We start from the raw sequence: 57,671 nt of genomic DNA, 5'->3' as shown, positions 1-57,671 counted from the left end.
ATCCAACAGATTAACGATTTTACCCTCGGACACTTAAGACTATCCATTTTGGATCTCGATAAAAGGTCTAATCAACCCATGCAATATAAAGGGCTCCATATTGTTTATAATGGAGAGATATACAATTACCTGGCATTAAAAGAAGAACTTACAGAACTAGGCTATACCTTTCATACGGAAAGTGATACTGAAGTACTTTTAATAGGTTATTACCATTGGAAAGAGGGCGTACTTGAAAAGATCAATGGGATGTTTGCTTTTAGCATATATGATCCTGATAATAACAGTTCATTTTCAGCACGTGACCGCTTAGGAGTAAAACCATTCTATTATTATTTAAATGACGAGCATTTTGAGATTTGCAGTCAGATAAAACCATTACTTGAGAATAAAACGATCAATGAAGAAGCAGTTTCCATTTATTTAGACTGCATGTTTATACCTTCTCCTTATACCATTGTAAATGACGTTTACAAACTCCCTCCCGGATGTTTTATGATTATAGATCATAAGACCAATGCGGTACAAATTGATCAGTACTGGGACTTAAAAAAGGTTAAACAACGAAACATTAGTTACAACAAGGCAAAAGAGGAGCTTCATGAGCTCTTAACCGATGCTGTAAAAATTCGATTAAGATCTGATGTGCCAATAGGGTCCTTTTTATCCGGCGGCATCGATTCCGCTTTGGTTTCATCAATAGCGTCTAAAATTTCACCCGATAAAATCAATACTTTTTCCATTGGATTTGATCATCCGGACTATGATGAAAGTGCTTTGGCAGAACAATATGCTGAAATTATAAAATCAAATCACACGACCACGTTCTGTAATTCTTCTGACATATTAGGACTCGTTGAGAAATTAACAGCTGTGTATGACGAGCCTTTTGCTGATAGTTCGGCTTTACCTTCTCTACTACTTAATTCTGTGGCAAAGAAGCATATCACTGTTGCGTTGTCGGGGGATGGAGGTGATGAAAGTTTTTTAGGGTATACCCATTTTGATTCTTTGCACCGTAACCAACCTATTATGCATATCCCTTATTTTATAAGGAAGTTTTTATCCCGACCATTTTTTTTAAACCTGATAAATCAAAATTCGCATAGAGTGCGAAATGCCTTAAACACCAAAACTGAAAACGACTTTATAGAAAATATCTTCTCCAGGAAAGGCTTTTTATTAAAAAAGAAAAGGCAGGATTGGATGAGGCATTTTCAAGACTATAAACACTGGTCTAAACACATCATTCAAAGAGCAGCCGATTTGAATATAAAGTTATGGTTAGAAAATGATAGTAATGTGAAGGTAGACCGTGCCAGTATGGCCTACTCTGTAGAAGTTAGGAGTCCGTTTCTGGATTACCGGGTCATAGAATATGCCAGAACACTTCCGGTTAATTTCCGGTACCAAAAAGGTAATCAAAAGCGTATTTTAAAAGACATACTCGAGGAATACATTCCCAGAGAACTATTTAACAAACCTAAAAAGGGTTTTTCAGTACCTATTGCCTATTGGATTCGAAATGAATTGAAATCTGAATTCAAACAGGCACTGAACGATGAATTTTTAAAAAAAGTTCCCAATTTAAATATTGAAAAGTTTAAACGAATATTTCAAGAACACCTTGATGGTCAATCAGATCATTCACCGAATATATGGAAACTCTATGTTTTGAGTAAATGGTATGAAAAATACGGTTATTAAAAAAAGCCCCGTTGTTAATACAACGGGGCTTTTTAGTATGAATTCTCTATAATTATTATAGATCCACTAAGTTTAAGAACTCTTCAAGGTCAGTATATCCGTCTCCATCAAGATCTCCTTTACCATCTCTTGATAAATCTCCGAATTTAGCAACTTCCCAGGCATCTGCCATACCATCGTTATCAGAGTCATAATCTGAAGGTCTGCTGCTCACCGGCGTTGAGCTTACACTTCCAATAAAGTTAGCATATCGTTGCTCACCAAACCAGCTTCTAACATCGCTATACATTTTATAATCTTCATAAGCACCTTCACCAGCGGCCATTACTTTTAAATAATCTGAGTCATTTACATCAGTGTGATAGGTAACCGTACCATTAGCATTTAATGACGCATTGGCACCAACATTAGTAATAACATCTCTATAAGCCTCTTCTGCTGATTTAACTGGTAGCGGAGCTCCAATTAATGGATACTGCGTATCTACGAATTCAGAAGCAGGAGCATATTTAGTCTGCTGACCAGATTCAAACTCTACCCAAAGCGCTTTATTATCTGCATTTGGATCGGTAAACATACCTTTATCAGCGATATTACCAGCAGTATATATTTGAGCATTTCTAGATGAATTAACCGCATTCAACTGAATTTGAGATCCACCTCCAAAGTTAGTTCTCTTACCCATTGCATAGTAATTGTTCATGTGGTTTAACTTAACATCACCATCGGCAAATGTTAATCTGTACTGCCAGTTTTGAACAACGTTATTGATAACATCTACTCTACCGTCACTTGCTACGTTTGGAGTTCTGTGTGAAATATTCCAGAAAAGGTTATTTAAGAAACTGTTATCGTAGCTATAGTGTTCAGAATCTGTATCTCCGAACAATGATCCAGTTTTACCTTCAGCGATCAAACTTCTTTGGATAGTAATATTCTTAGTCTCATTACCTCTGATACTAAAACATTCATCACCACCGTAACTTACTGACATGTGGTCGAATATAATATTGCTTCCAACACCTGAACTTGAATATAGTTCGAAGGCATCAGCACCAGATTCAAATGGTCTCACTCTAATATATCTGATGATAATATTATTACATTTTTGCATCTTAAACCTTGACTGGTTTGAAGAGGTAATAGTAATTCCTCCTTCAGGAGCTGTTTGTCCTGCAATGGTAAGGTCATTCCCCGAAATAGTCAACAATGAAGTTAAGTTAATTGTTCCCGCAACATCAAAAACAATTGTAGCCGGTCTGGCTTGAGCAAGTGCCCATCGTAAACTTCCCGTTCCACTATCATTCAGATTGGTAACGTGATATACGTTTCCACCTCTACCACCTGTAACGTAAGCACCTCCACCATATGCTGTAGGGAAAGCTTTCAATTCGCCACCTACATCACCTGGATTTGTTTCAGGGGTTGTTTCATCCGGATTGGTTTCTTCTGGAGTAGTTTCTGTTATTGCAGTTTCATCATCCCATTCTGTATCTGGAATAACTTCAACGTTATCAGCTTCTAAATCTTCTGTAACATCTTCGATTGGGTCTGGAGCAACTTCTTCAGTAGTTTGAAATTTCTTACCATTTCTAAATACCTTCTTCTCTCCGTTTCCTGTGTAAATGATAGCTCCTTTATCGTTACCTTTTTCATAATAAACGGTAACCACAGTAATATCATCTTCCACTGCAGTATCTAGTTTTAACTCATCTTTATTACATGAGTAAATAAGGGATACAAACAAAAATAAAAACATCATTCTCCTTAGGGCATTGATTTTGTCCATAGTCTCGTAAGAATTTGGGGTTAATAAAATTAGTATTTAATTGATTCATAAGCAATTCTGAGCCGGCAAATATATATATTCTTTTTAATTACAAATCGATTAAGTGTTAATATTAATCGTTGAAATGCACGTTTTGATTTGCTTACTCTTAAGTACGTCGAAAATTGAAAAATAGTCTACGGAAGATCAAAAAAAAATGAACAACCCACAAAGTGTAACTTACTGAAAAACAGCAAACAGCCTCTGTTTACAAGGGGTTTGAAAGGTTTGATTATGATGAAAAAAAAATAATTTTAACATATATTTTTTTTGGGTAAATTTTCTTTAACAAATAATGGCCTACGAAACCGGAGGAAGTGCATTATTTTAATTGAAGATATCCGACGTTTTTATACTAATTATTATTAAAAAAGCGATGTATTTATCACTTGAAAAATTTTCAACTTTAACAATTTTTAACTGTTGAGGTGCATTCATCGAGCGAAAAAATTGCAAAAAATCAGATCGATCGTTCATATCATCTAGTTGAATTTCAACGGTTATATTGATTCTTTGATATAAGTTTTTTTACTTATGTATATAAAATTCATAACATTTGTTAGTGAATCGAATCAAACATTCGTACTATTTTTCAAGAATTTACTGATACTTTTGTTATAAAGTGTATTCTTAAAACCAAATAAAAACATGAAAATACTTGTTACCGGTGCAGCCGGATTTATAGGCTTTCATACTTCAAAATCATTATTAGCCAAAGGTCACGAAGTTATAGGTCTGGACAATATCAATGATTATTACGATCCAAATCTGAAATTTAATCGATTAAAAACACTGGGGATTTCTAAAGAACAAGCAGAACCATATAATCATATCTCAGAAAGTACAGTATATGGGAAGCAATTTAAGTTTATTAGGTTAAACCTGGAGGATCGTGAAAACTTGCCTGATCTCTTTAAAGACGAAAAGTTTGATGTGGTCTGCAATTTAGCTGCTCAGGCCGGTGTTCGCTATAGTCTGGAAAATCCTGAGACCTATATTGACAGTAATATTGTAGGTTTTCTGAATATTCTGGAATGCTCAAGACATTACAACGTTAAGCATTTGGTATATGCGAGCAGTTCAAGCGTTTACGGATTAAATGAAGAAATTCCTTTTTCTACTTCTGATAATGTAGATCGACCGATCAGTCTTTACGCGGCTAGTAAAAAAAGTAATGAACTTATGGCACATACGTACAGTCATTTATTCAACTTACCCACGACAGGATTACGCTTTTTTACCGTTTATGGTCCGTGGGGAAGACCAGACATGGCTTTATTCCTCTTTACAGAAGCGATAAGTAAAAATGAGCCTATTAATGTCTTTAATTATGGGAAGATGGAGCGTGACTTTACTTATGTAGACGATATTGTTGAAGGTGTGGTTCGTATTTGTCTGGGGGAAACCGATAACAGGAAAGAGAAAAATTCACTTTATAAAGTATACAATATTGGAAACAATAACTCTGTAAAACTTTTGGACTTCATACATGAAATCGAAGAAAATTTAGGTAAAAAGGCCGAAATGAATTTAATGCCTATTCAACCCGGTGATGTAGCGCGGACGTGGGCCAATGTCGATGATTTGATTAAGGATTATAATTATTCACCCAATACTCCAGTGAAAAAGGGAATTGAAGCTTTTATTAACTGGTACAAAGATTATTATAACGTATAAAAATGGTAAACTCTAAAGACTTTCGCATTGGTATTATTGGCTTAGGCTATGTAGGACTACCGTTGGCAAGATTATTTGCCACTCAGTATAGTGTAACCGGATTTGATATCAATCAGAAAAGGGTCGACCAGCTTAATGCTGGAGATGATGTTACGCTGGAGGTTGAGGAAGACCTGTTAAATGCTGTATTAAAAACCGATAATAATGCTGATTCAGGATTATTTTGTTCAACCGATTTAGAAGATTTAAAAGCCTGTAACTTTTATATTATTACCGTTCCTACTCCTGTAGATAAAAATCACAGACCAGATCTAACTCCGCTTTTTAAAGCGAGTGAAACCGTGGGGAAAGTTCTTGATAAAGGTGACATTATTATATATGAATCTACAGTTTATCCCGGTGCAACAGAAGAAGATTGTATTCCTATTGTAGAGAAAATAAGTGGTTTAAAATTTAATGAGGACTTTTATGCCGGTTACTCTCCGGAGCGTATCAATCCGGGAGATAAAGAACATACCGTTGAAAAAATTTTGAAAGTAACCTCCGGATCAACTCCGGAAGTAGCTAAAAAAATAGATGGGGTCTATGCCTCAGTTATTACTGCTGGTACTCATCTCGCTCCTTCTATTAAAGTTGCTGAGGCTGCTAAGGTTATTGAGAATTCGCAACGTGATATCAACATTGCCTTTGTTAACGAACTTGCAAAAATTTTCAATCTTTTGAATATTGACACTCATGACGTGCTGGAAGCTGCCGGTACTAAATGGAACTTTTTACCATTTAAACCCGGACTTGTTGGTGGGCATTGTATCGGTGTAGATCCTTATTACCTGGCGCAAAAAGCACAGGAGTCAGGATATCACCCTGAGATCATTTTAGCAGGAAGAAGGATCAATGACAGTATGGGACAGTACGTTGCGGGTGAAATGATAAAGCTTCTAATACAAAACGACATTAAGGTAAAGAACAGTAAAATACTTGTACTTGGCATTACTTTTAAAGAAAATTGTCCGGACGTTAGAAATACCCGGGTTGTTGATGTGGTTGAAGAACTTCAGGGCTTTAGTGCCGGTGTCACCATTGTAGATCCTTGGGTTAAACCTGAAGAGGTTAAAGCAGAATATGGATTAGACGTATTAAATGAAATTCCTGATGAACAATATGATGGTATCTTATTAGCCGTTGCTCATGAACAATTCAAAAATATAAATCTTGAACCTTTACTGAAGCCATCAGGCATTATTTACGATGTAAAAAAGACCTTAAAAAATTATAACAAAAGACTTTAATGAATCCTTTAGTTAGTATTATAATACCTGTCTATAATGCTGAATTATATCTTGAAAGATGCCTTAATTCTGTCATCAATCAAACGTATGAAAATTTAGAAATACTTCTGATAAATGATGGATCTACAGATAACAGTAAAAACATTTGTACTTCCTTTAAAAAAAAAGATAACAGAATTAGGCTTATCAATCAAGTCAACGGAGGTTCGAGTATTGCCAGAAACACTGGACTAGACCAAGCACAAGGGGAAATCATATCATTCATTGACAGTGACGATCATATTGATCTAAAAATGATTACCATAATGGTCGATCTTTTATTGACTCATGATTTAGAGGTAGTAGAGGCTGAACCGGATAACCCCACGAAAAAGAAATCCTTTGATGGTAGCTTTAGGATAGAAGATCAAATTACAGCGACCAAAAGAATACTTAAAAACACAAGCTTTTCGGTTTGGAGAAGAATTTATAAAAAATCACTCATTGGAGAAATGAGGTTTATTCCTAAATTAATCCATCAAGATGTATTTTTCACCATTGATCTTCTTAAGAAAATATCGAAAATCGGATATTTAAATACTCCTTTGTACATATATAACACGGGGAATATCGGTAGTATTATCAGAAGTAAATATTCAGTCAAAAAAATTACTACCGGAATAAAGGCGACTGAATATATAAAGGATCATGTTCCTAACAAAGATGCTTTAGATGAGGTGGTAAAAAACTATATTGTTTATTACTATACAGATCATTTTTATCTATTAAGCAAAAATAAACATGTTGATCCCGGAGGTTATTACAGAAAAAAATTGAAGCGTGAAATTTCAAAGGCTGCCAGTAATAATAATTTGAGTTTTCGTTCGCTCGTTGTTATGACGCTTCCGATTAAGGTATCTGAAAAGATATATGCCCTATATAGAAACTTGAAATAACGGTGGTTATTAATAAAGTTAATTCTCTAATATGTCTAGACTTGCTTTATCCATAAAAAATGCCTGGATTGCCTTAGTTTTTCAACTAATCTATGTCTTCGTGCAGTTTTATGCAAGGGATATTTTTTTAGATCATTTGGGAGATGAATTTATGGGAATCGAGAGTACCCTTAAGAGCATGCTTCAATTTCTCAATTTATCGGAACTTGGTATTGGTACAGCTGTTGGGTTTACACTATACAAGCCAATTTTCAACAACAATAGAGATAAAATCAACGAAATAATAGGCTATTTGGGTTTTCTATATAAAAGAATTGGTCTATTTGTGTTGCTTGCAGGATTGATACTGATTTTATTTTTCCCATTATTTTTTAAGGGAACAGATACTTCTCTGGGATACATTATTTTTCTTTTTATTTCATTATTGATAAGTAACCTGCTTAACTACTTCTTTACCTATCAAATGTTTCTTTTAGAGGCAGATCAGAAAAACTATGTTCGACTCATCATTAATCAATCTGTCTTCGTTGGGAGATTGATTGTTCAATGCTTTGTTCTTCTTTATCTTAAAGACATCTTTTTATGGATCTTACTGGAGTTAGTAGCTCCTTTCTTCTATGTTGTATTATTGCGAAGGAAAATCCGTAAAACCTATCCTTGGTTAAATTTCAATTATAGAACTACTCAAGAGATTCGACAAAAGCATCGAATGCTTCTTACCAAAATCAAACAAATAAGTTTTCATAAAATAGGGTCATTTGTTTCTAATGGAACTGACAACATATTAATATTTGCATTTATAAATCCTGCCACGGTAGCTTATGTAGTTAATTACCAGTTAGTACTAAATAACATCAATGTATTAGTGAGTAAATTTTTTGCAGGTTCAAATGCTAGTGTAGGTAATTTAGTTGCAGAAAATGACCTCAAAAATATCACCAAGGTATTTTGGGAGATGATGGCCTTACGCTTTTTTCTTGCCGGCACTTCCGCTATTATGTTTTACATAGGTTTCGAAGATCTAATCGTGTTGTGGCTGGGAGAAAAATATTTATTGTCTCCTGGAATTCTTATTGCCCTTATATGCATATTTTTTATTTTACAAATCAGACAGCCCGTCGATAGCTTTAAACAAGCTTATGGGTTGTACGCCGATATATGGTCTCCTTTAGCTCAAAGTATTATTAACTTGGCATTTTCCATACTATTAATACTAAAATATGGGGTTATTGGCGTATTCATTGGAACCATAATCAGTCAGGTTTGTATCGTACTCATTTGGAGACCTTACTACCTATTTGATAAAGGGTTTAAGTTACCTTCAAGCATCTATTGGAAAGGATTCATTTTTCATGTTCTTTACTTTTTGATCATTGGTTTACTTTATATGAACACTATTGATCCTTTGTTGGAGATTAGTTTTAAATCAAAATTTTTAAATTTAGTAGTCAAAGTTATTAGTTCAGGAATATTGTTTGGTACCATTTATTTTATTGTACTTCAAATTTTCAGTAAGGGTTTTAAAGATCTCACAAAAAGATTTTATCAGATTATAAAAAACAAAATATACAAATGATGATGGAGGAGAGATTCTTCTTAAAAACAATTTTATGAAATATATTCTTGCATTATTATTAATTTTATTTGCATCCTATTCGGATATATTTTTATACCGTATACACATTAATCCTGCGCCACCATCCCAGCTATTAATCCCATTATTTTTAGCCGTATTCATACTCACCTATCCACTTAAATCTTTTATTGATATTGTTAAATCACATACCTTTAAATTCTTATTGTTTCTTTTTCTTTTATCCGTGGTATATGCCGCATTCTCTGAGGCAAGTCAAGAGATTCTGATTTCAAAAATTTCACTTAATTTAATCACGCTTTTGTTTTACTCCTTTTCTTTACACTTTTTTAGGACTGAAAACAGGCAAACCAAGCTTATAGTTTTGGTAGTCTCCTTTATTGTATTGTCGGTAAGTATATGGTTCGATTTCCTTATTGGCCTTCCTGAATACAGTACTAAATTGGCAGAAAGTGTTAGAAAGGGTGGATTTGGAGAAAATCCGAACCAAGCCGCTTCGGGGGTTAAATTTCTTGCACTATCGATTCTTAGCCTTATTTTTATGCAAACCACCAAAAAATATTTGGTAGTTGCTTTATTGGTTGCCACCGTTTTTATCACCCTATCCAGAAGTGGAATTGTTTCGGTAATTCTGATTCTTATTTTGGTAAATATTAATAACTGGAATCCGCGTTTTGAAATTACCCTGGATAAACTTTTTAAGAGTTTTTTCAAAATGATTTTCCTGTTCTCTCTACTCTATATAGCACTTTTATCGTTATCGGATGTAATCAAAACGAATTTTCCAGCATTCACCAGAGGTGCAGCCGGTGAACGTTTGGATATGATTCTGGGTAAAAGCGATAAAGGGGTTATTGAAGAAGATACGCATGCCAGAGGTGGCAGAGGCGCTTTATTTATAAAATATTTGAATGAATTCATGGAGGAACCGCTTGGGCATGGAACAGGATATACCACAGATCAAAATTTCAATTCTTTAAATACTCATAATTATTATCTCTTTCTTGCTGTTAATTTAGGAATCATTGCATTAGGAGCTTATTTATTTTACATTCTTTTTGGCTTCAGGCTTTCCCTTCGATATGATCTGTTTTTCTATTTCATATTTTGGACCCTTATTTTTTTTGAAGGCTTTATATCACATGGTATGCTATACGAACGTCCTATTATAATTTGTTTGGCATTTTTTGATAGTATGATTTATAAAGGAATTAACCATGAACTCAACGAATAAATTCTGAATTACTTCTCAAAATATCAGAACTTTATGCTTAAAGCTTAATGTTTTGATCGATTCAAAAAGAAAATATAAAGAATATCTCGATTGCGATAAGAATGCCTTAGGTCTTCGGAATCATAATGCATTTTCAAGAGTTAAGGAATTCATGGCTCCCAACGCTATATGGGGCTTTCAAAAGTTGTTAAGAAAGGTTGAATATTACAAGAACTGTAAAAAAGGTCCTTTTAATCGGGTCTATTACTATTATCTAAAATACAGGTTCAGAAAGCGATCGATGAGACTGGGATTTTCCATCCCGGAAAACGTTTTTGGTCCCGGATTAGCCATTGTTCATTATGGTACCATTGTTATTAATAGTAATGCTAAAGTTGGAGCAAATTGTAGAATTCATGCCTGTACTAATATAGGAGCTTCAGGAGGAAATCCTGAAGCTCCCCAATTAGGAAATAACGTTTATATAGCTCCGGGGGCAAAAATATACGGAAACATAAATATTGCAAATAACATTGCAATAGGAGCTAATGCTGTTGTCCATAAATCTTTTGAAGAAGAAGGGATTTTGATTGCAGGTAATCCTGCGAAGAAAATAAAGGATATTGACATTAAAAGAATTATAAAACATATTTAAAGGGTACTCTATGAATAAGGAGAAAATAAAAATTGTATTTGTAATTCCATCATTGGTTGCAGGGGGAGCTGAACGAGTTATTTCATTTGTATCTCAACATATTAGCAAAGACAAATTTGAGGTCCGTTTGCTGGTAATAGGTTTTAAGAAAGATACGGTTTATACTGTAAAAAATGTTCAAGTAGATTACCTTGACCAGGAAAGGGTGTTATATGCTATTCCAAAGATAATACAATATTTCACCAGGTATAAGCCTAATATTGTGGTGAGTTCCATTTCCCATTTAAATACAGTAATGGCCCTGGTTTCGCCTTATTTTAGGAACGTCAAATTTGTAGGAAGAGAATCTACCATTTTAAACCAAAGAAAGGACAAGGGTAAAAAAAGGTTCTGGCAACGTTTTTCCATTTTTAAAAACCAACACCACAAACTTGATAGAATCATTTGTCAATCTTCAGACATGGCTCAAGACCTCATCAACAACTCCCAGGTACCCGCAAATAAAATTGTAATTATAAACAATCCTATTTCCAAAATAGGAAACCTGAAAAAAAACCTGGAGGCTGAGCGGGATAATACCCCATCCAAATACATAACTATTGGAAGGTTAACTCAGGTTAAAGGACATTTAAGACTTTTAGAAATATTATCGCAGCTCGATGATGATTTTATATACACGATTGTTGGTGATGGGGAGCTGAAAGACCAGATATTTCAAAAAGCCAATGATTTAGGTCTGCAAGATAAAATTACGCACATCCCCTACACAGACAAGACGGATCAAATACTGGCCAGTAATGATATGTACTTACAAGGATCCTATATCGAAGGATTTCCAAATGCCACTCTTGAAAGCTGTGTGGCTGGTGTACCCGTAATTGCTTTTAATGCACCCGGTGGTACAAAAGAAATAATTGAAAACAATATTAACGGATTTATTGTAGACTCTTCAAAGGATTTTTTAAAATGTTTACAGGCGAAAAACACCTGGAATCCGGAGCAAATCAGGAGTTCAGTAGTTGAAAAATTCAGCACTGATAAAATCATAAAACAATATGAAGATTTATTTATTGAAATTAATAATTAATGTTTCACGATGAGTTCTAAACCTAACTTATGTATTCTAAACACCAGCTTAAGTAGTGGTGGTGCGGAAAAAGTTATTAGTTTACTTTTGAAAAAACTTGTCAATGACTTTAAGGTAACTCTTGTTTTATTTTATAACGATATTCATTTTCAAATCCCTGAGGCGGTTGAAACGGTGCTTTTAAGCGAAGAAAAACCACCTAAATCATGGCGCAAAAGAATAGTAAACTTTTATGATTTCTATAAAAAGTATAACGCCTTAATTAAAAGGGAAAGGATAGATTACTCCATTTCATTTCTTGCGTTTCCAAATTTTATAAATGCCTTGGCTTCTTCAAACAATCCTGGTATTAAAACGATTATAAGTGAAAGAGGATATCCATCTGATAATACTTCCAGTAAGACCTCAGCATATATTTCCAAAGTGTTCTACCCTATTTTATATAATAAATGCGATAAGTTATTCTCCAATTCCGTTCATATCAATGAAGATTTAAATAAAAATTTTGGAGTTAAAATTCCTTTGGAAGTAATTTACAATCCTGTCGAAGAACCACTTAGAAAGATTGCTTCCAACGATTTACTAAATACAAATAGTTCCTTTAGTATTATAAATGTTGGATCTGTTAATATTCGAAAAAACCAACAGATGATTATCAAAGCTGTTGCGAAATTAAATCATCATTCACACCTCAATATTTTAGGTGACGGAGATTTAATTAATGAATTAAAAAAGCTGTCAAATGATTTAAATGTATCCTCTAAAGTTGCTTTCGAAGGCAAAGTAAGTAACGTTAATTCATATTTATGTAAAAGTCACTGTTTTGTACTGTCTTCATTTACCGAAGGCTTTCCAAACGCCCTTTTAGAAGCCTTAGCTGTCGGCCTGCCATGTATTTCCACCAATTGCCTTTCCGGTCCTTTGGAAATGCTTAATGATAATGAGCCGGTTTTCATTGAAGAAGGTGAATTTCATAAAGCCAAATATGGAATTCTGATTAACAACAATGATATACAAGGTTTAGTAAATGCCTTAAAGTATTTAGAAGAAAACGAAATGGAAAGGGTTCATTATAGTCAATTAGCCATTGAGCGTTCAAAAGAATACTTTACAGAAAACATATATCAAAAATTCTATAAGTTTATTATTAATTAAAAATTATGTGTGGAATAAACGGATTTATTGAATTAAATACAGCTTCAAAAGATTATGTCGCTCTTATAAACTCCATGAATGATTTAATTATTCATCGTGGACCGGATGATGATGGTATTTACATTCATAAAAACTCAGATCAGGTTATTGGTATGGGGATGCGGAGACTATCGATTATTGACCTTCATACGGGGAGTCAACCCATTCACTCCGACGACCATAATTGCACTATAGTTTTTAATGGAGAGATCTATAATTTTTTGGAATTAAGACATCAATTGAAAGATGTTGGAATTTCGTTTAATACCACCAGTGATACAGAGGTAATTTTAAAACTTTATGAGTATTATGGAGAAGATTCCTTTAAACTCCTGGATGGTATGTTTGCGTTTAGCATTCATGACAAAAAGAAAAATAAAATCTTTATCGCGCGTGACTTTTTCGGTGAAAAACCATTGTATTATACTAAAACTGCTGAAGGTCTCATCTGGAGTTCAGAACTTAAATCGCTTGTAAAAATATTGCCTGAAAAGCCTGCCATTTCTAAAACAGGCCTTGAACTATTTTTTAGACTGACCTATATTCCCGCCCCTTTTACCATTTATCAACAGATAAATAAGCTTGAAAGCAACCACTATATTTGTTTCGACTTAAATAATAACACAATAGAAGTCCGACCTATTAGTCGTCCTCCTCGCATTCCCAAAAATGATATCAGTTTCAAAGATGCTAAATTAAAGACCCGTGAACTGGTTTACGATAGTGTGATTAGTCGGTCCGTTTCAGATGTTCCTATAGGGACCTTTCTTTCAGGAGGTGTAGATTCTTCGATTGTTTCCCTATGTCTATCAAAGTATAAATCGACTCCTATAGATACCTTTTCTATAGGGTTTGAAAAGAAGTCTTATGACGAAACAGACAAATCTCAGACCGTAGCTAAATTAATCGGCAGTCACCATCACGAATTTATCATTAATGAAAAAGACCTGCAGGAAGATGTGCATCGAATTCTTTTAAACTTTGACGAGCCCTTTGCTGACTCCTCATCACTGCCAACATTTATGGTATCTAAAAAGACCAGCGATTATGTAAAAGTTGCTTTAACAGGAGACGGAGGAGATGAATTATTTGGAGGGTATAACAAATATTATATGGGTAAGTTAAATAAAAGATATACCCAAATTATCCCTGAAAAAATACATAGCAGGTTATTGAGTGCTACAGCCCCTTTGTTAAATGACAAAGACGACTCCAGGGGAATCAAATATAAAATGAAAAGGCTTTTAAATTCTGTTGATTACAGCGATGCCTTTTATTGGGATATCATTTCATTAGGGTATACGGCTAATACCATTCATCAATATTTAAAACCATCTTATCTTTCTGAAGAACTATTCGAGCAATTTAAAACCCATTCCGGAATACAGAAACCAACCACTTTAACCGACTATAGAATTATAGATAAACATGTAAGTTTGGAAGGTGATATGTTGGTAAAGGTAGACAGAACCAGTATGCTTAATTCCCTCGAATGCAGGGCTCCATTTTTAAACAAAACATTATGGGAATATACCCATAGTCTTCCGGAATCCTTTCTAATGAAGGGTTGGAATAAAAAATACATATTAAAAGAAGCTTTTAAAGATGATTTTCCTAAAGGTTTCCTGGATAAAAGTAAGAGTGGGTTCGGAGTTCCGGTGGGTGACTGGTTGAGAAAATCCTTAAAAAATGAATTACTATCATATGCTGAGGATTCACAATTAAAGACCCAGAATATATTTAACACAAGAGCAATTCAGGAACTGGTACATGACCATGTGGATAGCAAAGCGGATAATACTTTTAAAGTATGGACCTTTTATTGTTTTCAAAAATGGTATTATAACACCTACCTGAAATTATAAAGTGTTCGAATGAAAACACTTAATCGACAAAAATGCGCATCAATCTAATTGATTGAGAGGTTCGTCCTTATTTCAAGTATCTTTATGATAGTCACGTAAAATACTGTGAAACGGGTATGAATCCTAAAAAAAAATTAATTAGAATAACCACTGTTCCAAATTCATTGGGGGTCCTTCTGAGAGGACAACTTAAATTTATGAGGGATCACTTCGATGTTATAGGTATTTCATCAAAAGGGAATAAAAACAGGTTAAAAGAAATTGGAAAAGCAGAAGGAATTAAAACCTATGCTGTGGAAATGACCCGTAAAATCACTCCTTTTAAAGACATAAGGAGTGTTTACCTTCTTTATAAAATCTTTAAAAAAGAAAAACCTTTTATTGTACATAGCCACACGCCCAAAGCGGGAACGGTAGCCATGCTGGCTGCGAAAATGGCAGGGGTCCCTCATCGTTTACATACCATAGCGGGATTACCACTGGTGGAAGCCAAAGGCTTTAAAAGAACTTTGTTAAACACTGTAGAGAGATTCACCTATTCTTGTGCTACTAAAATATATCCAAATTCAACTGGCTTAATGGATATTGTCCTGGAACATGGTTTTACTAATGAAGACAAGTTAAAAATAATTGGGAAGGGAAGCTCTAATGGCATCGATACTCAATATTTTGACCCTTTACACTACGATGAAGCCTTTAAAAATGATTTAAGAAATCAATTGAAAATAGGGGCTAATGATTTTGTTTTTGTTTTCGCAGGCAGACTTGTAAGAGATAAAGGAATCAACGAACTGGTTGCAGCCTTCAATAAACTCAATAAAAGGTATCCAAAATGTAAATTACTCTTGTTAGGGAGTTATGAAAAGAAGTTAGACCCGCTTAAGCCCGAAACGGAATCGATTATTTACACCAATGATAATATAAAATTTGATGGATGGAAAGACGATGTACGCCCTTATTATGCAATTTCAAATGCCCTGGTCTTCCCAAGCTACAGAGAAGGATTTCCTAATGTTGTATTACAAGCAACAGCCATGGGGTTAGCAAGTATTGTAAGTGACATCAATGGATGTAATGAAATTATCACTCATGATTTAAATGGCCTTATCATACCTGTTAAGGATGAGCAAAGCATATATTTTTCAATGGAATATTTTTTAAATCATCCGGAAGAAGTAGACAGAATGGCTCAAAATGGCAGAAAACATGTGTTAGCCAACTATAAACAAGAATATGTTTGGGAGTGCTTGTTAAATGAATATACCAGTTTAGAAAATAATTACGATCACCTCATGAATACAGAAACAGATATTAATTAATACTTAAGCTATTAATGATCAATGAAAAACATAATAATTGTTGGAGCTTCAGGACATGCTAAAGTAATAATAGACATTATTGAATTACAAGAAGAATTCAATATAGTCGGACTCATAGACTCATTTAAGCCTGTAGGAACGGAGGTCTGTGGATATGAAATAATAGGTACAGAGAATGACTTACCAAGGCTAATCGATACTTTAAATTTAACAGGAGGTATTATTGCTATTGGAGATAATTATACTCGTAAACAGATGGCAGATAAAATCAAAATTAGTAATCCGGAGTTTTCCTTTTATTCAGCTATACACCCAAATGCAACCATTGGAAAGGGTGTTAGCATTGGTAATGGATCTGTTGTGGTTGCCGGTGCCATAATAAACGCTGACAGTACTATTGGAGATTTTTGTATTGTAAATACCAATGCATCTGTTGGGCACGAATGTATTATGAAAGACTATTCAAGTATGGCGCCCGGATCTACCTTAGGTGGAAATAGTAATGTAGGATTATGTACCTCTGTCTGTTTGGGAGCTAATATTATCCATGGCATTGACATTGGATCACATTGTATTATTGGAGCCGGATCTACTGTTGTTAAACCTGTTGAAGACCTGGTAATGGTTTATGGCGTGCCTGGCAGAGTCATTAAGAACCTGGAAAAAGGAGCGCAATATTTAAAGTAAAAATATTTTAATATATCAATAAAAATGTATAAAAAATATATCAAAAGAATATTGGATTTCACGGCAGCTCTTTGCGGGCTTATAATACTAATACCTATTATTCTGTTGATTACAATTGTATTGCTTTTTGTAAATCGAGGTAAACCACTTTTTTTCCAGGAACGTCCCGGTAAAAATGAACGCATCTTTAAAATCTATAAATTTAAAAGTATGACTGATGAGACAGATGCAAATGGAAATCTTTTACCTAATGATGAAAGAGTTACAAAATTCGGAACCTTTCTTAGAAAGTCTTCTTTGGATGAAATACCCCAGTTGTTCAATGTATTAATTGGTGATATGAGTTTGATTGGTCCGCGTCCACTGCGGGTACATTACCTACCCTATTACAAAAAATCGGAGCGCATCAGACATTCGGTAAGACCTGGGATAACCGGACTGGCGCAGGTATCTGGCAGAAACCTGTTAAGCTGGGATGACAAATTAGAAAAAGACATTGAATACGTAGAAAACATCTCTTTTAAAAACGATTTTGAAATTTTGATAAAAACTTTTAAAAAAGTCATCGCCCCCTCAGACATTGATTTTGAACCTCATATGTTAGACCTGGATACCTATAGAAAATTAAACAACCAACTATAACCAAGCATAATGACCCATTCACAAAACAACAATCTTAATATTCTATTTACCTGCGCAGGAAGAAGAAACTATCTGATACGATATTTTAAAGAAGCCCTCAACGGAAATGGTAAAGTAATTGCAGCCGATATGCAACTTAATGCTCCTGCAATTGTAGAGGCTGATTGCGGAGTTCTGGTCCCTAATATATATGATGCTCAATATATATCTGAACTTCTAAAAATTGCTGATGAATATCGAGTAGACGCAATTATTTCCCTGAATGATCTGGAGCTTCCGATTTTATCGAAAAACATTAACCAATTCATCAATAAAGGTATTAAGGTAATCGTATCAAGTCCGGAAGTCATTGATATTGCATTTGATAAATACAGAACTTATAATTATATCAAATCATTGGGGCTCAATGCTCCTAAAACCTACCTAAATCTTGTTACTGCGGAGAAAGCACTAGAAACCAATGAAATATCATTCCCTGTTGTGCTAAAACCCCGATGGGGAAGCGCTTCACTAGGCATTGAATTCCCTGAAAATCCTGAAGAATTAAGACTAGCTTATGAACTTGTTAAATTAAAGCTTAAAAGATCTATTTTAAAAAATGTCAGTGAGAAGGACCTGGATCATGCCATTCTTATACAGGAAAAAATTAATGGTAAAGAGTATGGGATGGACGTTTTGAATAATTTCGATGGATCCTATATTGGGACTTTTGCCCGGGAAAAACTTTGTATGCGTTCGGGAGAAACAGACAAAGCTATTTCTGTGATAGATTCAAATTTAGAAGGTATTGGATCCGTTTTAGGAAGTAATTTAAAGCATGTTGGCAGTATGGACTGTGATATTTTATTTGATAGTGATAAACATTATGTTCTGGAATTGAATCCTCGATTTGGAGGTGGATACCCTTTTTCTCATGAAGCAGGGGTTAATACAGCTTCAATTTATGTCTCATGGCTCAATGGAAATTCAAATATTAAACAATTCATTAATTATAAGGAAGGATTGTGTTTTTCTAAATATGATAAGCTAATGCCTATCAATTAACAGGTATTTTATTCACAACCACCTTTCTTTTACCAGAGGACAGTAATGGTATATCGTCTACGTACTCAAAATTTATTTGGGCATCATTTCCTAAATGTATTTTAAACTCATTCTTTATTTGGTCTTCACTATTGAACTCTGCTGCCACCTTAAATTTGAAGGTATATTGATTCACATCGTTCTGAATAAATTGATATTGGTGAATATGAGGATATTTCAATAAATGATAAACTACATATGATGAAATATGTTGTCCTTTCGTATTAAAAATCATGTCGGCCCTTCTTCCCTCCACCTTTTTTAAGACGGAGTAGTTTATACCATTTTCAACCTTAGATTCCATAACCCCAAGATCACCCGTATCATATCGAATCATCGGCATGGCATAATTAAATAAGTCAGTAATTACTATTCTCCCCAAACACCCATCTGGCAATGGTCTATCTTCATTAAAATCCAATATCTCAATAATAAAACTGGCAGTATTAATATAATATTCCTGTCCCTTACCCATGATCTCCTGAGACAATATTCCATTTTCAACATTCGAATACCTGGAAATTAACTGAGTACCAAAATAATCTGAAATAATTTCTCTGGCTCTATCACTTATTCCTTCGGCAATAGATAAAATGGAGGTCACCTTAAAGTCGGCTTTTGGAGGCTCTTGCCTGTCAATATAGCTAGCGATTTTTTCTAATGCTGAAGCATAGCTAATAATATTGACATTGCCTTTTTCATTTTTAATATCATTAATTAATTTATCTATGTCTTTATCTGTTAGTTTTGAAACAGGGTGCATTACGATATTCTTAAGCCAGGTTTCTAACTTTCCCCGGGTATTATATTGGTCCCAATGCCTTAAATAATAAAGTTTCTCCCCTATTGTATATCCTGCTTTCTCGGCAAAAAACAAGGTGTCCGCAGCATTGCGATTTTTCTTATTCTTATCCTGTAAAACCTTAAAGGGAGTACCTGTAGAACCACTGGTATACACTTGTTGTAAGTCACTTTTATCGAATTTATCTGAAATGAAATCTGCATAAGACTCCCGTATGATGTTTTTATTGATTACCTTAAAGTCTTGTAACGATTTTGCGTCGCTGTATTGTTTATAATGCGTTACTGAAGTAATTGCATGTACTATAAGTTTATTCAAATTATCATTGATAATATGAGGTATCTCAATATTAGATTCTTCTCCATCAAATATAATCTTTATCTCCCTGTAATGTTTTCTTATAGCCCCTCCTTTGAGGAAGTCATAGATCCACAAACAATTTTTTCTAAAATTTTTAAAAACATCCATCTTTAAAACAATTGGTTTATTTGGTATTTATTTAATTTCTATTTGCTTAAATACTATTAACCGCTTATCTATTTTTACCTCATTAATCAAAAAATAAATCGTATCCACATCCTTGGGTAAGGAAACATAACTACCCATATTTATGTTTTTACATGATAAATAAAGCATGGGGTTTTTTACTTCATTTTGAATATTTTTCAGTGTAATGAACGCTGTACTATCCATGGGTTTAATTTGCCCAAAAGGGGTAGAATATATCATTACATTATTTAATTCCTCATTCGTATTATTAACAACTCTAACCACCAATGTTTGCTGCATCAAACAAGGTTCCTGCCACAAAAAAAGTAAGCCCGTAACTATAATAAAACGAAGGCTTATCATGACTTTATAAGTTGGACTTTGTGTAGAACAACCCCGTTATTATCAACAACATTCAGTATATAAACTCCTGAGGCCAGGTTTCTCAAATCATTCAGATTTAGAACACTTTTATCTCTAAATACTTCAGATTTAACTTGTTGTCCAGCCATATTATAAAGTACAATCCTGCCGGAATGTGTGTTTTGACCCAAACGAATGTTTACTGACTCCAGAAAAGGGTTTGGATATACTTCAATATCAGAACTGTCATCCCCTAACTTTTTACCCTCAAAATCTACCATTCTCATCGATGGTAACGCCTCAAACTTCTTTGTATTTCTAACGATAGAGGAACCAGATGTTCTGGCCTGTGTATTGTCAATTTGGGCTCTGAAATCCGATCCGGAAGCTGCTACAAACCCTGGCAACATGACGATTTCATTTACTGAGGTAATTCTGCAGCTGGTATTAGCCGGAATTTCAAAACCATCCCTGACTTCAATTAAAAACTGATAGTAAAAATTTTCTATTGCATTGTAGGTGTTAGAAACCGTATAATCATCTAAAACCGCAAGTCCATCCTCTGCATAAAAGACGCCAAAAGCTCTGGGGTCTATTATGTTATTGGGATTTACAAGCGGTAAGGTCTGTCCGTCAAAGACATAAGTTCCATCATATCGAAGCATTGAGGTTCTTATAAATGATGAGTTTTGATGAATAGCCTCCCAATCGGCCCATACTTTATCAATAAAGGTGTGGTGGAGGTAAAAGACCGGATCTCTCGGAGAAGCTGTAGTTGGCATTGCTCCACCCGTCCATCTATGAGGTCCTGCATGAATATTTCCTCGCTCTGTATCGTCTGAAAAAATTAGATAATCACTTATGCCTAATAAAGTGTTCAATTCAGCTATAGTTCCTAATTCACCATTTCCTCCCAGGTTTCTGTTAAGTCCCCAATCATCATCGAACTGCCCCATAAAGTTTTCATCCCATAAAGGTGAATTGACTGACTGATCTACCGTTGAATCCCAATAAGGAATAGAAATATTGGGATTAATATCTTGCATGGCCTGCTCCACTTCAAACATTTGCATACGATGCCAGGCAAAAAAGATATCCCTTTCAGGTTCATCAGGTAAGTTAAAATGAATATCTAATCGGGTAGGGTCGGCTGTATTATCGAAATTAAAGAAATCACTGTGAAAGGTAGCTAAATCATTTATCAGGTCAGCCCCGTTTCGAAGCTGATAAAACGCATTCACAAGGGCATCTCGCTCCGCCTGGGTCATTTCGGTATAATTTTTTCTTATACTTTGAGAAAAAACCAGGGGGCTTGAAATTAAGAAAAATAACAGTAATAGTCTACATGTCCGTTTCATATGATTTTGTGACTTAATACTTTTTATCACTATTCTTCATTTGTTTCTCCATAAGCTTTAACTTCTCAAGGAGCAATAAATTCTGCGCTTTTAAAAGATCTAATTCTTTTTGTTGTTGAATGGTGTAAAGAGTCAACTCTTCTATTTTTTCCAATAGCATTCCACTCATATCTCCTAGTTCGATCCCATTTTCCTGAATGTAGGATGCACTTGGAATATTTTTTAAATGTCGATTCTTCTGAATGTAGGCTTCTACCTGATAGATACTCATAAGGTCATAGCCTTCATTAAAGACATAATCCGGCCAGTTTCCCTGTAAAGCCACCCTCACCTCTTCTGATAGAATATCTCCCGCTACAGCCAATCTAAAACCTCTTGTGTTCGTGGTTCCTATTCCTATGTTTCTATTAGCAAACAAATCTCTGGCCGTCCAGTCGACCGTTGGCAAATTTGAATTTTCTGAGGTGTAATCTGTAAATTGAGCACTTTGCGTATTAACCGTATGTATATTACTCGCATTAGATACATTCCCAGCAGCGTCCCTCGCCCTGACTGTAAAATCATAGGAAGTATCCGGTGTCAATGAATTCACATTAAAATTTGTCCCGCCACCAGAAAAACCAATACTCTGACCGTCCTGAAAAACTTGATAGTTAGTGACCCCCACATTGTCGGTAGAAGCATTCCAACTGAGTGTAGTAGATGTACTCGTCGTATTATTTGACGATAAATTAGTAGGAGCGGTTGGTGCTTGTGTATCGGCGGCATTTAAGGTTGTAACTGTATGAACATTACTGGAAGGTGAAACATTCCCGGCTGCATCTCTGGCAAATACCGTAAAGTCATAAGAAGTGTTGGCTGTTAACCCCGAAACATTAAAAGTGGTGTTTCCTCCTGATAATCCAATACTCACTCCATCCTGAAAAACTTGATAATCAGTAACCCCCACATTATCTGTAGCAGCATTCCAGTTCAAGGTTGTAGTTGTCGTTGTGGTATTATTGGAACTCAGGTTAGTAGGTGCCGTGGGTGCCTGGGTATCATTAGCATTGTTGGTCGTAACCGTATGTACATTACTTGAGGGTGATACATTACCCGCAGCATCCCTGGCAAATACCGTAAAATCATAAGCGGTATTAGCTGATAATCCGGTAACGTTAAAGGTGGTATTGCCACCTGATAGTCCAATACTAACTCCATCCCGGAACACCTCATAGTTGGTTACCCCAACATTATCTGTAGCAGCATTCCAATTTAGAGTCGTGGTGGTACTTGTCGTATTACTGGAAGTTAAATTGGCAGGCGCAGTTGGAGCTTCATTATCATTACTTTGTAAAGTTATAGACACCGCATCTATGTATACATTATCTCCAGGAGTTGCTCCGGACAAAGGGCTACAATATACCCGAATTATGGGGCTTGTATTGGTTGCCGTTAAGGTCCATGTATATTCCGTCCAGTTGGTGCCTGAAATAACTGTGGTTGTAAATCCGTTAAAACCTACCCAGTTGGCAAACGCCGGTAAGTTTCCCTGATCTCCTTCCCTGGCCCAAATACTTATATCATAGACTTCTCCAACAACAGCCGGGAACGTATAACTCATTAATCTACCATTAGATCCGGTAGATACGGATAAGATCGAAAAATTTCCATCAACGGCAGAAACGTTGCTCGATGTCATATTTGAATTTGATGTCCATCCGGTCGTAGCATTCGACTCATTCTCGATAGATGCTGCATTCGACTGGGTATGAAGATTTTGTGAGTATAATACGCCAACCCAACTTAGCAATAGGAATATTGTAAGTTTTAATTTCATTTTGAATATGAATTAACACAAATAACATTTGTTGATTAAACAATAGCACCTTATAAAATTACTCATTAGGATACTATTAATCAGATATTTGCTTCAAAATTCAAAAAAAAACGATAAAAGGCGGGGGGGGTGAATACCCCTATCAAATGAGGTTTTAAAACGCTGAAAATATATGATGTTTATAGCGTACTTAGTATCTTTATCCAAAAAAATGTCACTTACAAGAACCTTAATGTTAATAGGCCTTATTATAAGCTTATATGGAATATTAACCGGACGCTATATTTTTATCTTACTACTACTTCCTTTTGGATGGAATCTGTTTAAAGGAAATGACAAAAAAAAATAATCATCATTTATTCAACCAAGCTAAAAGCCTTTTGATAAATAGCTTCATAAATAGGTACGATTCTCTTTATATCAAACTTTTGCGCTTGTTTCTGTGCTGCATCCTTGTAACGCTCTAAGGTTTCATCTTCCTTTAAAATAAGGATTGCATTTTCAGCCATTTCATCGACAGCTCCTACTTCACTTAAAAATCCACTTATTCCTTGTTCATTAACTTCAGGTATACCTCCTGAATTACTTGATATGACAGGAGTCCTGTTGATCATAGCTTCGAGTGCTGCCAAACCAAAGCTTTCAGTTTCTGAAGGCAATAAGAACAAATCTGAAAAACACAAGATCTTATCTATTTCCGTACTGTTACCCAAAAAGAGTACTTTGTCAGTAATTCCCAATTCATCACACATTCTTTCAGCATATTCCTTTTCAGGGCCTTCCCCTACCATCACTAATTTTGAAGGAACCTCTTTTTGTACTTTATAAAAAATCTTAATAACATCAGGAATACGCTTAACCTTTCTGAAATTACTGATATGCGTTATTATTCTTTCCGTAGGTAATGCCATCATTCCGCGATTACAATCTGTAAATTGCAGATCGTACTTAGAGGAATCAATAAAGTTAGGAATTACATTGATTTCAGTCTTAATATCAAAAAATCGTTCTGTATCATCTTTCAGGCTTTCTGAGACGGATGTTACAACATCTGATTTATTTATACTAAAGGTAACTGCAGGTTTATAGAACGGGTGGTTTCCAACCAGGGTTATATCCGTTCCATGCAATGTTGTTACCATGGGAAGATTAATTCCTTCCTCTTTTAGCATTTGCTTCGCCATATATCCTGCATAAGCATGTGGAATGGCATAATGTACGTGAAGTAATTCGATACCATACATTTTTACCATATCTACCAGTTTACTCGATAAAGCCAACTCATAGGGTTGATAATGGAATAACGGATACTCGGGTACGTGTACTTCATGGAAAAATATATTTCCGGTAAGCAAAGCTAAACGAACAGGTTGCTTATAGGTGATAAAATGAATTTCGTGCCCTCTTTCGGCTAATGCCATTCCTAATTCGGTGGCCACCACACCACTACCTCCAAAGGTTGGATAACAAACAATAGCTATTTTCATCGATGTATACTTGATAAGACAAAGTTGACAGATATGAACCTTAGTCTTTTAATTGTATATAAAATTACAACTTAGACTCGGTTTTATCGTTACAATTATGTTAAAGAGAAAAACTCTTATTGTAAGAAACTCATTAACAAGGCATAACTATTCAACAATGGCCTCGTAAATATATTCTTGAATTGTAGTTCGAACTCCCTCAGTGATAAGTTTTCGATTTTCCATGGTAGGATATGTTCTGTTCGATAAAAAGACATAAACCAATTCCTGATCAGGATCAGCCCAGGCATAGGTTCCGGTAAAACCACTGTGTCCAAAACTGGTCATGGAAACGCAACCGCAAGTCGGTCCTGACTCTCCCAATTGAGGTTTATCGAAACCAACTCCTCTTCTTACATCTTCAGGGCAAAAATAACAGGTATTGAAGCGGTCTATGGTAGTAGGCTGAAAGTAATTATCACCTCCATAATAACCGTTCTGCAAATACATTTGCATTATTTTCGCTACATCATTCGCAGTACTAAACAATCCGGCATGTCCTCCAACTCCTCCTTGCATGGCAGCTCCCATATCATGGACATATCCTTGTAAGGTCTGATTCCGGAAATAATCATCAATCTCCGTGGGTACTATATCTCCTTTTTTAAATTTAGTAAGCGGATTAAATGTTGTGTGAAATGCTCCTAAGGGTTGATATAACTGCTTTTGAGTTATTTCAGCCAATGATTCACCATAATGATCTTCAATAAATCTTTTCATTAAGAAATATCCCAAATCACTGTATCTGTATTGCAAGCGCGACAACAAATCAGAGTCTTTGATTTCTTTAAAAATAGAATCATTTAGGTCTTTTCTGATGTACATATTATCAGCTACTTTCACATCAAACTTTCCCTTTTTATCTTTGCTGTAATATTTGGGTAGTGGTTTTTTTGTAGCACTGTCAAGGGTACTGATATAAAAAGGTATCCAGGGCTTAAGCCTAGCATAATGTGATAGCACTTTTAGAAGTGAAAGATCTTCTTTATTACTCTTCTGGAGATCGGGTAGCATTTGACCAAGTCGGGTATTAAAATCGATAACTCCGTCTTCTTCAAGCTTCATTACTACGGGTAAGGTTGCCAGTATTTTGGTGAGAGAGGCCAAATCATACAAATCGGTTTCCTTAACATTCCTGTCACCACCATAGATATGCCTTCCAAAAGCCTTATTGTAAATAACACGACCATCCCTGGCAATTAATAACTGTAGGCCGGGAGACATTCCTGATTTGATGGTAAGCTGAGCCATGGAATCAACTTTTTTTAAACGCTCCGAGCTCATCCCTACGCTTTCAGGTAATCCATACTGTAGCCTTTTGATATTATTAACTACCACAGAAGTTCCTACCGGAAGTTCATTATTCGAGGTAACCGGAAGTATTCCTTTTGCTGTTAACCCTCCAAAGATCACTTGCGCTGATTTATCTTGTGCAACCGCATTATTCTGATAACTAACAATAATGCCTTCTAAGTTGGTTAGCGTTTGTAAATCAAGTAGAGCGTACGGCTTGGCAAAAACATCCAGAACCACATCTTTTACCCTTCCTAGTTCATACAACCATACCTTTTCCTTATCTGTAAATTTAAATGCCTTCCACGGAGTCGCATCAGATCTGTGAAATCCTACAATAACCGTATTATATGGTTTTAAATTTTCTAATAAATCTGCAAGATTATCTCCTGAAACCTCATCAACTTTAGCATATCGCTGCATAGCTTGAAGAAAAGGTGCTCCTTGATCATCTCCAAATTTCACATAGGCTATTTTCTTCTTTTCAAGGTTTTTTATAGGTAAGATCCCATACTTGTTTTGAACTACGGTTATGGCATTCTCAATAACCTCTTCTCTTAAAACATAATCATCCAAAGCATTCAAGTCAGCTTCCAGATTTTCCGTAGCCACATCTGCATAATTATCGAGTCCAACCTTAAATTTAGCTTTCAGGATTTTCTTAACCGAATGGGCTAATCGCTCTTCAGTAATGGTATTATTATTATATGCTTCTACGATTTTTCCAATAGCCTTAGGGGTGTCTGCTGAAATTAAAAGTATATCATTACCGGCCATGAAAGCTTTTAAATCCACTTCACCCGGATCGTCGTAATTTGCGACTCCTTTCATCTCCATCGCATCCGTGAAAATGAGTCCTTTAAAATTTAACCGTTCATTGAGAAGATCTGTTACTATGGCTTTTGATAAGGTAGATGGAAAGTTCTGCCTTGATTCGAGGCTGGGCACATTTAAATGAGCGACCATCACACTAGCCAAACCTTCTTGAAATAATCTTTTATAAGGGTACAGCTCCACCGAATCAATTCGCTCTTTTGAGAAAGAAATTGTTGGCAGTGTTTTATGAGAGTCGGATTCTGTATCTCCATGCCCAGGAAAGTGCTTAGCATTGGCTAAAACACCTGCAGACTGCATTCCTTTGGTAAATGCAATTGCTTTTCTGGCCACATTTTCAGGGTCTTCACCAAAGGATCTATTACCAATTATAGGATTGTCAGGATTCGTATTGATGTCTACATCCGGAGCAAAATTGATATGCATTCCCAATCTACGGGTATGCTCACCAATACGTTGTCCAACCTTTTCAATAATTTTATCATCCTTAACCGCTCCCAGCATCATGTTATAAGGATAAGCAAATGTAGAATCCAATCGCATTGCGAGGCCCCATTCAGCGTCCATAGCCATGAGCATTTTTGTTTGAGCTAAAGCCTGAAGTTTATTATTAAGCAGTGCCTGCTTGTATGGAGCTCCTTTAGAAAAAATAATTCCACCTACATGATAATCCTTTACCAGTTTTTCTACTTCTTCTATATGCTTTTGGTTTCCGTTAGAATAGGCTCTGACCATAAATAACTGACCTACCTTTTCATTCAGGGTCATCTGATCATATAAGCTATCTACCCATTTTTGCTGTTCTTGGGCATTTTGAGCTAATAAAGGGTCTTGCTGAGCAATACTTCCTTGACTAATACAAAGGAAGGTTAATAAAGTAATAATAGATCGTATCCTTCTTGTCATAATTCAGGGTCTTTTTTTTGATGATTCAAATCTAGTTTTGCAACGTCAAAAACGAAGCCAAAATTGTAGATAATCACTATTATTTTTTATTTCATAAAACGTGCATGCCAACTATCGCGTGCGGGAACTTCCCAATAATTCAGATATTCTTCCTTATTAGTAACCAAATTGTTAAAGACAATTGTATTTAGTGACACGGCTTTATCTTTAGCCATCTTCTTGAAGTCTTTCAGGGGCTTATATGCAATGAAATCTCCTTGCCTGTATGACACGTTCATTTTATCCAATAAGTCGACATCATACTCTTTTTCAAGTTCCTGAATAAAACGCACGGATGCATCAATAGAACATCCTGATGCACTGTTAAATTCCTGATCCAGTGCCAGTATCAAAAATCGTTTATATCTTATCTGAAAACCGGCTTTCAAGCCAGCTCCATGGGCTGTCCATTCTTCTACAAAATTTCCAAATTTTTCTGATATTTCAGCTATTTCCTCCTCGGTAAAGGATCTGTTTGCCTGAAATATCCATACCCGAGCAGTTTCGGGTAGCGCTTCAAAATCTACTAACATTTTCTTTAAATTATTTATAAATCCTCTGCATTTGCTATCAATTCTGCTACATCCATCACCTGTAACTCAGCTTCTTTTTCTTTGCCCTTAACCCCATCGGTCATCATTGTATTACAAAAAGGGCAAGCAGCTGCAATCACATCTGGTTTGGTTTCTAATGCCTGTTCAGTGCGCTCTATGTTTACATCCTTATTACCTTTTTCAGGTTCTTTAAACATTTGAGCTCCGCCAGCACCACAACAGAAACCTTTTTTACGGCAATTTTTCATTTCCACTAACTCAGCATCCAGTTTTTTTATCAAATCACGAGGTGCTTCATAAACATTGTTAGCTCTACCCAGGTAGCATGGGTCATGAAATGTAATTCTTTTTCCTTTAAATTGTCCGCCTTCAATCGTCAACCGTCCATCATCCAAAAGAGATTTAAGAAATTGAGTATGATGAACTACTTCATAAGTACCTCCTAAGGCAGGATATTCATTTTTAATCGTATTAAAACAATGAGGACAAGCCGTAACAATCTTTTTTACCTCATAGGCATTCATAACCTCTATGTTGGTTACTGCCTGCATCTGAAACAAAAATTCATTCCCGGATCTTTTAGCCGGATCTCCTGTACAGCTTTCTTCAGTACCAAGAACAGCAAATTCAACCTTAGCTTTGTTTAATAGTTTAACAAAGGCTTTTGTGATTTTTTTTGCTCTATCGTCAAAACTCCCGGCACAACCTACCCAAAATAAAACCTCAGGAGATTTACCCTGGGCCATCATTTCTGCCATTGTAGGAACTTTAATTGTATCACTCATTGTCTAACTGTATTTTAAAGAATAGCGCAGTAACTTTATGGTCACTACGCTATATATTCATTTTAATTAATCGTGCTTTCCGTCATCAAACACCTGAATGGTAACTTCTTTATCTACTAAATCAGTGAATTTACCATTGTAACGAGTTGCCTTTACCAAATGGTTATCCACCCAATGATAATTTCCACCTCTCGGTTTACCCATTACCATACCGTGGTATTTAAATCCATGTCTGTTCAACCAGTCTTCAGTTACCTCTCTATGCTCCTCTGTTCTGGAAGTAAAGAAATAAATTATATGACCTTCCTCATACCATCTATTCAATGTATCTAAGGCGTCTGGGTACACATTCGCTGTGGCCATTCGCTCCGGTTCTTCATTTGGAATATCGTCACAAATAGTACCATCAATGTCAATTAAATAGTTCTTAATTCCTTCTGGTAATACCGGACTTACATGTTCTCCCTCTGCCAGTTTTTTGTGTAACAGTCTAGCTACTTCTTCCTTTTTCATCTTTCTTCTTCTTAAAATTTAAATTTAAAGTTTATAATTAGTTGATGTTTGTTAAGCTTCATCTTTCCAGTTCAATCTATCCATTTGATTATAAGGCCATGGAGCCCCGTTATTTTCGATATTCCCCATCATATTGTTCAATTCTGCTGGTGCTGCAGACTGTTCCATAACAAGGTAACGTCTCATATCGATAATAATAGATAATGGATTAATATTTACTGGACATGCTTCTACACAAGCATTGCATGATGTACATGCCCAAAGTTCTTCTTTGGTTATATAATTGTCTAAAAGTTGTTTATTATCCTCCTTGAATGTACCCCCATTCGCATCTATATTCTTCCCTATTTCTTCAAGCCTGTCTCTGGTATCCATCATTATTTTTCTGGGAGATAAAAGCTTTCCTGTTTGGTTTGCAGGACATTCACTTGTACAACGCCCACACTCTGTACAGGTGTATGCATTCATCAATTGTACCCAATTTAGGTCGGTTGCATCTGAGGCTCCAAATTTTTCTGGTTCTGACATTTCATCCCCTTCGGAAGGAGCAGCAAATGGATCTGCGTTTGGATCGAGCATTAATTTCACTTCATTTGTAACTGCTTCCAAATTATCTAACTTTCCTTTTGGCTCCAGATTCGCATACCACGTATTCGGAAACGCCAATAGAATATGGAGGTGTTTTGAATAATATAAATAGTTCAGAAAGAACAAGATCCCAACGATGTGCAACCACCATGCAGAACGTTCTATCATCACCAAAGCAGACTGAGATAATCCTTCAAAAAGAGGAGCTATCAACTGACTCACAGGGAACGCTCCAGCCTGAGTATAATGCTCTGCCCCTAACTGTTGTAATTGATAGTCAGTTGCGTTCATTGTTAAAAACAAACACATTAAAACGGCCTCTATATAAAGAATATAGTTCGCATCATTTTTAGGCCATCCTTTCATTTCAGGGTTCCAGAAACGTTTTAATTTTATCACATTTCTTCGTACCCAAAAAACAAATACCGCAACAAGAACTAATAATGCCAACACCTCAAATGAGCCTATTAGAAAGTCATATCCACCCCCTAAAAAGGCAAATATTCGGTGAGTCCCGAAAAGTCCGTCTATGATAATTTCAAGGACTTCTATATTAATTATGATAAAACCAACATAAACAATAATATGCATAATACCTGCAACGGGACGAACCACCATTTTACCTTGTCCTAAAGCAATACGGATCATATTATTCCACCGGTCCTTTTTATGATCGGTTCTGTCAATATCTCTTCCTAATTTAATATTGCGAACTAACTTTTTAACATTCTTAGCAAAAAAGCCTATCCCAATAATTAAAACAATCGCAAATAATATGTTTGGTATCCAGTTCATGCTAGTTCTAGTTTTGTTCTTCTATAGGACCTTCATATGGTTTTTGCTTTTTTCCAAAAAGCGAAAAATGCACATAGCGCTTAGGATTAAGACGCATATCCTCCAATAATAGCCCTAATTGCCCTGATGCCTCTGATATATTCTTATATAGTGCCTCGTCTTTCATTAGCTTTCCTAACGAACCTTCTCCTTCCTGCATTTGGGTCATCATACTATTGAATTTGGTAATCGTCTGTTCTAACTCATTAATGGTGCTACCTAAATTGGCCTGAGCTAAAGTATCACTTAATTGAGCCAGGTTATTAGAAACTTTATTTACATTGCCAATAGTATTATTTAATTTCTCTTTATTATTGGTCAATAAATTATCAAGAGAATACGAAGCTGATTTAAAATTTGCTACCGTATGATTCAGATTCCCTATGGTTTCTCTTAAATTTTCTCTCGATTCTTCATCCATTACTTGATCCATCCCTACCAGCACCGAATCAGTGCTCACAATCATTCTTTCTATTTTTTCCTGAAGGGGTGTCAACTTTTGGGTCACCAATTCTGTAAGTCCTGGCTTAATCGCTGAAATAAGTGTATCTCCAGACTTTGCCATTTCACTATTATCAAACTCCGGTATAATTCGGATACTTTTCCCTCCAATTATTCCTGTATCATAGATTTCAGCTGTACTGTTTTTAGAAAATTGAAATTCACTGTCTACGATTAAGGTTACCAACAAATTTCCTTCTCCGTCTATAAATCGGATATCTTTGATGGTACCAACCTGATACCCATTAATTAAGATAGGAGTTCCGATAGCAATACCACCAACATTATCGTATACTGCGAAGTATTTACGACCGTTTGAAAATAATGAACTGGACTTTAAATAGGTAAATCCTAAAATGAATAAAAGGATACCGCCAAGGACTATAATCGCTGTTTTTAGTTCTCTAGTTAGCTTCAAAAGAATTTGATTTTTCTGTACAAAACAAAAATAGAAATAATTTTAATAGAAGCATTCTAATTTGAAATGGATTTTACAGCTTCACTCAAGCTCATTTTCTGTCCATTTTTATAGGCTACAATAAAACAAGACTGATACCCTTTTCCATTAGCTTCTTTTTGAAGTGATTTAGCCGTTTCAAAATTCGTGGTTTCCCCATAAAAATAGCGATAAACCCCATTTTCTTCTTGCATAGTGACCGGTGAAAGTCCTTTAAAATTATAAGGCTTTAAATCTAGTTTATTAGACCCGGCCGCTATCTGTATTTTAAACACGACATCATTGGAACTAATAGAAGACACCATACCCGCGTCCTGCACAATTGACGCCAATGATGTTTCATCTATAACATCTCCCGTATTTTCATCAACTGATTTCTTATATGCTAACACAGCTTTCGCTATTGAACTGGCCATTCCCTGTTGCCCACCATTAGAATTTAAATATTTCCCTTCCGGTTTATAAGTCAAAAATCCGGTCTCTACTAAAACACTTGGCATAACAGTTTGATGTAATACAATGAATACATTTTGCTTCACCCCCCTATCCTTTCTTTTTAAAGATCCGGTAAAATTATCCTGTATCATTTTGGCCAATAATATACTTTGATCCAGGTATTCCTCCTGCATCATCGTTAAACCAATAAAACTTTCAGGGGAATTCAAGTCATATTGAGCATAATTAACTTCATAATTTTCCTCCAGATATATTACGGAGTTTTCCTTTTTGGCGACTTCCATATTACGTTTATTTCCATCCAGACCTAACACCCAGGTTTCTGTTCCGTGTGCTGAAGAATTATGCGCATTACAGTGTACCGAAACAAATAAATCCGCTTCTGCCTCATTGGCTATTTTCCCCCTTACAAAAAGATCTACAAATTTATCAGTCTTTCGGGTGTAGATCACCTCTATATCCTTATTCTTTTGAAGCATTGCACCGACTTTTAAAACTATACTCAACGCAATGTCCTTCTCTTTAAATCCACTACCCATATTTCCAGGGTCATGACCTCCATGCCCCGCATCCAGCACTACTTTAAACTTTTTACCGTTTTGTTGCGCATATATAGGTGAGGTGGAAATTATCATTAAGGCGATCAAAAAGTAGCTTCTCAAATTCTTCATGTAATAATAACGTATTATATCTGTTATTAATTTTAATTATTTCTCAAAACAATATTTAAGAGAACAAAAAATATACGTAAGTTTGGCACGTCAAAAACTAAGCCATACTTTTACAAAAGTAAGATATAAAGCATTGCAAGCAAACAAACCGTACATACTTTTAATGCTGTTTTTAATGTTTATGGGCTGGGCCACTCAGGCTCAGGAAACACCTAAAAAGCAACCTTTAAACATTGAAGCTGAAAAAGATTCGATAAATGTCTCCATTGATAAAGATTTAATACAACCTGTAGTTCAGGATACTACCAAAGTAGACTCTACAGCCACAGTTAATGATAGTATTCAAGGACCGCCTCCTTTTTTGACTGACATTATAAAATATACCGCCACAGACTATGTAAAAATGTCGAGGAAGGAAAACAAGATCTATCTCTACAATGAAGCCGAGGTGTATTATGGAGAATATGAGCTTAAGGCCGGTATTATTGTTATCGATTACAACAAGAATGAAGTATATGCAGGAAGGATTAAGGATACCGCTGGTAATTTATCGCAGACACCTTATTTCAAACAAGGACAGAATGTTGTAGAACCCGACTCTATACGTTTCAATTTCGATACCAAAAAAGCTTTGATCTGGAACTCAAGATCTGAGCAAACCGTTGGAGAACCGATGAATGTTTTTGCAGAGGTGACTAAAAAGGAGAATGACTCCACCTACTTCTTAAAAGAAGGAAGACTAACTACTTCAAAGAATCTTGATGATCCCGAGTATTACATTCGTGTAAGGAAGGCTAAATTTGTCCCGGACAAAAAGGTTATTGCGGGTTTTAGCAATATGTATATCGTAGATGTACCAACGCCCATAGCCGTTCCTTTTGCATATTTCCCAATGACGGATACCAAACAGTCCGGATTTATAATGCCAACACCCGGAGAGGCCAGAGATCGTGGTTTCTTTTTACAAAACGGAGGGTATTATTTCGCCTTGAGTGATTATTACGATTTAGCCCTAACTGGTGATTATTATACCAATGGCAGTTATGGCCTCAGGGTTGAATCTAATTATGCCGCGCGATATAAGTTTAGAGGAAGTGTAAGGCTAAGATATGAAAACCTCATAGCCAGCCAAAAAGGATTCCCTGATTACAGCCGAAGCACCATTTACAACATACAATGGAATCATAGTCAGGATGCAAAAGCCAATCCTAATTCCAGGTTTTCAGCATCAGTCAATCTTGGTAGTAGTAGTTACTACAGTGACTCCTTCAACCAGTTGAATTCACCCAACTTTATGAATAACACGCTACAGTCTTCTGTATCGTACAACAAAACCTTTACAGGGTATCCCAGCGTAAACCTAAATTTAACCGCAACGCATCAGCAAAATACGCGAACCGAAACGATCAATATGACATTGCCTACGCTACAGGCAAGCATGGAAAGAATCTATCCGTTCGCCAAGAGAGATGGAATTAAAAAAGGGATTATTCAAAATGTAAACTTTCAATATAACTTAAGAGGTGAAAACAGAATTGAGACCAACGATGAAGAGTTTTTCACCAGTAAAATGTTTGATGATGCCCGAGCCGGTTTCAGACATTCAATTCCCGTAGCTACCAACTTTAAAGTGCTTAAATATTTAAGCGCGAGTGTTGGAGGGAATATCGATGAAGTCTGGCAATTCAAGACAATCAGAAAAAACGACTACGACGCTACCATAGATGATATAACCATCGATACGCTCAGCGGATTTGACAGGTTCATGCAATACAATCTATCTGCCAGCCTGGGAACTACAATGTATGGAACATTCAATTTTGGGGAAGATAAAAAAATTCAAGCCATCCGACATACGGTTCGACCATCGGTAAGCTATGGATATACTCCCGGATTTGACAACTACTACGATCAGTATATAGCTGACGAACAAGGCCGTATAGAAGACTATACCCGATTTGAAGGTGGTTTATTTGGAACTCCCAGCAGATCGAATGCAAACAATATAGGATTCTCATTAAACAACGTTGTAGAAGCAAAAGTACGTAGTAAGGATTCGACCGCGACAGAACCTGAAAAAATTAAACTTCTAAACAACCTTAATTTCTCAACCAGCTACAATATTGCTGCTGACTCGTTGGCCTTAAGCCCGATAAGGATGACTGGTGGTACACAACTTTTTAAGAATAAGATGTCGGTAAACTTTGGAGCAACTTTTGATCCGTATGCTATTGACAATGCAGGTAATAGAATTGACGTATTTAATATTAACAACGGCGGAGGCATTGTACGAATGACCAACGCAAATGTTAATGTCAGCTACTCCCTAAACAGCAAAACATTCCAAAAGGGAGGTGATGACAGTAAGGAAGACGACAACACACAAAGTGGTGGTAGAGATGATGACCTTTTTGGAAAAGCACAGGATTTTAGTGATAGCCGAACCTTTTCTGACGAAGATGATGAAGACGATGAACCTGTAAATCAAACAGCTTATGCAGCCGATGTGCCATGGGATTTAAGATTGGCGTACTCACTTACCTATAGTAATCGTAACAGGCAAAGCGAGATTACCACAAACTCATTAATGTTTTCCGGAAACATTCAACTATCCCCAAGATGGAAGGTTGGAGCCTCATCAGGTTATGACTTTAAAGACGGTGGATTTACATACACACAATTAAGATTTGAGCGTGATCTGGAGAGTTTCAGATTAAATTTTAACTGGACGCCTTTCGGAACGAGAACCTCATGGTATTTCTTTATAGGAATTAAGTCTTCAATATTAAGTGACCTTAAATGGGATAAAAGACGTGAACCAGATAGACGTTTATAACATTAATTAACCAGAATGAACATGAAAAAAATTATCACATCTCCAAATGCGCCCGCACCTATCGGACCATACAATCAAGCGGTTCTTAGCGGGAACACACTTTACATATCAGGTCAAATAGCTTTAGATGCTCAGACAGGCGAGCTGGAAAACAGCTCTATTGAGGCCGAAACAGAAAAGGTTATGAAAAACCTGGAAGCTATTTTGGAAGCTGCGGGATTAAACTTTGATCATGTTATTAAGTCCAGTATATTTCTTAAAAACATGAATGATTTTGGTAAGGTAAATAAAGTTTACGGAAGTCGTTTTGACGAAGCTACGGCTCCAGCAAGAGAAACCGTAGAGGTTGCAAACCTACCTAAATATGTAAATGTTGAAATTTCAATGATTGCAGTAAAAGGATAAGATCATAACATACATTGAATAAAAAAAAAAGACCGCTTAAAGCGGTCTTTTTTATATATTATCTCTATGATATGAGACCAGACCATCTATTGGCCTTCTCAAAACATTACCCATTCGCAAATTATTTGCCTCTAGGACCTTTTTAAGCTCATCCTTTAAATAATAAGAAATACTTCCTACAAAGTGCACAGGAACATCTTTAGCTTGCTCATATTGGCTAATCCAGTTATCAACAAACAATTGCATTCCCTTGGCTATAAGTCGCTGTGCATAATCATTCTCCTTATTTTGGATAAGGAATTTAGCGAAAGTAGCTAAATATGTATTTGGATTTGGCTGCTTGTACAAATGATTTTTTATGGTATCGGAATCTAAATCATAATTCTCGGAAAATAACCGAGCAAGATCGGCAGGTATTTTGTTGTAATAATAATCTCTTAAAAGCTGTCTGCCAAAATAGTTTCCACTGCAATCATCCATAAGGATATATCCTAAAGAATCTACCTTTTGAAGGATATCATCACCATCCCAATAACTACAATTAGAACCTGTCCCTAAAATACAAACAACCGCCTTCTCTCCAGGCTTTGTTGTAGCGTAAATAGCTGCATAGGTATCTTCTTTTACGGAGATCTCTCCATTTAAGAAAAATTCTTGAAAAATATCTTTCATAAAATTCCTCATACGTTCAGTACCACAACCAGCCCCATAGAAAAACAGATTCGTTACCATTTTTCTATTCTTGTAGATATCAAAATTATTCGTAATTCTTTCTACGATAATTTCTTTGGTTAGAACCTCTGGGCTCAAACCGAGGGTTTGGGTTGTAAATAGCTGCTCACCCGTCTCATCCAGCGCTATCCAGTCTGCCTTAGTCGCCCCGCTATCAACAATTAAAATCATATTTAGTTAGTTAGTTAGTTAGTTTGTTTGTTAGTTTGTTTAAGTAAAAACAATTCCCGCAGAAATGCGGGAATCATATATAAAGTAAGCTATTTATTTGATAGCTGAAACGTATTCTGCCAAATCAACTAATTTATTAGAATAACCTGCTTCATTATCATACCAAGAAACTACTTTAAAGAATTTAGAAGATAACTCAATTCCTGCATCTGCATCAAAAATACTAGTTCTTACATCACCGATAAAGTCTTGAGAAACTACTAATTCTTCAGTATAACCAAGAATTCCTTTTAGAGGCCCTTCCGCAGCTTCTTTCATTGTTTTCTTGATCTCTTCCAATGAAGTTTCCTTTTCTAATCTTACAGTTAAATCAACTACAGATACATCAGCGGTTGGCACTCTAAAGGCCATCCCGGTAAGCTTTCCATTTAATGCAGGAATCACCTTACCTACCGCTTTTGCAGCTCCTGTAGAGGCAGGAATAATATTCAACATAGCGCTACGACCACCTCTCCAGTCTTTTCTGGAAGGACCGTCAACTGTTAATTGAGTAGCAGTTGTTGCATGCACTGTAGTCATTAAACCTTCTTCAATACCAAAGTTATCATTAAGAACTTTAGCTAGTGGAGCTAAACAGTTTGTTGTACATGATGCATTCGATACAATATTATCTGAAGATTTTACCTCCTCGTGGTTTACTCCCATTACAAACATTGGAGCATCTTTTGAAGGAGCCGAAATAACTACTTTTTTAGCACCAGCCTTTAAATGCGCATCAGCAGTGTCTAAGGTTGTAAAGATCCCAGTACATTCTGCTACCACATCAGCTCCTACTTCATCCCACTTTAAGTCTTCAGGATTTCTTTCTGCAGTTACTCTAACCACTTTTCCATTTACGACTAACTGTCCGTCTTTTACCTCTACGGTACCATCAAACTTTCCGTGTACTGAATCGTACTCCAGTAAGTATGCTAAGTGGTTAATATCTAAAAGATCGTTTATAGCAACTATCTCTACATTAGGTCTTGCGACCGTTGCTCTGAAAACCATTCTTCCAATACGTCCAAATCCGTTAATTCCAATTTTTACTGTTGACATACTCTTTTCTTCTTTATTTAATTTACGAAATATTAACTTTATAATTTATGTTGTCATTATATCTGAGACTCTCAGCAATTCTTTATTGATTTCTGTTTTACCCTTAACAGCTTTATCTAATGGGGTAAGCAGCATTTCATCATTATTAATACCTACCATATAATTAGATTTTCCTTCTAATAAAGATTCAACGGCTTTTACTCCCATTCTACTGGCAAGCACCCTGTCGTAGCAACTAGGGGCCCCTCCTCGTTGAATATGACCTAAAACTGAAACCCTAATATCATATCCTGGTAAATTCTCTTCTACATACTCAGCAAGTTCAAATACATTCTTCCCAGATTTATCACCTTCTGCAACAACAACAATACTTGAAGTTTTCCCAGAAGCCTCACTTCTTTCCAGGGATTCTAACATACGTTCCAAACCTAAATTCTCTTCCGGAATAAGGATTTCTTCAGCACCAGCTCCAACTCCTGTGTTTAAGGCTATATGCCCAGCATCTCTCCCCATTACTTCAACAAAGAATAATCGATTATGAGAACTGGCCGTATCCCTGATCCTGTCTATAGCTTCCACAACAGTATTTAAGGCAGTATCATATCCTAATGTAGATTTCGTACCGAAAATATCATTATCTATAGTACCTGGGATACCTATCACAGGGAAACCAAATTCTTCATTAAAAATCATACCTCCGGTAAAAGAACCGTCACCCCCAATAATCACCAGGGCATCAACTTCGTGTTCTAATAAATTTTGATACGCTTTTTCTCTACCTTCTTTAGTTCTGAAATCATCCGATCGGGCCGATTTCAAAAAGGTTCCTCCTCTATTGATGATATTTTTTACACTACGGGCATTTAACTCTTTAAAATCTCCCTCGATGAGTCCTTGATAACCTCGGTAAATTCCAACACAATCTATTTTGTGAAATGCACAAGTACGTACCACAGAACGAATTGCTGCATTCATACCTGGTGAGTCTCCTCCTGATGTGAGAACTCCAATCTTACTTATTTCTGTTGACATATATGCTAGTTTGAAAGGTAAAACTACCAAAGAATTTTTAATTTTTTATATAGATTTCGATAAATCTAAACTATTCAAATAATTCAAACGTTTTCGTTAATAACTTTGTAACAAATTGGCTTTCGTTATTTAAATATAGTATTATGCAAGCATATAAAGTAGGGTAATTTGCGGCATTCAGAATTTAGTTATTATCTACCTTTTTCGAAGAAAATTTTACCAAACCACCCCCTAAGGTTTCCTCATTATTTTCAGAGGGTTTTTGTTGAGGATTCTCTTCTTCAGACGTTTTCTTTTTAAAGATTTCTCTCATTAATTCCTTAAAGGTATTAAAATCCACCTGATAAGACAATCCAACCCCTTGAGTATATCCATATTCTTGTATTAAAAACTGTTGAATTTCATTCTCCCTGTTAAAAATACGAGCAGAAAGAGTTCCTTTTTCGTTTAATAGAATTTGCATTTCTATATCTCCGGCCACAACGGTTTCAGAAACACTGTTAATCGGAACCCCTAACTTACCATTTATCAAAATACGATCACTAATTTGAGTTGAAACTGTAACTCCTACCCTATCTTCCGTGGCATAATCGAGGTTAGGATTTCGCTCTCCTCTTTCAAAGTTAATACCAACATCAACCTTTCCCTCATCCGAGTTTAAAACGTTTGTAAGGATTCCGGAGGCTGTTTCGGCAATATTACTGTACCCGAATTGAGAAGGATCTAAATTACCTTCATTCACAAAACTTCCTTGAGCCAGTAATGATAGAGCCTGTAACTCTCTTTTATTTTTATCATCCAACTTATAATTCAACTCGGAGTTGGTTACTGAACCGGCTAAAGGAAACTCTATATCGAAATCAATATCGGGTTTCAACAATTCATTTTGAAGGTTGATTATAACATCTGTTTCTATTTTACGGGTATAATTTGGATTATCAAGCATAACCCCTGGATTTGCATATAAAGAATACACCCCTTGTATATTAACATCCGCCTTAAGTGGATCTCCGGTCCAGTTAATAGTTCCTCCCGGACGAACGGTAAACCGCTTATCTATAAACCCTCCATATTTAAAAATATATTGTCCTTCATAGGTAATATAATCCCCATACATTTTAAATCCATTGGCACTGTAATCTATTAGCAAAAATCCATCACCGCGTCCTTTTAAAACACTACCGTTTTTATCGTCAATGACGATTTCAACCTCCGCTTCCTGCGTTATCTCCAAATCAAATAGCAACTGAAGTCCTTTACTTCCGGCCAGTTCTCTTTGCTTGTTCGTATATTCATCTGCATTTTTATCCACAAAATTTATGAAGGACATATCCCCAATCTCTGTTTCATAGGATATTGGTATCTTCAAAGAAGTACCCTCCATGGTAGTTCCCTCAACTTTTATACTCAATTCATCTGCCAGACCAAAGAGTTGGGCTTCCCCGGAAACAAATCCGGTACCATAATAGAGAGCATCTTCATGCATTTTGGTATCCAACACTAAGAATCGTCCACCATTTGTATTGAGAGACAAGTCCAAATACCAATCTTCAAAACCACTATGACTTATGGTACCATTAAGCACTGCATTTGTTTGATACTTCGTATCAGTTAATTGGATATTTGGAAATTCAAAAGTTTGCTTATACAAATTAACAATAGCGGTTTTACTAAAATCAGCATCAACATTAAGATAAGGCACCTTTAACCCTCCATCTGTTATTGTTAATGAACCATCAATATCGAGGTTGGATAAAGGACCGGCTATTTTAATATCATGACCCGAAGCAAATCCTCTAATGTTTGTAATTACATCTTCCCCTAATGGACTAAAGGCTGATAAGTTCAGGTTCTGCAAATTAGCCCTTAAACCTAAGGAGGGTTCTGCTCCTTTTTGAATAATTAAATTACCATAAGTATACAGCGATTCTACTCCTTCATTGATCAATTTAGAGTCTACCGAGAACACCGAAAGGTCTTCACTACCAATAATATCAATATTCAAATCTCCCAGAAGCACATCATTAGCTCTTAACGATGTAATACTAATATTAGAAGATGGATAATATCTTTTTCTGTTTTGAACAATCTTAAAATCACCATTAACCACGCCTCCAAGTTTCAGGCTATCGATCGTAGGCGTTATTTTATTAAGCGTAACATTTGTGAATTTAAGATCTACATCTTTATAAGTAGAATCAACCAAAACTCCTTTCAGGTCAATTTGTTCTTCACCATCATTCATCACTAGTTCTTTTATGTAGATCGTATCCACGTCCTTGGTAAAAACAACTTTATTATCACGATTATTCGCCCTGTTAATGACCCAATCATTCCCTTTAAAACCAACTTCTGACTTTTTCAGACCTATAACGGAATTTTGATCTTCATCGAATGTATGATAGAAGTTAAGGTTATAAATATCTGTCTTATCTTTCCCTCCCTTAAATTCCGTTCTAAAGAACAGTGTATCCTTGATTGTCGTATTGATCAAGTTAAAATCTGCAGCCTCATAAAAACCGGCATCAATGTTACCAACCTGAATAAATGTGTTGTAAAGTGGGTTTTTGTTATCAATCTCCAGGTTGATATTCGCCATCACATTCCCAAAAGCATCTATATTAGGAGAATTGAAAGTTAATTTAAAATCCCCTTCATCAGCAATGATATTACCTTTTATGAATGTATTCTTACCAAAATCTATTTCCGGGTAGAAAACATCGACTATTTTGTTATATATCTTCAGATCGAATTTAAGGTTTTGTCCTGGTGAAATTTCGTAAGGGTCATAATTCGTATAAATACTTCCGATCGAATTCCTCACAAGTTTCCCTACCTCCTTATAAAAAAACTTTCCCCTTACATACCCTTCTATTATATCCGGAGAATTTATTTCAATTACACGTTCTTTTCCTTCAAACCTTGAGCTAATGCGAAAGTCGTCGAAAAAGTATTCATGATTTTGATTCACATAGGTGGTATTATAAAAGTTCACCTCCCCCTTAATATCGTCAAATGTGTTACCGAGGACATCAGTAACTATTTTACCTTTAAAAATAGAAATACTGTCTCGTTGAACGAAGTTCAACTTATTTAAATCAGCATAGTCAACTTCCGCGATGAAGTTAAATTCATTCTCCTCATTAGAAAAGTCAGCCAATCCCTCGAAGAAAACCAGAAAGTTTTCATCTTTAGAATTCAATCTCCCATCAAACAATTGGTCTTTTAAGATACCCGAAACAGATATATTATTATAGGTATACCCATTGTAAACTAAACTAAATACAGTACCAATTATTTCGGTATTTAAATCTTCTTTTGAAAAGCCTTTCCCATCAACTTTTAAGTCTACTGTAGTGGTTCCAAAAGACATATCTTCCATGTAGACCCCTACATCAAACTCATCAAGTGAAACTTTACCCTTATAGATCGCATTATCAATATCGTCGATATCTGTTAGTTTAAGATCTGCAAAACTATCCCCTATATCCGTTTTCAAATCAAACTTTAGGTCAATTTCTTTTTGAGTAATAGTAGTTTGCCCATCTATCGAAAATTGTCCAAGCTTTGCTAATGATTCTGGTAATGATCGTCCTAATATACGAGGGAGTAATTCTTTTAGTTGACCATAATTCGAACTAACATTTTTAACATTTCCTATAATTTTAAAAGGCCTGGAACTTTCAAATAAATTTTCAAATACGAAATCACCATAAATCCGTGTATTTTCAGAAACAATATTCAGGTTTTTAGTATTCAGGTTATTTAAGACACCACTGATTTCCGAAGATAGCTTTACCGTTTTCCCTTTCCCAAACTCATTGTAAAATAAATTCACTTCATCAAAAGCCACCGTAGATTCCTCAAAAGTTGCCTGAAGTTTTACTTTATCTGTAAACTCCTTAAAATCTTCTCTATCATAGGTAAACACCAATTTTCCATTTATATCCGATTGAGGCGTTTTAATTTGGAGGTTTTCAAAATCCATCCTGGTCTTCGAATAGAAGAAATCAGCTGAAAGTCTTTCTACAAAGACACCTCTTTCTCCCAGAAAAGATAAACGTTCTATGTTAGTACTTACATTCGGTCCTTCAATTTTAAAATTATTTACCAAAGCATTTAACTTACTATAATTGATGAACGAAGGATTCTCTTTATTCTCATCAATGATCCTGAATTTGCTTTTCTCTATTTCTATTGAGGTTGCTGTTAATTCAAATGGAGGGGCGTTCGGATTCGATGGACCCGAATCAAGTTTTTCAACAAAAAGGTCGAGATTACTTTCTTCGGAACCTTTATATGTTTTAATATTCATGGTGAGCTGGGTAATATCAATCCCCCCGAACTCCAACTGCCCGTTTATAGCTTTTCTAACACTTTTTAGCGAGGTGGTAAGATCCTCTATATGTATCAGGGTGTCTTGCTTATAATCTTCTATATAAACATCCTTTAAGTAAACATTACCCAGTAGACTTATTCCTACCCGATCTATATTTATATTAGTTTTATACTTTTCATTCAGAGATTTTGTAACTCTCTTGGCTATATTAGTCTGAACAGCAGGCAAAGAAAATATCATTACTATCAAAACGATTATTGATAATAAGGTGAGTAATACTCTTTTCAGTATTTTTCTTAGTTTTTTGATACCGCTTATTGTTTTACCTTTGTCTTTCAAATTTTATTCCAAATACAGAATGAGTACTGATAATATTTACATTCTTGCCATAGAATCTTCGTGCGATGACACCTCTGCTGCTGTACTTCATAATAAAAAAGTACTGAGCAATGTAGTTGCCAATCAAAAAATACATGAAGCATATGGTGGCGTTGTACCTGAATTAGCTTCCAGAGCTCATCAACAAAACATTGTTCCGGTTGTACATCAGGCATTAGCAAAAGCAAATATCGACAAAAAACAATTATCTGCCATAGCTTTTACCAGAGGACCTGGATTAATGGGATCTTTATTAGTCGGAACATCTTTTGCAAAGTCACTTGCTATGGGACTTAACATTCCATTGATAGAAGTAAATCATATGCAGGCACACATCCTTGCTCACTTTATTGAAGAAGAGGATTTCGAACAACCTTCGTTCCCTTTTTTAGCGATGACTATTAGTGGAGGACACACCCAAATTGTCAAGGTAAATGACTTTTTTTCAATGGAAGTAATTGGTGAAACAACAGATGATGCCGTTGGAGAAGCCTATGATAAATCAGCTAAAATATTAGGACTTTCATATCCGGGTGGTCCTTTGATAGATAAACTGGCTCAAAAAGGGAACCCGAAAGCATTTACTTTTCCTAAACCCAAGGTTGAAGGCCTAAACTTTAGCTTTAGCGGACTAAAAACAGCCATTCTTTATTTTGTGCAGCGAGAAACTAAAAAGAATGAAAATTTTATAGCCACACACCTGGAAGATATCTGTGCTTCAATTCAATACACGATCATTAATATTTTAATGGATAAATTAAAAAAAGCCTCTAAGGAAACGGGAATCAAACAAGTGGCCATCGGAGGTGGTGTGTCGGCAAATTCAGGAATTCGTTTCGCGTTAAAAGAAGCGGAAAAAAAGTATGGCTGGAAAACATTTATTCCTAAATTTGAGTACACGACTGATAATGCGGCAATGATTGGAATTGTAGGACACTATAAATACCTTTCTCAGGATTTTACCAAAGAAGATATCACTGCCCAACCACGTTATTACATAACGGAATAATTTTCAATAAATACGTTTAGACCTTATGCAATTATTTTACCAAAAAGAACTTAATAAATCTACCACTGAATTCACTTTTAACAAAGAAGAAAGTAGACACATTGTTAAAGTCCTTCGTAAAAAAATTGGTGATACATTAGATATAACAAATGGTGATGGGTATCATTTTAAGGCTGAAATCATAGTATCCGACATTAAAAATTGCGTGTGCAAGATCACAGAAGTTATTAAAATAAATGAAAAACGATACCACTTGCACCTTGTCGTAGCACCAACCAAAATGAATGACCGATACGAATGGTTTCTGGAGAAAGCCGTTGAAATTGGAGTTGATGAAATCACCCCCGTTATTTGTGATCATTCGGAACGGACAGTAATAAAAAAAGAACGTTTTGAAAAGATAATTCAATCGGCAATGAAGCAGTCTTTGCAGTTTTACCTTCCAAAACTAAACGATGCCATTTCATTTAATGATTTTATTAAGAAGATCCCTCAAGGACAGTTATTTATTGCTCATTGCGAAGATCATGAAAGGTTTTCTTTAAAAAGAAGAATAATGCCTGATCATGATGCCACTGTTTTAATTGGTCCGGAAGGCGATTTTTCTAAAGAAGAAATTGAGACTGCTCTAGAACTTGGTTATACAGCCGTCTCTTTAGGCAGCAACAGACTGAGAACAGAAACTGCGGCCATTGTAGCTTGTCACACTATTGCCCTTGCAAATGATTAAGAATATTAAATTCATACTACTCTTTTATACTTTCCTTTGCTCAGGAACTCTATTTGTAAATGCTCAGGAAATAGCCGTTTTAAAATATAATGGAGGTGGAGATTGGTATGCCAACCCAACGGCGCTTCCTAATCTTATTGCTTTTTGTAATACAAACATAAACACCAATATAGAAGCTACCCCTGCTAATGTTGCTGTAAATAGCACTGATCTTTTTTTATACCCGTTTCTGCATATGACAGGACACGGTAATATTTACTTTTCAGATGAGGACGCTCAAAATCTTAGAAATTATTTATTATCCGGAGGCTTTCTTCATATCGATGATAATTATGGAATGGAGCCCTTTTTAAAAAAGGAACTAAAAAAGGTTTTTCCGGATAAAGAACTTATAGAATTACCGTCAACTCATCCGATTTTCAATCAAACTTATAAATTTCCGAATGGATTACCTAAAATCCATGAACACGATGGAAAACGACCTCAGGCTTTCGGAATTTTTCATAACGGAAGACTTCTGTTGTTATTCACCTATGAAAGTGATCTGGGAGATGGCTGGGAAAGTCCGGGTGTACACAACGATCCTGAAGAAGTAAGAATCAAAGCATTACAAATGGGAGCTAACATTATTGAATATGCGTTTGAAAACTAATGACGAATATTCATTTAGATTCTCTCTAAACGAAATTTTGCTATCTTCTCACTCAAATTTAACTTAGATGAATTCAAAAATCATAGCTAACGGAATTTTAAGAGCGATTGCTATCATAGCAGCCATAGTATTACTCTTATATTTTTTGTACCAGATTCAATCAGTAATCGTATACCTTGTTGTGGCAGCTGTTTTATCTCTTATCGGCAGACCCATTATTATATTTTTGCGGAAAAAACTCAAGTTTAAAAACACCCTGGCAGTGGTGTTTACGATGGTTTTAATGATTGGAATTGTTGTTGGCTTAATCTCTATGTTTATCCCATTAATCGCTGAACAAGGCAGAAACCTGGCATTATTGGATATTGAAGCGCTAAAAGCCAATCTTCAACACCTATACATAGAACTTACCGATTACTTTTCATTACGACAAATTGATATAGAAAAAACAATTAAGGAATCTGAATTATGGTCTAAATTAAACTTCGGTGCCATTCCTAACTTTTTAAACAATATGGTCGGGGTTGTTAGTAATTTTGGCGTGGGACTGTTTTCTGTTCTGTTTATTTCTTTCTTCTTTTTAAAGGATAGCAAACTACTGGAGAGCAGCTTAATGGTTTTTGTTCCCGATAATAAAGAATCTAAATTAAAACATAGTATTGAAAAAATCAAAGACCTGTTATCCCGATACTTCATCGGGTTGATGTTGCAAATATTTATTCTATTTGTAATATACACCATCGTCTTACTTATTTTTGGGATTAGCAATCCTATCGTAATAGCATTCCTTTGTGCCCTCCTTAATCTTATACCTTATATTGGACCTTTGATTGGTGGAGCTTTAATGATCTTGCTTACCATGACGAGTAACCTGGGTCAGGATTTTAGTACCGTAATACTACCAACAACCTTATATGTCCTTATTGGGTTTATTATTGGGCAATTAATCGACAACTTCTTTAGCCAACCTTTTATCTTTTCAAATAGTGTGAAATCACACCCTTTGGAAATCTTTTTAATCATCATTATTGCAGGACTTTTATTCGGAGTAACCGGAATGATTGTTGCAGTACCAACCTATACTGCTATAAAGGTTGTTTTAAAAGAGTTTTTAGCAGAAAATAAAATTGTTAAATCCTTGACTAAAAACTTATAGCTTTACTTTGAATACAAATATTTTAAATACTGATGTTCAAGACTTTATATTAAAAAATATCTCGACTGACATTCTGTCAATTCTTTTAAAAAGGCAGCTGTTTGAAACCGTTAGTAATCAGGAACTCGTAGAGCAAATAGAAGCCAAAATCAGATGTAAAAAAAAGTTGCCACTGTGGTATGAAACACCCAGAATTTTCTATCCCAATAAGCTGAACATAGAGCAAACATCTTCTGAGAAAACGGCAAGATATAAAGCTAATTTATTTAGCGGTAAATCCTTTATTGACCTGACAGGCGGATTCGGGGTTGATGATTATTATTTCAGTAAAAGTTTCGACCAGGTAATCCATTGTGAACTGAATGCGGAACTTTCTAAAATAGCAGCATACAATTTCAGCATGCTGAACGCAAACAATATTTCATGTATAAACGAAGACGGCATCCAATACCTCGCTAATACAAAATCAAAATTCGATTGTATTTACGTAGATCCATCCAGACGAAATGAGATTAAAGGAAAGGTTTTTAAACTTGAAGATTGTTTACCCAATATCCCTGAACATATTGATCTTTTAATGGAAAAAGGGAAGGTTCTAATAATTAAGACTTCTCCAATGCTCGATATATCCATCGGGCTAAAAGAATTAAAACATTGCAAACAACTTCACATTATAGCCTTAAACAACGAGGTTAAGGAACTATTGTGGATTCTCAGTAAATCTGCAAGTACCCTTGAAAAAATTACGACTGTAAATATCGGTGTGAATGAAGAAAAGTTTGAATTTTCTCCAGAAGATATCGAAAAGAGCAGGACGAACTACTCCCCTCCTCTGAAATACCTATATGAACCTAATTCTGCAATAATGAAGTCCGGAGCTTTTAGCTTAATATCTGAAACATACAACACTCCTAAACTTCATGAGCACTCACATTTATATACTTCAAATGTGCTCGTAGACGAATTTCCCGGAAGAAAATTTACAATTGATAAAACAACTCCTTATAATCCGAAAAGTCTTAGAAAAAGCATGGGGAACTCTAAGGCAAACATCGCTACACGAAATTTCCCTGAAAATCCTGATCAAATTAAAAAAAGATTGAAACTAAAAGATGGCGGAACATTATATTTGTTCTTTACTACCGACATTGAAAATAATAAAATCGTTTTATGGTGTACTAAAACAGGATAGAATTACTCACAATTCCATCTGAAATTAGCAACGCGATCGTTAGAACCTGCGCTTAAATTATAATGCCACCATTCGGTTCGGATTGACCAAAAACCATATTTTTCCATAGTTTCTTTAAGTAATTTTCTGTTCTCCAAAACCTTTTCAGGTAAGGCTGTGTAATCATGATGTGCTTTAGGTCCAAAAAAATCAAAGCCCGTACCCATTTTAAGTTCTTCACCATTTGAATTCACCAGCGTAATATCGACCGCACCACCTTTATTATGTATCGATCCCTTAGCTGGATTTGCTACATATTGAGGGTTTGGAACAATTTTCCACATTTCTTTTTGAACATCATGAGGTCTGTAACAATCAAAAAACTTAATTCTATAACCTTGCTTTTGAAATTCTTTATTGGCCTTTATTAAGGCTCTTGCAGTTTTTGCCCGTACATAACATTCAGCACATTCATAAACTTTGGTTTTCAAAAAGTTATCTGTAGTAGCATACTTCAAATCATAGAGAAAATCATCGCTATACTCTTTTAAATTAACAAATGTCGTATCTGAAACTCCAGATAGGTCTTTCAAGACAGTTTGAATTATAATGGTATCTAAACGCTCTTGAACTTCATTTGTATTAACCTGAATCGTCTCAAATGTATCTGGCTTTTCAACGTGGGTGTCTTTTAATTGCTTTGAAGCATTTTTACATGAACAAAAACTAATCAGTAGTATGCAAACATGTGCGATTCTTATCATTCCACGAGTTAATCTCATTAATGTCTTTTTTATATTTAAATAATTAATTTGAATGCAAATTAATGACTTTAATATATTTTATGATCTTTTTCTTTACGAAAACGTTTGAAATAAATACTTTTGCGCCGAAAAACTAAACTTAACATAACACTAAACTAACAAAATGAGCCTGAACCACAACTACGAGCAAGAGCTCGCGCTTCAAGCCAATCGCAGAAAAGCTTCTGTCGAATTCATTAAAATAGTCAATGATTTATGGTACGACAAGTCTATTGAGCTGGTACTTTTCAGAAATCAATTAATAGACAAAAACGTTAGTGAAATTTTAAATCTCCATGAATACGCATGTGAATTCGTTGAGAAGCCTATCTCCATTTTTGATTCTGTAGAAATTGCCGAAGCAATTCAGTCTTTAAACCTACCTCCTGCCAAAATTGATATAGGCAAATTAACCTATGAATATCATTTAGAGGCCAATAAAAAGTATAACGACAGCAAAGCGTTTGTAATAGACAAACTTAAAAACGCCAACAATTCTTCCGAAATTAAACCAAAAGATGTAGTGCTTTATGGTTTTGGACGTATTGGAAGACTTCTGGCAAGAGAGCTGATGCTTAAGACAGGTAAAGGGAGTCAATTAAGATTGAGAGCTATTGTAACAAGAGGTGCTATTACTAATGAAATTCTGGAAAAAAGAGCGGCTCTTTTAAGAAATGATTCTGTTCATGGTGATTTCCCAGGCACTGTAATTACGGATGCCAAAAACGACGCGCTGATAATCAACGGCACCACTGTTCACATGATTTCAGCTAATAACCCGGAAGATATAGACTACACCCAATACGGAATTGACAAGGCATTAATTCTGGATAATACAGGAGCCTTTAGAGATAAAAAAGAGCTAAGCAGACATTTAAAAGCCAAAGGCGCTTCTAAAGTACTTTTAACAGCACCTGGCAAGGAGGTCCCTAACATAGTTTATGGTGTAAATCAAAAGGAATTCGATCCGGACAAGGTTGATATTTTCTCTGCTGCATCATGTACCACCAATGCGATTACGCCAATCTTAAAAGCAGTTGAAGACTCACTAGGTGTTGTCAAAGGGCATTTAGAAACCATTCATGCATACACTAATGACCAAAATCTGGTTGATAATATGCATAAAAAATACAGACGTGGCCGTGCCGCGGCCCTGAACATGGTAATTACAGAAACGGGTGCAGGTAAAGCTGTTTCCAAGGCTCTTCCATCATTAGAAGGAAAACTTACCTCTAATGCCATCAGAGTGCCGGTACCTAACGGTTCCTTGGTGGTATTAAACCTTGAACTAGAAAAGGCAACTACCAAAGACAAAATCAACGGTATTATGAGAAAATATGCTTTGGAAGGTGATTTGGTTGAACAAATAAAGTACTCATTAAGCAATGAACTCGTATCATCAGATATCGTAGGTACTTCTGCACCTTCAATTTATGACAGCAAGGCTACAATCGTGAGTAATGAAGGTAAGAATGCTGTTCTTTACATTTGGTATGACAATGAGTATGGTTACAGCCATCAAGTAATCAGGCTGGCCAAATACATTGCAAAGGTTAGAAGATTTACTTATTACTAAAATACTTATTAACCAACTTTAGGCTATATTTTAATTGAATATAGCCTTTTTTTGTTTAACAGGTGTTCATCAAATCTCTGAACAACATATATTTACTCCAATTTTAATTCAACGAATCTAGATTTTGCTTTTTAAAATTGGTCTCGGCGGGGAATTTATCTTAATTATTTTCACAAAATAGGCTGTAAAAGAATCCATATTTTATTATATCACGTATAAAACAATAAGTTATAATTATAATCGTTAGCAGTAAAAACATATATTTGCAACCCCAAATAAAAATTTAGGAAAATGAAAAGGATACAGATTTTGAGAGTTTTAGCTTTATTATTATTCACTACCGTAATAGCTAATGCTCAAGAAGATGACAGCAAACTTTCCCTTACTGAAGGCAATGTAAATGATCAGTTTGAGTTTGTTTACCAAAAATCGAACAATTACCAAAATTATAAAGTAGTTAAAAAAGTTTGGCTAACAACTTTAAAGAAGAATGTTATTGATTCCCTCAATACCTTTAAAAATGAACTAGGCAATGTTAAGAAATCGAATGCTACTCAAAAAGGGGAAATAGATAAACTAAACAACAATGTTGCCTCCTTAAACTCTCAACTAACTCAATTAAAGGAAGAGAAAGATAGTATATCCTTTTTTGGTGTTCTAATTTCTAAACAAAATTACAAGACCCTGATGTGGGGATTGGTATTTGTTTTATTAGCTGTTTTATTTCTATTCATCTATAAATTTAAAAACGCTAATAAAGTCACCGTAGAGTCCAGAGACAATCTCAGAGATATTGAAGAAGAATATGAAGAATACAGACGAAAATCCTTGGAAAGAGAACAAAAGGTTAGAAGGCAACTTCAAGATGAAATAAACAAACAGAAATTAGCCAAGGCTAAATAAAAACAAATAAGGCTCTTCTATAGGGCCTTTTTTTATATACATTATCAAAGATTCTTTGCATCTTTGCAGGATAAGTATAGAATCATGCGCATAGATATAATCACTGTCCTACCAGAGTTGATTAAAAGTCCTTTCGAAGCTTCAATTTTAAAGAGAGCTATAAGTAAAGGGCTTGTAGAAGTTCATTTTCACAATTTAAGAGATTACACTACTAACAACTATAAAACTGTAGACGATTATCAATTCGGTGGAGGGGCTGGAATGGTAATGATGGTAGAACCCATTGATAAGTGTATTACTAAATTAAAAGCCGAAAGAAACTACGATGAAGTCATATATATGACCCCTGATGGAGAAACATTGAATCAACAAATAGCTAACTCCCTTTCATTAAAAGGTAATATTATCATCCTTTGTGGGCACTATAAAGGAGTTGATCAAAGAGTAAGAGATCATTTCATTACCAGAGAAGTTTCTATAGGTGATTATGTATTATCAGGAGGGGAACTTGGTGCGGCTGTATTATGTGATGCTGTTATTCGATTGATTCCTGGTGTCTTAAACGATGAAACTTCAGCTCTGACGGATTCCTTTCAAGACAATTTATTAGCTCCGCCAGTCTATACGCGTCCTGCCGAATATAAAGGATGGAAGGTACCGGAGATTCTATTAAGCGGAAACTTTCCCAAAATCGAAAAATGGCGTGAGGAGCAGGCATATGAACGTACAAAAGAACGGAGACCCGACCTTCTAAAGAAGAAATAATCTCAAAACGATTGTGTATTGTAATTTATTGATTATCTTTGCACTCATTTCGAATTAACCTCTGGCGATAACCGTGAATGTTACTTCGATTATAACATTTTAAAATTTAAACATGGAACCGTTAGTAAAGTTTGTACAAGAACAGTTTGTAGAGACAAAAGAATTTCCTCAATTTTCAGCAGGGGACACTATCACTGTTTATTACGAAATTAAAGAAGGTGAAAAAACACGTACTCAGTTCTTCAGAGGTGTTGTAATTCAAAGAAGAGGTTCAGGAGCATCTGAAACTTTTACAATTAGAAAAATGTCAGGTACTGTAGGAGTAGAAAGAATCTTTCCTGTAAATATGCCTGCTTTACAAAAAGTAGAAATCAATAAAAGAGGTAAGGTTCGTAGAGCTCGTATATTCTACTTTAGAAATCTTACTGGTAAGAAAGCTAGAATTAAAGAAGTTAGAAGATAATTTTAACTACTTTACCATTATACCTAAAGGCGCTATTTCCATAGCGCCTTTTTTAATTCTTAACAAGAACTGTTAAAAGTACGCATGGTCTTGATTTTCAGATTAATAATCAGTATATTTAGTTTACAAATCACATAGACAAATGTTCTTTGAAAGATAATTCTTTAACTAAGTCTGTAAATTTTTTGAAAGCATATTTTAATACGGAATTTTTACAGAAAGTTTGAATCATTTTTACGATCAGTGCCGAAAAATTAAAAGTAATTATATTTTAATTAAGTAGGAAGTTAAAGAATGAAAGAAGCATCTTAAATTAATTCAAAGATGTTTCATCGAAATAATAGTATTTACCGCAACTGGAGTTTGCAAAATGGGTGTACTATACATCTAATTTAAAGAAGTATTGTTATTTCGGAAGCCATATCATCGTAATAAAAAATACAATGATATGGCTTTTTGTTTTTTATACGAGACTCCCTCCTTATCAGTCTGAAAAAGAGTTTAAAATATGTATATTTGCGTCGTTTAAATAAATATTACGTAATTCAAATGGCACAAAATCCTAAAATATTTTATACCAAGACAGACGAAGCTCCTGCTTTAGCTACATATTCATGGCTTTCAATTGTAGAAGCCTTTACCAAATCATCAAATATCGCTATAGAAACAAAAGACATTTCTTTGGCAGGTAGAATTTTAGCAACCTTTCCTGACTTTTTAACTGATGATCAAAAAGTGACGGATGCACTAGCAGAATTAGGAGAACTAGTAAAGAAGCCAGAAGCTAACATTATAAAACTTCCTAACATCAGTGCTTCAATCCCACAACTACGTGATGCAATTGAAGAGCTACAAGCCAAAGGATATAATATTCCAAATTATCCGGACGAGCCTAAGACTGATGAAGAGAAAGAAATAAAGTCTCGATACGATAAAATTAAAGGAAGTGCAGTTAACCCGGTATTGCGAGAAGGAAACTCAGACAGACGAGCTCCATTACCTGTAAAAAATTACGCAAAGAAAAATCCACACTCTATGGGTGCATGGAGTGCTGAATCTAAATCACACGTAGCTACCATGGCTGCTGGTGACTTTAGATCTAACGAGAGGTCTGTTACTTCTGATAAAGCACAAAAAATAAGTATCCAATTAGTGGGTAACGATGGTAGTAAAACTATCCTTAAGGATGGAATTAAAATCCAGGAAGGTGAAATTTTTGATGCTACCGTAATGAGCAGAAAAGCCCTTATCGCATTTTTAGAACAACAAGTTAAGGATGCAAAAGACACGGGAGTTTTGTTCTCTTTACACATGAAAGCTACCATGATGAAGGTTTCTGACCCTATCATCTTCGGACATGCTGTAAAAGTCTTTTTTAAAGAGCTTTTCGAGAAATACGGAGAGTTATTCAATGAAATTGGTGTTGAGGAAAACAACGGCTTAGGGAATCTAATTGATAATCTGCAACAATTACCTGCCGATAAGCAAGAAGAAATCAAACAGGAAATTCAGAACATCTTGAACAATGGCCCTCAATTAGCCATGGTGAATTCCGACAAAGGAATTACAAACCTTCATGTACCAAGTGATATTATTATTGACGCTTCAATGCCTGCAATGATCAGAAATTCTGGTCAGATGTGGAATGCAGAAGGGAAACCGCAAGACACTAAGGCTGTGATTCCTGATAGTAGTTATGCCGGGGTGTATCAGGCTACCATAGATTTTTGTAAAGAGAATGGTGCATTCGATCCTACAACTATGGGAACTGTACCGAATGTAGGTCTGATGGCACAAAAAGCTGAGGAGTATGGATCACATGATAAAACCTTTGAAATCGCAACCGATGGAAAAGTTGAAATAGTTAACGAGGAAGGGACAGTTTTAATCGAACACCAGGTTGAAGAAGGAGATATTTGGAGAATGTGCCAGGTAAAAGATCTGCCTATTCAAGATTGGATAAAGCTAGCAGTAAGTAGAGCGAAAGCCACCAATACACCGGCTGTATTCTGGTTGGATGAAAACAGAGCTCACGATGCAGAGTTAATTAAAAAAGTTGAGAAATACCTTCCGGAGTACGATACAGAAGGATTAGATATCTTCATTATGTCTCCGGTTCAAGCTACTAATTTTACTCTTGAACGTATCATTGACGGTAAAGACACTATTTCTGTAACTGGTAACGTATTAAGAGATTATTTAACGGATTTATTTCCAATTCTGGAAGTGGGAACGAGCGCTAAAATGCTTTCTATAGTTCCACTTATGAATGGCGGTGGATTATTCGAAACAGGTGCAGGTGGATCTGCTCCAAAACACGTTCAACAATTTTTAGAGGAAGGTCATTTAAGATGGGATTCTCTGGGAGAATTCTTAGCATTGGCAGTTTCTTTGGAGCACTTTGGTGAAGTTAACAGTAATGATAAGGCAAAAGTACTTGCTGATGCATTAGATAAAGGAACTGAAAAATTCCTGGATAATGATAAATCGCCTTCTCGAAAGGTTGGAGAATTAGACACAAGAGGAAGTCATTTCTATATGGCCATGTATTGGGCCCAGGCTTTGGCCAATCAGGATGCAGATCAAGAGTTAAAAACATTATTTAGTCCTGTAGCCAAATCATTAGCTGAGAACGAAGATGCTATAGTTAATGAATTGAACAACGCTCAAGGACATTCTCAGGATATTGGAGGTTATTATTTGCCTGATGAAGGTAAAACCAAAGTAGCCATGAAACCAAGCGCTACATTAAACAACATATTAGAATCGTTATCATAACTACAGAATAATAATTCAATAATAGAAAAGCCCGCTTGATATCAAGCGGGCTTTTTTGTCCTCACTATAAAGTACACCTAAAACTAATCATACGATCTCTATAATCTTCATAAAGCGAACTACGATTGGTTTATAGCTAATAATCAGTAGCTATAAGCTTCAATTACAAGACTATATAAGAAATTATTCTGGATCAATCTCAAAAGTTGTATATGGGATGAAAAATACATTAAGATTTTTGTAAAAAAAATATAGTATTAAATTTATCTCAAGACCTCTTACACTTGATGATACCTGGAGTATTAATTATCCACCTCAATCTGGTTTCCGGCCAAACAGAACAGGGAGCACTTTATATGTATTTTGAAGAAAAATTATATAAAATCAATCTAACTTGTCATTCCGCACCTGTTACGGAATCCATTAATATTGTAACCAAACCTTTCAGTTCTGTCTCAATGTTATTCCGCACCCAGTGTCATTCCACATTAATTCCGGAATCACTTGATGCGATGCTCCATCCATTATTTTACTATAATCCAAATTGAAGGGAAGGGAATGAATTGATAAAATACAAGTATTAGTTCGTTTAGCCTCTTAATACTAGTGAAGATCTTTATACGGGATCAATTAAAGCTCAAATGGCAATGATCTAGAGTACCAGATAAAAGGATAAAGAAAAGATTGATGTGAAGTTTCATTGGCACAGTTCTTTCCGTGCAATTTAAAAAGATCTCTGGGTAATCGCTAGATTTCGGGTATAAAAAAACCCTTTATCGTAGTGATAAAGGGTTTTCTAAAAGAAGGCGGCGACATACTCTCCCACTTTCGTAGTACCATCTGCGCTGGTGGGCTTAACTGCTCTGTTCGGAATGGGAAGAGGTGAGCCCCACCGCTGTAACCACCTTAAGTCTTTGATTGACTTGTAGCCAACTCTAATAAGGTAACATATTGAGATAAAAATTATAAGTTTTAGCAACAAAAGAAAAAGAATCAGTACATAAGCTTACGGGTAATTAGTACTACTCGGCTACCTGCATTACTGCACTTGCACCTATAGCCTATCAACGTTGTCATCTCCAACGACCCTTTAAAGAAATCTCATCTTGTG

General features: G+C 35.4%; 44 protein-coding genes and 2 rRNA genes (1 of these 46 running past the window's edge). 26 read left to right on the top strand and 20 right to left on the bottom strand.

What is annotated here, in order from left to right:
- Positions 1–1,707: the 3' portion of an asparagine synthase (glutamine-hydrolyzing) gene (asnB, locus tag BM361_RS15840; RefSeq protein ID WP_074980074.1), read on the top strand. The gene continues 96 nt to the left of window position 1, outside the view; only the last 1,707 of its 1,803 coding nucleotides appear in the window; its start codon lies off the left edge, out of view; its stop codon occupies positions 1,705–1,707.
- Between the two features lie 55 nt (positions 1,708–1,762).
- On the opposite strand, the gene BM361_RS15835 is transcribed toward asnB (BM361_RS15840), so the two are convergent.
- The gene (locus BM361_RS15835; RefSeq protein WP_038263012.1) at positions 1,763–3,496 is read right to left on the bottom strand and encodes a hypothetical protein; all 1,734 of its coding nucleotides are present in this window, start codon (positions 3,494–3,496) and stop codon (positions 1,763–1,765) included.
- A gap of 687 nt (positions 3,497–4,183) precedes the next feature.
- On the opposite strand from BM361_RS15835, the gene BM361_RS15830 reads away from it, so the two are divergent.
- The 13 genes from BM361_RS15830 to BM361_RS15770 all read left to right on the top strand — a co-directional run bounded on the left by BM361_RS15830 (position 4,184) and on the right by BM361_RS15770 (position 18,736).
- Positions 4,184–5,212, top strand: a complete 1,029-nt coding sequence (locus tag BM361_RS15830; protein ID WP_074980073.1) for an NAD-dependent epimerase — start codon at positions 4,184–4,186, stop codon at positions 5,210–5,212.
- A 2-nt stretch (positions 5,213–5,214) separates the two neighbouring features.
- Positions 5,215–6,501, top strand: coding sequence for a nucleotide sugar dehydrogenase (locus tag BM361_RS15825; RefSeq protein ID WP_074980071.1), 1,287 nt, complete (start codon positions 5,215–5,217; stop codon positions 6,499–6,501).
- Positions 6,501–7,436, top strand: coding sequence for a glycosyltransferase (locus BM361_RS15820; RefSeq protein ID WP_074980070.1), 936 nt, complete (start codon positions 6,501–6,503; stop codon positions 7,434–7,436). The genes BM361_RS15825 and BM361_RS15820 overlap by 1 nt, the downstream gene beginning before the upstream one ends.
- Before the next feature lie 31 nt (positions 7,437–7,467).
- The gene (locus BM361_RS15815) at positions 7,468–9,012 is read left to right on the top strand and encodes a lipopolysaccharide biosynthesis protein (protein WP_074980068.1); all 1,545 of its coding nucleotides are present in this window, start codon (positions 7,468–7,470) and stop codon (positions 9,010–9,012) included.
- 34 nt (positions 9,013–9,046) lie between these two features.
- A complete protein-coding gene (locus BM361_RS15810) occupies positions 9,047–10,264 on the top strand; it encodes an O-antigen ligase family protein (RefSeq protein WP_074980067.1) in 1,218 nt (405 codons plus the stop codon).
- Between the two features lie 52 nt (positions 10,265–10,316).
- Positions 10,317–10,898 carry an LbetaH domain-containing protein gene (locus BM361_RS15805; RefSeq protein WP_038263004.1) on the top strand — a complete coding sequence of 194 codons (582 nt, stop codon included), beginning with the start codon at positions 10,317–10,319 and terminating at the stop codon, positions 10,896–10,898.
- Positions 10,899–10,908: 10 nt separating this feature from the next.
- Positions 10,909–11,985 (top strand): glycosyltransferase, encoded by a 1,077-nt coding sequence (locus BM361_RS15800; protein ID WP_074980065.1) that lies wholly within the window; start codon positions 10,909–10,911, stop codon positions 11,983–11,985.
- A gap of 9 nt (positions 11,986–11,994) precedes the next feature.
- Entirely contained in the window at positions 11,995–13,140 is a 1,146-nt protein-coding gene (locus tag BM361_RS15795; protein WP_074980064.1) for a glycosyltransferase, read from the top strand.
- Between the two features lie 5 nt (positions 13,141–13,145).
- Positions 13,146–15,044, top strand: a complete 1,899-nt coding sequence (gene asnB / locus BM361_RS15790) for an asparagine synthase (glutamine-hydrolyzing) (protein WP_074980062.1) — start codon at positions 13,146–13,148, stop codon at positions 15,042–15,044.
- A gap of 116 nt (positions 15,045–15,160) precedes the next feature.
- Positions 15,161–16,363, top strand: a complete 1,203-nt coding sequence (locus tag BM361_RS15785; RefSeq protein ID WP_074980061.1) for a glycosyltransferase family 4 protein — start codon at positions 15,161–15,163, stop codon at positions 16,361–16,363.
- Between the two features lie 21 nt (positions 16,364–16,384).
- Entirely contained in the window at positions 16,385–17,050 is a 666-nt protein-coding gene (locus BM361_RS15780) for an acetyltransferase (RefSeq protein WP_074980060.1), read from the top strand.
- A 24-nt stretch (positions 17,051–17,074) separates the two neighbouring features.
- The gene (locus tag BM361_RS15775) at positions 17,075–17,692 is read left to right on the top strand and encodes a sugar transferase (RefSeq protein ID WP_074980059.1); all 618 of its coding nucleotides are present in this window, start codon (positions 17,075–17,077) and stop codon (positions 17,690–17,692) included.
- A gap of 9 nt (positions 17,693–17,701) precedes the next feature.
- A complete protein-coding gene (locus BM361_RS15770) occupies positions 17,702–18,736 on the top strand; it encodes an ATP-grasp domain-containing protein (protein ID WP_074980057.1) in 1,035 nt (344 codons plus the stop codon).
- On the opposite strand, the gene BM361_RS15765 is transcribed toward BM361_RS15770, so the two are convergent.
- The 12 genes from BM361_RS15765 to BM361_RS15710 form a co-directional block, all read right to left on the bottom strand.
- Positions 18,729–20,045, bottom strand: coding sequence for a phenylacetate--CoA ligase family protein (locus BM361_RS15765; protein WP_074980055.1), 1,317 nt, complete (start codon positions 20,043–20,045; stop codon positions 18,729–18,731). The genes BM361_RS15770 and BM361_RS15765 overlap by 8 nt on opposite strands.
- 27 nt (positions 20,046–20,072) lie before the next feature.
- Positions 20,073–20,429 (bottom strand): hypothetical protein, encoded by a 357-nt coding sequence (locus BM361_RS15760; RefSeq protein ID WP_139226738.1) that lies wholly within the window; start codon positions 20,427–20,429, stop codon positions 20,073–20,075.
- Positions 20,426–21,697: a tyrosinase family protein gene (locus tag BM361_RS15755; protein WP_254785854.1), complete on the bottom strand. Its 1,272-nt coding sequence runs from the start codon at positions 21,695–21,697 to the stop codon at positions 20,426–20,428. Before BM361_RS15755 ends, BM361_RS15760 begins: the two co-directional genes overlap by 4 nt.
- Before the next feature lie 103 nt (positions 21,698–21,800).
- Positions 21,801–23,606, bottom strand: coding sequence for a fibronectin type III domain-containing protein (locus BM361_RS15750; RefSeq protein WP_074980052.1), 1,806 nt, complete (start codon positions 23,604–23,606; stop codon positions 21,801–21,803).
- A gap of 356 nt (positions 23,607–23,962) precedes the next feature.
- Positions 23,963–25,093 carry an N-acetyl-alpha-D-glucosaminyl L-malate synthase BshA gene (bshA, locus tag BM361_RS15745; protein WP_074980050.1) on the bottom strand — a complete coding sequence of 377 codons (1,131 nt, stop codon included), beginning with the start codon at positions 25,091–25,093 and terminating at the stop codon, positions 23,963–23,965.
- 147 nt (positions 25,094–25,240) lie between these two features.
- Positions 25,241–28,165: a serine hydrolase domain-containing protein gene (locus BM361_RS15740; RefSeq protein WP_074980048.1), complete on the bottom strand. Its 2,925-nt coding sequence runs from the start codon at positions 28,163–28,165 to the stop codon at positions 25,241–25,243.
- An 86-nt stretch (positions 28,166–28,251) separates the two neighbouring features.
- Entirely contained in the window at positions 28,252–28,737 is a 486-nt protein-coding gene (locus BM361_RS15735; RefSeq protein ID WP_074980047.1) for an ABC transporter ATPase, read from the bottom strand.
- Between the two features lie 14 nt (positions 28,738–28,751).
- A complete protein-coding gene (locus tag BM361_RS15730) occupies positions 28,752–29,543 on the bottom strand; it encodes a (Fe-S)-binding protein (protein ID WP_038262972.1) in 792 nt (263 codons plus the stop codon).
- Between the two features lie 66 nt (positions 29,544–29,609).
- Entirely contained in the window at positions 29,610–30,056 is a 447-nt protein-coding gene (locus BM361_RS15725) for an LNS2 domain-containing protein (protein ID WP_038262971.1), read from the bottom strand.
- A gap of 51 nt (positions 30,057–30,107) precedes the next feature.
- Positions 30,108–31,439 (bottom strand): 4Fe-4S dicluster domain-containing protein, encoded by a 1,332-nt coding sequence (locus tag BM361_RS15720; protein ID WP_074980045.1) that lies wholly within the window; start codon positions 31,437–31,439, stop codon positions 30,108–30,110.
- A gap of 7 nt (positions 31,440–31,446) precedes the next feature.
- Positions 31,447–32,397 (bottom strand): MlaD family protein, encoded by a 951-nt coding sequence (locus BM361_RS15715; protein ID WP_074980044.1) that lies wholly within the window; start codon positions 32,395–32,397, stop codon positions 31,447–31,449.
- A gap of 56 nt (positions 32,398–32,453) precedes the next feature.
- Positions 32,454–33,563, bottom strand: a complete 1,110-nt coding sequence (locus tag BM361_RS15710; protein WP_074980042.1) for an N-acetylmuramoyl-L-alanine amidase — start codon at positions 33,561–33,563, stop codon at positions 32,454–32,456.
- A gap of 82 nt (positions 33,564–33,645) precedes the next feature.
- Here BM361_RS15710 and BM361_RS15705 point away from each other — a divergent pair, with 82 nt between their 5' ends.
- Together BM361_RS15705 and BM361_RS15700 are read left to right on the top strand one after the other, a co-directional pair.
- Positions 33,646–36,399, top strand: coding sequence for a putative LPS assembly protein LptD (locus BM361_RS15705; protein WP_175496596.1), 2,754 nt, complete (start codon positions 33,646–33,648; stop codon positions 36,397–36,399).
- A gap of 21 nt (positions 36,400–36,420) precedes the next feature.
- Complete coding sequence (locus tag BM361_RS15700; protein WP_038263022.1) at positions 36,421–36,804, top strand: Rid family detoxifying hydrolase; 384 nt, start codon at positions 36,421–36,423, stop codon at positions 36,802–36,804.
- A 51-nt stretch (positions 36,805–36,855) separates the two neighbouring features.
- Here the strand turns inward: BM361_RS15700 and BM361_RS15695 are convergent, their stop codons facing one another.
- The 4 genes from BM361_RS15695 to BM361_RS15680 form a co-directional block, all read right to left on the bottom strand.
- Positions 36,856–37,707, bottom strand: coding sequence for a BadF/BadG/BcrA/BcrD ATPase family protein (locus BM361_RS15695; RefSeq protein ID WP_038262960.1), 852 nt, complete (start codon positions 37,705–37,707; stop codon positions 36,856–36,858).
- Between the two features lie 93 nt (positions 37,708–37,800).
- A complete protein-coding gene (gene gap, locus BM361_RS15690; RefSeq protein ID WP_074980041.1) occupies positions 37,801–38,805 on the bottom strand; it encodes a type I glyceraldehyde-3-phosphate dehydrogenase in 1,005 nt (334 codons plus the stop codon).
- A 45-nt stretch (positions 38,806–38,850) separates the two neighbouring features.
- Positions 38,851–39,837 carry a 6-phosphofructokinase gene (gene pfkA / locus BM361_RS15685; protein WP_038262954.1) on the bottom strand — a complete coding sequence of 329 codons (987 nt, stop codon included), beginning with the start codon at positions 39,835–39,837 and terminating at the stop codon, positions 38,851–38,853.
- 184 nt (positions 39,838–40,021) lie between these two features.
- A complete protein-coding gene (locus tag BM361_RS15680) occupies positions 40,022–44,416 on the bottom strand; it encodes a translocation/assembly module TamB domain-containing protein (protein WP_074980039.1) in 4,395 nt (1,464 codons plus the stop codon).
- Positions 44,417–44,534: 118 nt separating this feature from the next.
- On the opposite strand from BM361_RS15680, the gene tsaD reads away from it, so the two are divergent.
- From tsaD to BM361_RS15655, 5 genes are all read left to right on the top strand, one after another.
- On the top strand, positions 44,535–45,563 hold the full coding sequence (gene tsaD / locus BM361_RS15675) for a tRNA (adenosine(37)-N6)-threonylcarbamoyltransferase complex transferase subunit TsaD (protein WP_038262951.1): 1,029 nt from the start codon (positions 44,535–44,537) through the stop codon (positions 45,561–45,563).
- 25 nt (positions 45,564–45,588) lie between these two features.
- Positions 45,589–46,293 (top strand): 16S rRNA (uracil(1498)-N(3))-methyltransferase, encoded by a 705-nt coding sequence (locus tag BM361_RS15670; protein ID WP_038262950.1) that lies wholly within the window; start codon positions 45,589–45,591, stop codon positions 46,291–46,293.
- On the top strand, positions 46,286–46,945 hold the full coding sequence (locus BM361_RS15665; protein WP_038262948.1) for a DUF4159 domain-containing protein: 660 nt from the start codon (positions 46,286–46,288) through the stop codon (positions 46,943–46,945). Before BM361_RS15670 ends, BM361_RS15665 begins: the two co-directional genes overlap by 8 nt.
- A gap of 67 nt (positions 46,946–47,012) precedes the next feature.
- Positions 47,013–48,101 carry an AI-2E family transporter gene (locus BM361_RS15660; RefSeq protein WP_038262945.1) on the top strand — a complete coding sequence of 363 codons (1,089 nt, stop codon included), beginning with the start codon at positions 47,013–47,015 and terminating at the stop codon, positions 48,099–48,101.
- A gap of 7 nt (positions 48,102–48,108) precedes the next feature.
- Positions 48,109–49,293 (top strand): class I SAM-dependent methyltransferase, encoded by a 1,185-nt coding sequence (locus tag BM361_RS15655; protein WP_074980038.1) that lies wholly within the window; start codon positions 48,109–48,111, stop codon positions 49,291–49,293.
- A gap of 2 nt (positions 49,294–49,295) precedes the next feature.
- Here BM361_RS15655 and BM361_RS15650 read toward each other — a convergent pair whose 3' ends face one another.
- Positions 49,296–50,054, bottom strand: a complete 759-nt coding sequence (locus BM361_RS15650) for a M15 family metallopeptidase (RefSeq protein WP_254785852.1) — start codon at positions 50,052–50,054, stop codon at positions 49,296–49,298.
- Between the two features lie 145 nt (positions 50,055–50,199).
- Here BM361_RS15650 and BM361_RS15645 point away from each other — a divergent pair, with 145 nt between their 5' ends.
- The 5 genes from BM361_RS15645 (at position 50,200) to BM361_RS15625 (ending at position 56,560) form a co-directional block, all read left to right on the top strand.
- A complete protein-coding gene (locus BM361_RS15645) occupies positions 50,200–51,651 on the top strand; it encodes a glyceraldehyde-3-phosphate dehydrogenase (protein ID WP_074980036.1) in 1,452 nt (483 codons plus the stop codon).
- Between the two features lie 291 nt (positions 51,652–51,942).
- Entirely contained in the window at positions 51,943–52,554 is a 612-nt protein-coding gene (locus BM361_RS15640; protein ID WP_038262938.1) for a hypothetical protein, read from the top strand.
- A gap of 84 nt (positions 52,555–52,638) precedes the next feature.
- Positions 52,639–53,319, top strand: coding sequence for a tRNA (guanosine(37)-N1)-methyltransferase TrmD (gene trmD, locus BM361_RS15635; protein WP_038262937.1), 681 nt, complete (start codon positions 52,639–52,641; stop codon positions 53,317–53,319).
- A 112-nt stretch (positions 53,320–53,431) separates the two neighbouring features.
- Positions 53,432–53,782 carry a 50S ribosomal protein L19 gene (rplS, locus tag BM361_RS15630; RefSeq protein ID WP_038262935.1) on the top strand — a complete coding sequence of 117 codons (351 nt, stop codon included), beginning with the start codon at positions 53,432–53,434 and terminating at the stop codon, positions 53,780–53,782.
- A gap of 549 nt (positions 53,783–54,331) precedes the next feature.
- Positions 54,332–56,560: an NADP-dependent isocitrate dehydrogenase gene (locus BM361_RS15625; protein WP_074980034.1), complete on the top strand. Its 2,229-nt coding sequence runs from the start codon at positions 54,332–54,334 to the stop codon at positions 56,558–56,560.
- An 801-nt stretch (positions 56,561–57,361) separates the two neighbouring features.
- Here the strand turns inward: BM361_RS15625 and rrf are convergent.
- Together rrf and BM361_RS15610 are read right to left on the bottom strand one after the other, a co-directional pair.
- Positions 57,362–57,469 (bottom strand): 5S ribosomal RNA (gene rrf / locus BM361_RS15615).
- Between the two features lie 87 nt (positions 57,470–57,556).
- Positions 57,557–57,671: ribosomal RNA gene (locus BM361_RS15610) — 23S ribosomal RNA — on the bottom strand; the annotation flags it as partial.

Source organism: Zhouia amylolytica (genome assembly GCF_900116365.1).
Classification (GTDB): domain Bacteria; phylum Bacteroidota; class Bacteroidia; order Flavobacteriales; family Flavobacteriaceae; genus Zhouia; species Zhouia amylolytica.
The sequence above is the reverse complement of the archived record's forward strand: the minus strand, read 5'-3'. Positions and strand labels throughout refer to the sequence as shown.

Excerpts from the sequence above, each read along its gene's own strand:
- BM361_RS15835 (WP_038263012.1), bottom strand. The coding sequence starts at position 3,496 with ATGGACAAAATCAATGCCCTAAGGAGAATGATGTTTTTATTTTTGTTT.
- BM361_RS15830 (WP_074980073.1), top strand. The coding sequence starts at position 4,184 with ATGAAAATACTTGTTACCGGTGCAGCCGGATTTATAGGCTTTCATACT.
- BM361_RS15825 (WP_074980071.1), top strand. The coding sequence starts at position 5,215 with ATGGTAAACTCTAAAGACTTTCGCATTGGTATTATTGGCTTAGGCTAT.
- BM361_RS15820 (WP_074980070.1), top strand. The coding sequence starts at position 6,501 with ATGAATCCTTTAGTTAGTATTATAATACCTGTCTATAATGCTGAATTA.
- BM361_RS15815 (WP_074980068.1), top strand. The coding sequence starts at position 7,468 with ATGTCTAGACTTGCTTTATCCATAAAAAATGCCTGGATTGCCTTAGTT.
- BM361_RS15810 (WP_074980067.1), top strand. The coding sequence starts at position 9,047 with ATGAAATATATTCTTGCATTATTATTAATTTTATTTGCATCCTATTCG.
- BM361_RS15800 (WP_074980065.1), top strand. The coding sequence starts at position 10,909 with ATGAATAAGGAGAAAATAAAAATTGTATTTGTAATTCCATCATTGGTT.
- BM361_RS15795 (WP_074980064.1), top strand. The coding sequence starts at position 11,995 with ATGAGTTCTAAACCTAACTTATGTATTCTAAACACCAGCTTAAGTAGT.
- asnB (WP_074980062.1), top strand. The coding sequence starts at position 13,146 with ATGTGTGGAATAAACGGATTTATTGAATTAAATACAGCTTCAAAAGAT.
- BM361_RS15785 (WP_074980061.1), top strand. The coding sequence starts at position 15,161 with ATGAATCCTAAAAAAAAATTAATTAGAATAACCACTGTTCCAAATTCA.
- BM361_RS15780 (WP_074980060.1), top strand. The coding sequence starts at position 16,385 with ATGAAAAACATAATAATTGTTGGAGCTTCAGGACATGCTAAAGTAATA.
- BM361_RS15775 (WP_074980059.1), top strand. The coding sequence starts at position 17,075 with ATGTATAAAAAATATATCAAAAGAATATTGGATTTCACGGCAGCTCTT.
- BM361_RS15770 (WP_074980057.1), top strand. The coding sequence starts at position 17,702 with ATGACCCATTCACAAAACAACAATCTTAATATTCTATTTACCTGCGCA.
- BM361_RS15765 (WP_074980055.1), bottom strand. The coding sequence starts at position 20,045 with ATGGATGTTTTTAAAAATTTTAGAAAAAATTGTTTGTGGATCTATGAC.
- BM361_RS15760 (WP_139226738.1), bottom strand. The coding sequence starts at position 20,429 with ATGATAAGCCTTCGTTTTATTATAGTTACGGGCTTACTTTTTTTGTGG.
- BM361_RS15755 (WP_254785854.1), bottom strand. The coding sequence starts at position 21,697 with ATGACCCAGGCGGAGCGAGATGCCCTTGTGAATGCGTTTTATCAGCTT.
- BM361_RS15750 (WP_074980052.1), bottom strand. The coding sequence starts at position 23,606 with ATGAAATTAAAACTTACAATATTCCTATTGCTAAGTTGGGTTGGCGTA.
- bshA (WP_074980050.1), bottom strand. The coding sequence starts at position 25,093 with ATGAAAATAGCTATTGTTTGTTATCCAACCTTTGGAGGTAGTGGTGTG.
- BM361_RS15740 (WP_074980048.1), bottom strand. The coding sequence starts at position 28,165 with ATGACAAGAAGGATACGATCTATTATTACTTTATTAACCTTCCTTTGT.
- BM361_RS15735 (WP_074980047.1), bottom strand. The coding sequence starts at position 28,737 with ATGTTAGTAGATTTTGAAGCGCTACCCGAAACTGCTCGGGTATGGATA.
- BM361_RS15730 (WP_038262972.1), bottom strand. The coding sequence starts at position 29,543 with ATGAGTGATACAATTAAAGTTCCTACAATGGCAGAAATGATGGCCCAG.
- BM361_RS15725 (WP_038262971.1), bottom strand. The coding sequence starts at position 30,056 with ATGAAAAAGGAAGAAGTAGCTAGACTGTTACACAAAAAACTGGCAGAG.
- BM361_RS15720 (WP_074980045.1), bottom strand. The coding sequence starts at position 31,439 with ATGAACTGGATACCAAACATATTATTTGCGATTGTTTTAATTATTGGG.
- BM361_RS15710 (WP_074980042.1), bottom strand. The coding sequence starts at position 33,563 with ATGAAGAATTTGAGAAGCTACTTTTTGATCGCCTTAATGATAATTTCC.
- BM361_RS15700 (WP_038263022.1), top strand. The coding sequence starts at position 36,421 with ATGAAAAAAATTATCACATCTCCAAATGCGCCCGCACCTATCGGACCA.
- BM361_RS15695 (WP_038262960.1), bottom strand. The coding sequence starts at position 37,707 with ATGATTTTAATTGTTGATAGCGGGGCGACTAAGGCAGACTGGATAGCG.
- gap (WP_074980041.1), bottom strand. The coding sequence starts at position 38,805 with ATGTCAACAGTAAAAATTGGAATTAACGGATTTGGACGTATTGGAAGA.
- pfkA (WP_038262954.1), bottom strand. The coding sequence starts at position 39,837 with ATGTCAACAGAAATAAGTAAGATTGGAGTTCTCACATCAGGAGGAGAC.
- BM361_RS15680 (WP_074980039.1), bottom strand. The coding sequence starts at position 44,416 with ATGATATTTTCTTTGCCTGCTGTTCAGACTAATATAGCCAAGAGAGTT.
- tsaD (WP_038262951.1), top strand. The coding sequence starts at position 44,535 with ATGAGTACTGATAATATTTACATTCTTGCCATAGAATCTTCGTGCGAT.
- BM361_RS15670 (WP_038262950.1), top strand. The coding sequence starts at position 45,589 with ATGCAATTATTTTACCAAAAAGAACTTAATAAATCTACCACTGAATTC.
- BM361_RS15665 (WP_038262948.1), top strand. The coding sequence starts at position 46,286 with ATGATTAAGAATATTAAATTCATACTACTCTTTTATACTTTCCTTTGC.
- BM361_RS15660 (WP_038262945.1), top strand. The coding sequence starts at position 47,013 with ATGAATTCAAAAATCATAGCTAACGGAATTTTAAGAGCGATTGCTATC.
- BM361_RS15650 (WP_254785852.1), bottom strand. The coding sequence starts at position 50,054 with ATGAGATTAACTCGTGGAATGATAAGAATCGCACATGTTTGCATACTA.
- BM361_RS15645 (WP_074980036.1), top strand. The coding sequence starts at position 50,200 with ATGAGCCTGAACCACAACTACGAGCAAGAGCTCGCGCTTCAAGCCAAT.
- BM361_RS15640 (WP_038262938.1), top strand. The coding sequence starts at position 51,943 with ATGAAAAGGATACAGATTTTGAGAGTTTTAGCTTTATTATTATTCACT.
- trmD (WP_038262937.1), top strand. The coding sequence starts at position 52,639 with ATGCGCATAGATATAATCACTGTCCTACCAGAGTTGATTAAAAGTCCT.
- rplS (WP_038262935.1), top strand. The coding sequence starts at position 53,432 with ATGGAACCGTTAGTAAAGTTTGTACAAGAACAGTTTGTAGAGACAAAA.
- BM361_RS15625 (WP_074980034.1), top strand. The coding sequence starts at position 54,332 with ATGGCACAAAATCCTAAAATATTTTATACCAAGACAGACGAAGCTCCT.